We start from the raw sequence: 57,671 nt of genomic DNA, 5'->3' as shown, positions 1-57,671 counted from the left end.
TCCCGTAAGGCGGAGCAGAACAGGGTATGGGTGGGCCTGGCCAAAGAAACTGCTCACCAGTTGGGTACACCGCTCTCGTCACTGATGGCCTGGTACGAGTACATGAAGGCCAGCCCGAAGTTCGAAAATGAGCCGATCACAGCCGAGCTTTGGAAGGATATTCGTCGCCTGGAGATTATAACGGAGCGTTTCTCGAATATCGGTTCGGTGCCGCTGTTGCGTGACGAGAACGTCCTGCAGGTGACTGAGAATGCCATCAATTACCTGCAGAACCGTATCTCAAGCAAGGTGGACTTCAGCGTTACCTCTAATTTTGCACCTGATATCACGGCTAAGGTCAATGTGCCGCTCTTTGATTGGGTGATTGAAAATATCTGCAAAAATGCTGTGGATGCGATGGAAGGCCGCGGCAGCATCAGGCTACAGCTCTCGCTCCTGGGCAAGAGCCAGGTTGCACTCGACATAAGTGATACAGGCAAGGGTATACCTAAAAGCAAGATGGACTCCGTTTTCCTGCCTGGCTTTACCACCAAGAAGAGGGGTTGGGGACTAGGACTGGCACTGGCCAAGCGCATCATTGATAACTACCACGCAGGCAGACTCTATGTCAAGTCTTCTGAAATCGGCAAAGGCACCACCTTCCGGATTGTGCTGAACAGGTGATTGGAGTTTGGGAGTTGATGAGTCTAAGAGTTGGGATTTTAAAAAAATGAAATGTAGCTACGTTTCGCTAAAACGTCATTGGTAGGTATAGCCGTAGGGGCGGGTCGCAATCTGTCTACTTCATTTGCGGGTATAGCCCATTAGAGAATAACATCATCAATCAAGGAAATGCTTTTTCGTGAAGCAATGATAACGGTAGTCAGGTATAGCAATAGGTATAAGTCTGAATGGGACGCTTTCATCAAAGCTTCCAAAAATGGCACGTTCCTGTTTATGCGCGATTACATGGAGTATCATGCCAATCGCTTTGAAGATCATTCGCTCCTATTCTATTATAAAGATAAACTGGTGGCGGTGCTGCCGGCTAATGCCACAAACAATGAGCTGCATTCTCATGCCGGCTTAAGTTATGGGGGTGTGGTAAGTGGCCATAAGATGAAGACCTCACTGATATTACAGGTATTCGATGCCCTGATTAGGTATAGCCGGGAGCAGCGGTTCGAGTCACTTTATTATAAAGTCACCCCACACATTTACCACCAAGTGCCGGCCGAGGAAGATCTATATGCCCTGTTTAGGTATGGCGCTGTTCTATACCGCCGGGATGTAAACTCTGTGATTGACTTAGGGCAGCCTGTCAGGTATAGCAAAGACCGGCGTTGGCGCCTGTCGCAGTGCAAAAGCCATGAATGGGAGGTGAAGCGCTCAGGAGATTATGCGGATTTTATGCAGTTGGTAACTAGGCAGCTTGAAAGCAGGCATAAGTTGCAACCCGTGCATAGTGTATATGAAGTAAATAAGCTGGCACAACTATTCCCTGATAATATTAGCCTTTATACAATTTCACAGGAGGGAAAGCTGCTGACAGGCGCCTTGGTGTACGAAACCGCTACCGTAGCACATTGCCAGTATATCGGCGCTAGTGACAGGGCTCAGGAAGAAGGTGCAGCTTACGTACTTATTGACCACTTGATAGATAAGGTATACCCGCACAAAAAGTATTTCAGTTTTGGCATCTCTACAGAGCAGCAGGGGCTATACCTGAACGAGGGTTTGGCGAGTTACAAAGAAAGTTACGGCGCACGCACTGTGGTGCATGACTTTTACCGACTGGATTTCTAGTTTCGGGTAAGCAGGGCACTGCCTTCAATTTACTCCAAATCCAGTTGTCGACCTTCAGCCTTGGCCTGCTCATCCAGCTTAGTGCCAACACCTATACCTATGCCCATTCCAATTGGCATGCCCAGTCCAAGGAAAGCGAAGTTTTTCAGCATCAAGGCAAACACGACACCAAAAGGAAGTCCTAGCGCTGTCATACCCAGAGCCATCCATAGCTTTTGATGATGCTTTTGAGGCACCAGTTTCAATTGCTTTTCCACAAGCTTGAGAATGGAACTACGTGTTTCCTTCAGTCTTGCCGTATACTGTGCCGCTGGAATATCTTGGCTGTTGAGCGGCTCTAGCTGTTGTGTAATGGCGGTAGCTATACCTTCAGGGATCTCTTTGCTGTTTAGCGCATCTATCAACCTTTGCATGTCATCAAGCTCCCTTGTCAGTTTCTCAGACTGCACTACATCCGCTTGTGGTTGCAATTTTGGGATCATAGGCTCTCTATTTTTTTAGACTCAAACTGGTACCTCCGCTGCTATGGGTTCATACTCGTTCTTCTTGCCAAACAGCTTGATAATACCCCACAGAATAACGGCTCCTATAATGTATACCAGGAACCAGTGTACGCCCCAGCTGGAGAGTGAGGTGCACACCAAGTTAGCCACTAATGCGACCGTAACAGCATAAGGCAGCTGGGTTTTTACGTGATCAATGTGGTTGCAGCCAGAGGCAAGTGAGCTGAGAATTGTCGTATCAGAAATAGGGGAGCAGTGGTCACCAAACACGGCACCAGCCAACACCACTGAAATCACATTGTACATGATCGGCATAGTTTCCTCTACACTCATGCCATGCTGCTGACTCACATACCAGGCGGCGGGCAGCATCAGCGGGTACAGGATGGCCATGGTGCCCCAGCTCGAGCCGGTTGAAAATGCAATGATGGCCGCCAGGAAGAAGGTGATCTCCGGTAACCAGCGCGGCGACACGTTACCCGAGAAGAGCGAAGTCAGGTACTCAGCGGTGTAAAGCTCTTTCGTAACCTGTGCCAGCGACCAGGCTAGCACGAGTATAAGCATGGCCGGCAGCATCGTCTTAAAGCCTGTCACCAGCGATTCCATAGTCTCATACAAACTCATGATGCGCTGGCTCACCGTAAGCGCTATCGCCACGACCACTCCCGAAAGTGAAGCCCAGATCAGTGCAGTATATGAGTTGGAGTCGCCTATGGTCATGGAGAGTTTGCGAAAGAAACCGATGCTCGTGTCAGCCCAGGTATCGGGGTTGTAGCCGGTATAGAGGAGGCCGATCACGGTACCGAAAATTACCACCAGCACAGGTATAAGCGCATTGAAGGCGCGGCTACGATCAGGGTCGATGGCTTCGAACTCGGCCATTTCCTGCTGCTGGCGGGCTTCGCTGCGGCTGTCGGGGCGATGATTGCTCACAGCACCGGTGGTACGGGCCCGCTCCTCAGCCTTGTGCATCAGGCCATAGTCCCGGTTCATCCATATCAGCATAAACATAAACACCAGTGTCAGCACCGGGTAGTAGGCATACTCCAGCGAGTGGAAGAACAGTGAATAAGCGCCCTCTTCTATACCTAGGGTCGTGGCGGCATCCTTAATATAGCCTAATTCAGCGCCAACCCAGGTTGTTACGAAAGCGATGGCAGCCACAGGGGCGGCGGTGCTGTCGACAATGTAGGCCAGTTTCTCGCGGGAGATGCGGTGCTTGTCAGTGACCGGACGCATGGTATTGCCGACAATCAGGGTGTTGGCGTAGTCATCGAAAAAGATGGCAATGCCCAATACCCAGGTCACCAGCTGTGAGCTCCGGGCTGAGCGTGCGTAGCGGGAGAGCTTGTTCACGACTCCTGCCATACCTCCGTTTTTGGAGATAATAGCCACCATGCCGCCGATCAGCATCGAGAACAGGATCACGGCGATGTGGTCCGTATCAGTCATGGCACTGACCAGGTAGGTATCGGCTACAGCGAGCAAGCCCGTGAAAAAAGCCTTGACGGACATGCCGTAGATCACAAAGCCACCCACCCAGATGCCAGCAAAAAGAGCTAGTAATACCTCTCTGAAGATAAGGGCCAGGATGATGGCAATGAGCGGTGGCAGAATAGAGAGCCACATCGGAAAGCGGCGTACCCCATGCTCGGCCTCGGCATCGATGCGGTAAAGGCGAGCGATGGTATGGGTGCCTACGTTGGCGCTCACCTGTATAAGGTTGGCCTTTTGGGGCAGTGAGAAGCGTGCCTCACCTTCCGTAAAGCTGACTTCCTGCAGGTTGCCATTGATGCGTACAGGCAGCGGGCCGCTATACTTGACCAGGTTGCCCGCCTCATTGGTGGTGCGCAGGGTAAAGGCCGTGTCGTTGACGGCCTGCAGTCTGAATTCTTCTATGGCTAACTCTGTGCTGTCTTCCTGCGCCATCGTCTGAAAGGAGAGAAGCATCAGCAGCGCAAGACTCAAAAGGGTCTGTAATAACCTCATGTGGTTGTAGGGTCGGTTCTTGTAAACCCTTAAGTAAGCAAATTATTGAGAGATTAGAAAATTCTGATATTGGCTAACCTCGTTGGGTCATACTAAAACAGCCCCTGCTTTAGTATGACAGAGGCTGTTAGAAAGAGGTATATTCTTATTCGGTCTCCAGATAGCTACTTCGCTCTGTTTACTATGAACACACCCATCAGAATAATGACCATGCCCACGTAATGCCACAGGTGGATTACTTCTCCGTCCAAAACACCCCACATCAGCGCCACAATTGGAATAAGGTAGGTAGAAGAGCTGGCAAAAAGCGTGGTGCTCATGTGGATTAACTTATTGAAGAGCACCAACCCTACTGCCGTACTGAAAACGGCCAGAATAGCAATGTACATAAAAGCCTCCCATGCGCCTGGTGTACTCTGTAACTTCGGCACTACATCTGTCGTGAACATGTAGGCAATGGCAAGTGGTCCAACTGTGAGCAGCGCCATACTTGACATCACCAAAGGCTTCATACCCTGCAGGCGGTGCTTAATGATGTTCACGCTGCCGCCATAGCAAATCGTAGCGATGACGATGTAGATACCATAGAAAGTATTATCCATATTGGTGTCGCCGCCCGAGAATATCAGAATCGCAGTGCCTGCTATACCTATAATAATGCCGAGCATACGCATCCAGGTGATGGCCTGCTGGAAAAAAATAGCACCAACCAGCAGGGTAAAGAGCGCCGTCAGCGAATTAAGCACACCAGCCAATCCACTGGCCAGTTGCGTCTCGGCATAGGCAAATAGAAAGGCCGGAAACAGGTTGCCCAGCAGTCCGCTTCCCAGCAGGTACTTCCAGCGGTACGGCTCTACCTGCCGGAGGTGCTTGATAGCAAACGGAGAGAGCGTCAGGAAGGCAATAGTGATCCGGATAGCGCCCAGTTCATTTGAGCTGAACACGATCAGTCCCTTTTTAATCAGGATAAAGGATGTGCCCCAAATCAGGGCCAGAATAATAAGCAGGAACCAGGCCAGCGCCGGTGTACCTGTTTTCTCCTGTGCGGGAGCGAGAGTTGTTTTGATAAGAGTAAAAGTTTAAAAGTTAGAGAGTTTAGGAGTTTGAGAGTTTTTTGTCAACCACAGCCTGTAACTCAGCCACAAATATAAAAGGAGTTGAAGTCTCAACACGTATGTCGAATCCTCAACTCCTAAATTTTATAGCAAGAGAGCTGGCTGTTAAATTCTCAAAGTTTTGAACTCTCTAACTCCCTACGCTTCTTCATACGCCATCGTCTGGGCGATCTCGTCCAGCGTGTCATAGATTTCCTGGATGTCTTCAGACTGTACCAGTTTCATGCGCAGCGGCTTGAAGTGCGGCAGGCCGCGGAAGTAGTTGGTGTAGTGGCGGCGCATCTCGAAGATGCCCAGCTTGTCACCTTTCCACTCCAGCGAGTGCGTGAAGTGCTGGCGGCAAACTTCTACACGTTCTTCCAAAGTTGGAGGTGGTAATGTTTCGCCGGTGGCCATGTAGTGTTTGATCTCGTTGAAGATCCACGGGTGACCGATGGAAGCGCGACCGATCATAATGCCGTCTACGCCATACCGGTTCTTATACTCCAGCGCCTTCTGCGGAGAGTCGATGTCGCCGTTGCCGAAGATCGGGATGTGCATGCGCGGGTTGTTCTTCACTTCTGCAATCAGGCTCCAGTCGGCTTCGCCTTTGTACATCTGCACGCGGGTACGGCCGTGTATACTCAGGGCTTTTATGCCGATATCCTGCAGTCTTTCGGCTGTCTCTACAATGTATTTTGTGTTCTCGTCCCAGCCTAGTCGTGTCTTTACGGTAACAGGCAGGTGCGTGGCTTTCACAATCTCCTCGGTCATCTTCACCATTTTGGGCACGTCGCGCAGCAGTGCGGCGCCCGCACCCTTACAGGCTACGTTCTTTACAGGGCAGCCGTAGTTGATGTCAATCAGGTCAGGACCTGCCTGCGACGACACAATGGCGGCTTCGCGCATCGAGTCGATGTCGGAGCCGAATATCTGAATACCAATCGGACGCTCGTAGTCAAAAATGTCGAGTTTTTGCACACTTTTGGCGGCATCACGTATCAAACCCTCAGAAGAGATGAACTCGGTATACATCAGGTCTGCACCGTTGGCCTTGCACACTTTTCGGAAAGGCGGATCGCTCACGTCTTCCATCGGCGCCAGCAGCAGCGGAAACTCGCCCAGTTCTATGTTCGCTATCTTTACCAAAGCAAAAGTTAAATTTTCACGTAAATTTACGTCAATTAAACCTAATCTTCTCTATGAAAGGTTTCATCTCCGAAGACCGACACCCACTTTTAGTTCTGCTATTGTTGCTGGCGTTCATGCTGGGCGGCTATTTTGTGGCCAGTTTTCTATACCTGGTGCTGGTAAATGCGGTGCTCGGAATAGAGGTGATGGACCTGACCAATTTGCTGGCTAATCCGACGGAACACCCGGAAGCAGCCGACGCGCTTTTGCTCTTTCAGGGCCTGGTGCAGTTCTGCTCTTTTGTACTGGGGCCACTCCTGATGTTGCGCCTGGCGGGTGTAAACATCGACCACTATCTGAACTGGAAAAAGCTTCCTTTGCCGACGCTGCTGCTTTTGGCGGGCTTTCTGGTTGTTTTTATCATGCCGGCCAACTCGCTGATCATCAATTGGAATGCTGAACTCTCCCTGCCTGATTTTATGAAAGGCTTCGAGGAATGGGCGCGTGCCAAAGAAGATGAGCTGGCTGAACTGACAAAACTGATTGCCAACTTCGGAACCTTCCCGCGTCTGCTGATGGGCTTGCTCGTAATCGCGGTTATACCTGCCGTCGGCGAAGAGCTGGTGTTCAGAGGCGTTCTGCAACGGCAGGTGCACCGCTGGTCCGGCAACGCACATGTGGCGGTGTGGGTAGCAGCGATTATCTTCTCGGCGATACACGTGCAGTTCTTTGGCTTTGTGCCGCGTGTGCTGCTCGGTGCTTTGTTCGGTTACCTATACCTATGGTCGGGCAACATCTGGGTGCCAATTGTGGCGCACTTCTTCAACAACGGCTTCACCGTGTTTTTGCTATACCTGCAGCAGACGGGCGCTATCGATTTTAATGTCGAGTCGACGGAGCCGATGCCGATCATGACCATTTTGATATCGGCGGTGCTGAGTGCAGCCTTAATCTATTACCTTTACAAGCAGTTTATGCTGACGCCCACTCGCCCCGAAAGTATAGCCGAGGCTGCGGATGAGCGCCGGAATCAATAATTCAAGACGAACCACCCGGCTGATGCTGCCGGTAACCTGTAACGCATGAGCACCAAGCTATCTGCCCTTAGTAATTTACAGCAGCGCCTGATTGTAGGAGTATTAGGGGCGGCCCTCTTTATCGGAGGTATAATTTTCAGCGAGTGGACCTTTTTCATCCTGTTTCTGGGGCTCACCGTGCTGGGCACATTGGAGTTTTATAAGCTGTCAGAGGTAGCTGGCATCAAGCCCAACAAGGTATATGGTACGCTGCTGGCGGCCGGAGTTTTCATTGCGGTATTTCTGATTGACAAAGAGTACATGCCAGCCGAGCTGCTATACCTGATACTGCCCGCCCTGTTCCTGATATTTGTGCTGGAACTGTACCGCAAGGAGCCGCAGCCGTTTACAAACATATCCTTTACCATACTGGGCGTGCTCTACATCGCCGTGCCGTTCTCGCTGTTGCAGCTACTCGGCTATATGCAGGGCGACTACCGCTGGCAGCCCATCCTGGGGCTGCTGCTGTTGATCTGGTCATCTGACACGGGTGCTTACATTGCAGGCAAAAACTTTGGCAAGAACAAACTCTTTGAGCGCATTTCCCCGGGCAAAACCTGGGAAGGCTGGGTTGGCGGCACTATACTGACCGTGCTGGTTGGCTGGCTGCTGTCCATGTTCTTTCTCGATTTGGAACTATACCAGTGGATAGGCGTAGCTATTATAGTATCGGTTTTTGGCGTGTTGGGCGATTTAGTGGAGTCCCTGCTCAAGCGCAGCCTGGGTGTAAAAGATTCGGGTAAGCTGTTGCCTGGCCACGGAGGCATTCTGGACCGCTTCGATAGCCTGATCCTGGCCGTTCCATTCATCGTCGCATTCCTCAAAACTTTCTAAATTATTGTTGATTAAGGTGTAGGTAAGTGTAAATAATATTTACATAACTTTACCGCCATAATTGTTAATCACTGATTAATTCAAAAGCTTAAAATGATGTTATACAAAGAGCCTGCACCGATCAAGGATAGAGAAAATCCATTTGAATCGATGATGTCGCGTTTCAACATCGCGGCAGAGATACTTGGGCTGGATGAGGAGATTTACAATGTCCTTAAGACTCCAACGCGTCAGGTAATCGTGAATGTGCCTGTCACGATGGACGACGGCAAAGTGCGTGTGTTTGAAGGTTACCGCGTAATTCACTCTACTATCCTGGGGCCATCTAAAGGTGGTATCCGCTTCGCGCCGGACGTGTTCCTGGACGAGGTGAAAGCACTGGCTGCCTGGATGACCTGGAAGTGCGCTGTTGTAGATATACCATACGGTGGTGCTAAAGGAGGTGTCATCTGCGACCCTTACTCCATGTCGGCTGGTGAGATGGAGCGTCTGACCAGAGCGTATACGCAGGCTCTGATTGATACCTTTGGCCCTGATCAGGACATACCTGCCCCAGACATGGGCACTGGTCCGCGTGAGATGGCCTGGCTGATGGACGAATACTCTAAAACAAAAGGCTCTACCGTGCATGCTGTAGTTACAGGCAAGCCGTTGGTACTGGGTGGCTCACTGGGCCGCGTAGAGGCAACTGGTCGTGGTGTAATGGTATCGGCTATGGCTGCCATGGATAAACTGGGCATGGACCCGGCCAAATCTACGGCGGTGGTGCAGGGCTTTGGCAACGTAGGTGCCTGGGCTGCCAAACTGATGGCTGAGCGCGGCGTGAAGATACTGGGTGTGAGCGACGTAAGCGGTGCCTACTGGAACGACAACGGCATCGACATCGAAGAAGCGATCGAATATAAGAACAACAACAATGGTCGTCTGGAAGGCTACAAAAACGCCGAGAAGATCAGCAACGACGAGCTGCTGATCGCCAAGGTAGACGTGCTGGTGCCAGCCGCTGTAGAGGATGTGATCACGATCAAGAACGTGGACCAGATCCAGGCGCGCCTGATTGTGGAAGGTGCTAACGGCCCCACTTCTTACAAAGCGGACAACATCATCAACGAAAAGGGCATCATGGTGGTGCCGGATATCCTGGCGAACTCCGGTGGTGTTACGGTATCTTACTTCGAGTGGGTGCAGAACCGCATGGGCTTTAAGTGGACGCTGGACCGCGTGAACACACGTGCCGAGCGCATCATGAATGAGTCTTTCGAGCGTGTGTATGCTGCCTCTCAAAAGTACAACGTGCCAATGCGTATTGCTGCCTACATCGTGGCAATCGACAAAGTAGCGATGACTTATAAGTATCGCGGCGGTTTCTAAGAGAAGATTTTTATTAAAATAAACGAAAGTTTATATATTTTTGAAGCAGATAATAGCCCATCTACGAAACTGGATGGGCTATTATAAGTTATATAAGACCTGTAGCATTTAGTTTTCACGGATGAAAATTCATAAGGAAGGAAGAAGGATTCTATTTTTTACATTGCTGATTTTGTTGGTACTCAACCTGTTGCTATACAATTTCAACGCCGACAACAATACCTTCAACAAGATTTTCTCCGGTGTTTCAGCTGTTCTGTTTCTGCTTATCCTGCAGTTCTTCCGCAGTCCTTACCGCAACCTGTTATTGCACGAAGATCTGATCGTAGCGCCTGCCGACGGCAAGGTGGTGGTGATCGAGGAGGTAGAGGAAACAGAATACTTCAAAGATAAGCGCAAGCAGATCTCTATCTTCATGTCACCTATCAACGTGCACATCACACGTAACCCGGTGTCAGGTATCGTGAGCTACTTCAAGTACCACCCGGGCAACTACTTTGTGGCCTGGCACCCGAAGTCGAGCACGCAAAATGAGCGTACGACTGTGGTAGTTGAGTCCACTGCCGGTCCTGAAGTGCTGTTCCGCCAGATTGCCGGTGCCATGGCGCGCCGCATTGTGTGGTATGTGAATGAGGGTGACGAAGTTAGCCAGGGTGAGGAGTTCGGTTTCATCAAATTTGGTTCGCGCGTGGATATTTTCCTGCCGCTGGACACAGAGGTGAAAGTGGAACTCGGTCAGAAGACCAAAGGCGGTCAAACTGTGATTGCTCAGCTCAAGACCGAAACCCCGACCTTCTTCGGATAAGATTCTAAAGTATAGGTATACCCTGCAAGAGGTATAAAAATGCCGACTCAGGATAATCCTAGGGTCGGCATTTTTGCTTGTTAGGCACGCTGTAAAGAGCTTCAGGTCAGTTGTTTTCGTTCCTTCGTAGCAAACAAGGTAGCTGTGTAAGCAGCATCAGGAGAATGTATGTTGATCGTCGCACATTAACATTCTCTTTCGTATAGCGTTAGCAGATTGAGCATAACTGTGCCGCCTGAGGCAACTATGAAACATATCTGCTACCTGTTACTGACACTGAGCCTGGCTTTGCTTTCGTCCTGTGAAGAGCTGTTTGAGTACCACCCGAACCAGATCATACTGAACGACGACGAGCGCAACCTCACCGCCCGCAACCTGGCGCGGCTTCAAAACCAGCAGCCCGGTGATACGCTGCACCTGCTCGTGATGGGCGACACCCAGCGCTTTTATGACGCCGCCAGCGCCTTTGTTGACGCCGCCAATACCTTCCCCCACGTCGACTTCGTCATTCATCAGGGCGATATCTCCGATTTCGGCATGTCACAGGAGTTCCGGTGGGTGCACGACATCATGAAGCGGCTGAAGTGGCCATACCTGACCGTGATCGGCAACCACGACATGCTGGGCAACGGCCGCAAGGTATACCAGCAGATGTACGGTGACTTTAACTATACCTTCGACTATGGTCATACCCGCTTTGTATTCATTGATACCAACAGCCTCGAGTACAATTATAATGGCAAAGTGCCCGATATCGATTGGCTGAGTAAACAACTGCTTCACCAGGAAGGCAATAGTTGGGAGCAGGCCATCGCAGTGTCGCACATACCGCCTTACGACGATGATTTTGATACGGCTCTGGAAAGAGCTTTCCATAGAACACTGAAGGGAAGCGAGCGGGTGCAATTGAGTCTACACGGCCATATCCATGGTTTCAGGGCCGATTTCCGCTACGATGAGGAGGTGCTATACCTGGCTACTTCCACTGTAAAAAAGCGTGAATTTACATACCTGAAGGTATGGGCAGGAGGGTATAGTTTTAATAGAATTGCCTACTGATATGGAGCGGGTTTTTATGAAATATTTTGCTGGCCTGCTGCTCCTGCTGAGCCCTTACAAGGCGTATAGCCAGGAGCATTCATTTTCACCCTATCATGCCAAGGTGCAGTATGCGGGTAGCATCGGGTTTGTTTCGGTCGGTGTCGGACGGAGCTTCTTTCGTGAAAAGCTGGAGACAGACCTGTTTCTGGGCTATCTGCCGGAGCGAATCGGAGGAGATCGCATCTGGACAGCCGCCCTGAAGACCACTTTTGTGCCTTTTAAGCCTGTGCCCCTGAAGTCGCTGGACTGGCAGCCGTTGCGCACCGGGTTTCAATTGAGCCATACCTTCGGGGAAGAGTATTTTATTTTTGAGCACCACGACAAGTATAGCAGAGGCTACTATGGTTTCCCGACGGCGGTGCACTTATACCTATACCTTGGCGGGCAGGCAGACTTCACTCGTGTAGAGAAACTGCAACGGTTTGGGCTGTACTACGAAGTGGGCAGCAGCGCCGAGTACCTGATTTCTTACATCCAAAATCCGCGTTATCTGGGGCCGGGCAAGATTTTTAACCTGGCATTGGGTGTGCGGGTGAGGCTATAGAGAATAAGTTTTTTAGTGGAGGACCCTAAAAATGAATGGCCTTACTCCAAAACAGAGATAAGGCCATTCATTTAATGCCAGGCTTTGTAAGCCTTAAGCCAAAAGAGAGCTTAGTACCAGCTTTCCACGAGCTTCATCAGCTTCTCCAGGTACTTCTGGTCAACCTCGTCGAAGTCGTTTAACTTGTCGCTGTCCACGTCCAGCACCAGTTTCACCTCGCCATCTTTTATCACCGGTATTACGATCTCAGACTTGGAGTCGCTGCTGCAGGCGATGTGGCCTGGGAAGGCTTCTACGTCAGGCACCAGGATCGTTTCCTGGCGGGTATAGCAGGCGCCGCATACGCCTTTGTGGTAAGGTATACGGGTGCAGGCTACCGGCCCCTGAAACGGACCCAGCACGAGTTGCCCCTCTTTGTTGAAGTACACACCTACCCAAAAGAAGCCCATACCCTGGCGCAGGGCGGCCATCATGTTGGAGAGGTTAGCGATCAGGTCGGTTTCGCCGGTTACCAGTGCCTCGATCTGCGGAACGAGGGCTTTATATTTTTCTTCTTTTGTTAGGTTCTGGTCTACTATAAGTGATTCAGCCATAATTAGTAAGGTATAGGTATAAATGCGCAACTGGGGAGGTCTATACCTGTGAGCGGTATAGCGCCTCTGCGCAAGGGTTTATAAGTTAAGTTCTGAGATACTGTTTCGGTAATGCAAAAGCCTGTCGGAGCCAGCAGTTTGTACTTCTAGTAACTGCCCGTGTACCATACCCGGAGCCGGTGTGCCTTCGCGCAACACACAGCTCTGGCTCTTGAAACAGATCGCTTCGTCCCACAGATTTTCCTTCAACAGACTTTTGAGCAGGTAAGTGCCGCCTTCCACGAGCAGTGACAATACCTGGCGCTGGTGCAGGTCCTGCATCAGTTGTGGCAGCAGCGGTTCGTGTTCGCGAAGCTGCACATACTGCAGGTTCATGTGCTGCTGCTCCTGTTGTTTGTAGGTATACACCACAGTTGGCAGGCTCTTGTCGAACAAGTGCAGGTGGTCGGGCAGTTGCAGTTTGCGGTCGATGACCACACGCAGCGGACTGTGGCCGGGCCAAAAGCGGGTGTCGAGGCGCGGGTTGTCACAGGCCGCCGTGTGACTGCCCACCATGATAGCCTGCTCCTCGGAGCGCCACTTGTGCACCAACCTGCGCGACAATGGACCGCTGATCTGCACCTGCTGGTTGTTAGGGCCGCTGATAAACCCGTCTGCCGATTCCGCCCATTTCAGCAGGATGTAAGGCCGCTTTTGGGTATGGAAAGTAAAGAAGCGCTTGTTCAGCTCCAGTCCTTCGTTTTCCAGCACACCTACTTTCACCTGCGCCCCCGCATCAAACAGCTTTTTGATGCCACGCCCTGCCACTTTAGGGTTCGGGTCAGTATTGCAGATCACCACATCACGCACACCGCTGTTGATCAGCAGATCGGCGCAGGGCGGTGTTTTGCCAAAGTGCGAGCAAGGTTCCAGCGTCACGTATACCCTGCTTTTCGGCAGCAGGCTTTTGTCCTGCACGCTGGCAATAGCGTTAACCTCAGCATGCGGACCACCAAACATGCGGTGCCAGCCCTCACCGATAATGCGCCCCTCGTGCACCACCACGCAGCCCACCATGGGGTTCGGATAGGTATAGCCGCTGCCCAGTCTGGCCAGTTCCAGCGCACGCCGCATGTAGAGTTCGTCAGTCAAGTTCAGGAACTTAGGAGTTAAAGAGTTTAAGATCAGGGAAAAACCAAATCAGTAATAGAAAGCAAGTTGATTTTACACTTGTGACTTATACGCGATAAAACTTTACTTTTGCAAAGTTACCTAAAATCAAACAAAACCTATACCTGTGGCCACCATACAGCAAACAGCGCGACACATACGTGAAAGCATACAACATGCCTATCCCGAACCTGAGGCCGGTGCCATCGCACAGCTGGTGCTGGAGCATGTGCTGCAGAAAAGCCGCATGCAGCTAAGTTTGGCGCAGCAGGAAGAATTGAATCTGGAGCAGGAAGAGCAGGTGCAAGAGGCAATTGAGCGGCTACAGAAGCAAGAGCCGGTGCAGTACGTACTCGGGACAGCTCACTTCTACGGCCTCGACCTGCAGGTAGATGAACGCGTGCTGATACCCCGCCCCGAAACAGAGGAGCTGGTAGATTTGGTTGTGCGTGAGCACCAGGGCCGCAGTAGTCTTCAAGTACTTGACATCTGCACGGGTAGCGGCTGTATTCCTCTGGCGCTGGCTGCCAATTTGCAAGTCCGCCAGGTATACGGGCTGGAACTATCGGAAGGCGCATTGAAGGTGGCCCGGGCTAATGCCCGCCAATTGAAATTGCCGGTGGCCTGGTTACAGCAGGACGTATTCGAGCCGCTCCTTGGTATAGCATCCCATTCTTTAGATATCATTACCAGCAACCCGCCTTATGTGAAGGAACAGGAGAAAGCTCTGATGCGCACCAATGTGCTGGAGTTCGAGCCTCATCTGGCCCTGTTCGTGCCGGATGAAGACCCACTGAAGTATTACAGGCGCATTACCGGAATAGGGGCAGAGCTGCTCAAAGTAGGCGGTCGGCTGTACTTTGAAATAAATGAACAGTATGGCGAAGAAGTACGGGATTTGCTGCTGCAGGCAGGTTTTACGCAGGCGCAGGTAGTACAGGACCTTTTTGGCAAAGACAGAATCGTGAAGGGGGAGCTATAGGGTTTCCGTGTATTTTAGCAGCAACTCTCTTTGCCCAGACACGATGGTCAGACTGCCTGTATCAAGAAATACATTTTAATATTATATTTTTGTGTAAGCTAATTCTATAGCAGAGCTTTCTTGCGGAGTGAGGTATAACTTAGCCAGAGGGGCGATAAGCGGCATCATGAACCGAGCGAAGACATACGCAGCTAACAGAAAGGGCCCCATCAACTATTTAGTGATCGGGATGCTCCTGCTACCAGTTGCCGTTTATCTGCTGGACAGAGAGGCTTTTGCAGATAAACCTTATATGTTGCTCCCGTTGCTTGCGCCAGTTGCGCTTATTGCCTGGATCTACTTTGGTACTGTCTACTGGCTCGAGGATGGTAAGCTCAGGTATAAGTCTGGGCTATGGAAAGGTTTGGTGGAAGTAGACAGGATCACGCGGATAAAGGAAGGCAAAACCATGTGGGTAGGAATGAAGCCGGCGCTCGCCAGGAATGGGTTGGTAATTTGCTATAACCGCTTTGATGAAATATACATAGCACCAGAAAACAATCAGGAAGTAATCGCCGATCTGTTGGCGATCAACCAGAACATACAAGTTGTTAAACAGTAGCAAGTCATAAAAGTGGCTGCAAAACGTAAGCTTCTTAACCAGCTTGAAAACAAATCATATGAAGAAAATATTAGTGACAGGTGGGGCGGGGTACATCGGTTCGCATACCGTGGTGGAGCTGGTAGAAGCAGGCTACGAGCCCATTATCATCGACAACTTCTCTAACACCGAAGAACGCTCCCTGCAAGGTATAGCTGATATACTGGGTCGCGAAATCACTTGCCACCGCATCGACTGTACGGATGGGGCAGCGCTGCGCAGTGTCTTTGAAAAGGAAACAGGTATAGCCGGCGTGATTCACTTTGCCGCTTATAAAGCTGTGGGCGAGTCGGTGGCTGAGCCGCTCAAATACTATCACAATAACGTGGGGTCGCTGGTGGCGTTGCTGCAGGTGATGGAGGAGTTTAAAGTAAATAAACTGGTGTTCTCCTCATCCTGTACGGTATACGGTATACCTGAAAAGCTGCCTGTAACCGAGCAGACGCCGGTGCAGAAAGCCAATTCGCCTTACGGTAATACCAAGAAGATCTGTGAAGAGATCTTGGCCGACCTGGCTACCAGTGGCAGCGACATGCATACGATCGCACTGCGCTACTTCAACCCAATCGGAGCGCACCCGTCTGCCAAGATCGGCGAACTGCCACTCGGGGTTCCGAATAACCTGGTGCCATTCATTACCCAGACCGCCGCTGGTATACGCAAAGAGCTTACGATTTTCGGCGATGACTACGACACACCAGACGGCACCTGCATCCGCGACTATGTGCATGTGGTGGATCTGGCCAAGGCGCATGTGGTCGCCATTGACAGACTGCTGTCTGGTAAGGCAGAGCCCATGGAGTTCTTCAACGTGGGCACTGGCACTGGTAACACAGTGCTGGAGGCTGTGCAGGCTTTTGAGCAGGCCACAGGCGAAAAATTAAATTATAAAATTGGTCCACGCCGTCCGGGTGATGTGCCGAAAATATACGCTGACGTAACGAAGGCTACAGAAGAACTGGGCTTTAAAACAACCAGCACCTTAGAGGAAGCCATGAAAAGCGCCTGGGATTGGCAAATGCATTTACAGAAAACAGCAGAGCAACCTAACATATGAACTTATTAATCACCGGCGGAGCGGGCTTCATCGGCTCGCACGTGGTGCGGCTTTTCGTGGAGGCTTACCCGCAGTACCGCATCTTCAACCTCGACGCCTTGACCTACGCGGGCAACCTGCAGAACCTGGTGGACGTGGAGGGCAAGCCCAACTACACCTTTTTGAGGGGCGACATCACGGACGCTTCTTATTTGGATGGCATCTTTGCCGAATATAAGTTCGACGGGGTGATCCACCTGGCGGCCGAGTCGCACGTGGACCGCTCGATCGCAGGGCCGATGGCCTTCGTGCAGACCAACGTGATGGGCACGGTCAACCTTTTGGAGGCCTGCCGCCGCAGTTGGGCCGGTGACTACACCGGCAAATTGTTCTACCACGTCTCCACCGACGAGGTGTACGGGTCGCTGGGCGAGGATGGTTTGTTCACCGAATCCACCCCCTACGACCCGCGCTCGCCCTACTCGGCCTCCAAGGCCGCCTCGGACCACTTCGTGCGGGCCTGGCACCACACCTACGGTTTGCCGGTGAAGCTCTCGAACTGCTCCAACAACTACGGCCCCAACCACTTCCCCGAGAAGCTGATCCCGCTGGCGATCCACAACATCAAGACAGGGAAGCCCGTGCCCGTGTACGGCAGGGGCGAGAACGTGCGCGACTGGCTCTACGTCAAGGACCACGCCCGCGCCATCGACTGTATCTTCCACCGCGGCAAGGTGGGGGAGACCTACAACGTGGGCGGTGTGAACGAGTGGCGCAACATCGACTTGATCGAGCTGCTGTGCGATGTGATGGACGAGAGGCTGGGCCGGGAGCCGGGCGAGAGCCGCAAGCTGATCACCTTCGTCAAGGACCGCGCCGGCCACGACGCCCGCTACGCCATCGACTCCTCCAAGCTGATGCAGGAGCTGGGCTGGAAGCCGTCGGTGACCTTCGAACAGGGCCTCAGAAAGACCGTGGACTGGTACCTAGAAAACGAGGCCTGGCTGGAGGAGGTCACCTCGGGCCACTACCGGCAGTATTACAAGGAGCAGTACGAGGAGCGGTGAATGGCTGATTGCTAATTGTTAAGATAAACAGCAGTTAGCCATAGCGACGGCTTTAAAAATGAAGGCATCAACTAATTGTAAGGAACACTCGAATTGTGGTATTGCAGGAAAAACAATCAACAATTGACAATTAACGATTCAACCACATGAAAGGCATCATCCTGGCCGGGGGCTCCGGCACCCGCCTCCACCCGTTGACGCTGGCCGTGAGCAAGCAGCTCATGCCCGTCTACGACAAGCCCATGATCTACTACCCGCTCTCCACGCTGATGCTGGCCGGGATTAGGGAGGTGCTGATCATCTCCACGCCCCACGACCTGCCCCTCTTCGAGCGGCTGCTCGGCGACGGCTCGCAGATCGGCTGCCGCTTCTCCTACAAGGTGCAGGAGGTGCCCAACGGGCTGGCGCAGGCCTTCGTGATCGGGGAGGAGTTCATCGGGCGTGACAAGGTGGCATTGATCCTGGGCGACAACATCTTCTACGGGGCGGGCATGGGCTCTGTGCTGCGCCAGAACGCAGACCCGGAGGGGGGCGTGGTGTACGCCTACCACGTCACAGACCCGGAGCGCTACGGGGTGGTCGAGTTCGACGAAGCTGGAAAGGCTGTCTCCATCGAGGAGAAGCCCAAGCAGCCGAAGTCCAGCTACGCCGTGCCGGGCCTGTACTTCTACGACAACCAGGTGGTGGAGATAGCAAAGAATCTGAAACCCAGCGCAAGGGGCGAGTACGAGATCACGGACGTGAACCGCGAGTACCTTAGACGCGGCAGGCTGAAGGTGGGGGTGCTCAACCGCGGCACGGCCTGGCTCGACACGGGCACGATCGCCTCGCTGATGCAGGCGGCCACCTTCGTGCAGGTGATCGAGGAGCGGCAGGGGCTCAAAATCGGCTGCATCGAGGAGGTGGCCTGGCGCATGGGCTTCATCTCAGACGAGCAGCTCAGGGAGGTAGCAGAGCCGCTGCGCAAAAGCGGCTACGGAGAGTATCTGCTCCGCATCATGAAGGAAAAAACTTACCGGTAGGTATAGACCAACTGAATAACTGAGGAAGCTGTCTGTGCAAAAGCGCGGGCAGCTTTTTTATTTGCTGCCTGATCTTTAGGTATAGGCCAAGGGTGTAGCTTGCATCAAAAAATGAAGCCCAGAGCGAAGCCTACCAGAATAAGGATAGGGGCAGGTATACGGGTGAAAAGCAGCAGGCAAAAGGTGGCCACCACGATGCCAAAATTAAGCGGTGTGTTGTCGATGGGGCGGTAAAGCATAATGGCCGCCGCCACTACCATGCCCGAACTCACGGCGCTTATACCTTCCAGTGATGCCCGCACGACTCGGTATTTTTTCAGATCGTCCCAGAAGCGTATTACAAAGAAGATCAGGAAAGTGCCGGGCAGGAAGATGCCAACCGTAGCTACCAATGATCCCAGTAACTGTCCCCACACCCCGTGCTCCCGCATCGCCAGGTTGCCAATGAAAGAGCAGAATGAAAAGACTGGTCCGGGAAGGGCTTGTACAATGGCGAAACCGGACAGAAACTCTTCAGCTGATAAGTATTGCTTAAAGTCAACAAACTCGGTAAACATCAGCGGGATCAGCACTTGTCCACCACCAAACACCAGGCTACCGTTTCGGTAGAAGTTCTCAAATAGCCTGATGGGGAGTGAGGAGGTAGCTCCACCCAACACAGCTGCCGTGATCAGCACGCCGACATAAAGTATAAAGTTAGCCCACTGAATGTGTAGTTTCTTGTCTTTTTCCTGGGGGTGCTGCCTGAAACGGAGTGCCGTAATGGCTCCTCCAGCCAACAGCAACAGCGGGTATACCCAGGGAGAGTGGAAGAAGTAGGCCAGTATACCTGATACCACCATAATACCGATAGCCAGCTTGGTATTGACTACTTTGGTACTGATCGCATAGGCCGCATACGAAACGAAGCCAACTGCCATAGGTTGTATAAAGCGCAGAAACTGAAGCGAGATGTTGTTTTCCTGGAGGTAAGAAATACCTATTGCGGCTGCAGCCATAATACTGGAGGCTGGCAGCAGCCATACCAGCAGTGTCAGATAGGCCAGATTGGGGCCGCCAATACGATAACCTATAGCTGTTAGAGTTTGGGTAGAGGTAGGGCCAGGCAGGATCTGGCATAGGGCATTGAGCTCAATAAGCTCTTGTTCGGTCAGGTAGCGTCGCTTGTTCACCAGCAACCGAAACATCATAGCGACATGCGCCTGCGGTCCGCCAAAAGCGGTCAGGGCGAGCAATAGTACGTCTTTCAGAAAGATGTAATAGCGCAGACTCATGCCGTAGATTCAAAAAAAGAGAGACAGTGCGGGCACCATCTCTCTTCTTACTGGTTTAGATTCAGTTAAGCTTTTTTGAGTCCCAACTCCACCAGGCGCTCGTTCAGGTACTCACCTGCTGTAGCATCAGGATAGGCTTTTGGGTTCTGCTCATCTATGCAGCTCTCCAGGCAGGTCAGGTCCATTTCTGAACGCGGGTGCATGAAGAAAGGTATAGAGTAGCGGGAAGTGTGCATCAGTTCACGCGGCGGGTTTACTACACGGTGAATAGTCGACTTCAGCTTGTTGTTGGTGAGACGAGCCAGCATGTCACCCACATTCACCACCACTTGCTCCGGCAGGGCCGTGATTGGGATCCACTTGCCGTCGCGGCGCAATACCTGCAGACCGTCGGCGCTGGCACCCATCAGCAACGTGATCAGGTTAATGTCCCCGTGCTCAGCAGCGCGAACTGCGTCAGCCGGTACCTGGTCAGGGTTTTCGATCGGGAAGTAGTGGATCGGGCGCAGAATGCTGTTGCCGTATTTCACTTTCTCATCGAAGTAAGTTTCTTCCAGGCCCAGGTGCAGGGCAATAGCGCGCAGTATCTGCTTGCCAGCTGCTTCCAGCTTAGTGTAAGCCTCCAAAGTGGTTTCTTTCAGCTCAGGCACTTCTGCTGGCCAGATATTCTCCGGGTATTCTTCTTTGATCGGGTCGCTGTCCGGAATACCGCTCAGCTCCTGACCTACATGGTAAAATTCCTTCAGGTCGCCGGTATTGAAGCCTTTGGCTTTCTCTTTACCCTTACCCACATAGCCACGCTGGCCGGCAAGTTCAGGGTTTTCGTACTTCTGCTTCACCTCATCCGGCAAAGCAAAAAATTTCTTAACGGCTGCATAGAGTCGTTCCGTCAGGTCATCGCTCAGGCCGTGGTTTTTCAGGGCAATAAAGCCAATGTTCTGATAAGCGTTTCCCAATTCCTGCACAAACTGCTTTCTGCGTCCTTCATCTCCCGATGTAAAATCGGCTAAGTCCAATGAAGGAACTTCATCAAACAAAATCTCGCTCATATAGTCTTTTTTGTATACTTTTACGTTAATATTACGTAGTGCGCAATATACAAATAAAATCAGTATATTGGCTACTTGCTAATTCAAACCCTTTTTCGATGAAAAAAACCTACTTACTCTTTGCTTCGGCCCTTATGCTGGCATTTGCTTCCTGCGATACGACACGCCAGATGCAGGATGATGAAACACGTACCCCGGTAATGGCAACTACCACAGGACCAACGCCAACGGGAGCCGTGATGAGCAAGGGCGGCCTGCGTGTATTCGCTTTCGACGATTCGCAGAAATATCCGGAGTCACAGCTTCGACTGAATACTCCTCCAGCAAACGGCGTGGTACAGCCAGGACCGGTAGAGTTTTCATATGAACTATCCAACTTCCAGTTGACCCGTATGACGCCGCACTCCAATTCGGAGTTTATGGCGAACTCGCAGGAAGGACAGCACATTCATAACATTGTAGACAACGAGCCTTATACTGCTCATTACGAGACTTCATTTACAAAAGAGATGGAAGAAGGTGAGCACGTGGTGCTTTCGTTCATTTCGCGCTCTTACCACGAAAGCTTAAAGCACAGAGGTGCTTATGACCTGCGCATGGTTACAGTGGGCAGACCGCAGCAGCGCATGGAATTCGACATGAAGGGTCAGCACATGTTCTACAGCCGTCCTAAGGGCGAGTATGTGGGCAGCGACACCCGCCGTATCATGCTGGATTTCTACCTCGTGAACACTGACCTGTCGACTACTGGTAATAAAGTACGCGCCACGATCAATGGCAATGAGTTTGTCTTGGACAAGTGGATGCCGCACATCATTGAAGGCCTGCCAATGGGCGAAACAACTATCAAGCTGGAGCTGATCAATAATGCCGGCGCTGTTATACCTGGTCCTTATAACTCAGTAACGCGTACCATTACGCTGAAAGAGAGTTAAGATTTATAGCACCTTATAAGTTAACAAAAGCCCGTGGCATATATGTCACGGGCTTTTGTTTTATAGTAGCAGGTATAGAGGTGTAGCAACCTTAGCTCGTGTGAATTGGCGTCCCTCAGCAGGCTGCTGGAACCTCCCGTCAGGGTTACGGCGCAGCCTGAGTACTGGCTGCCGGTGTTAAGAGGTCTGGGATTCAAGGAGGTATAAACAAAAGCGGCTATACCTGCTGTTAGGTATAGCCGCTTTTATTTTGAATGGTGCGTTTACTCCTTCGGCTTGTTCTGTCCGCCTTGCCCTGGGCTGGCAATGGAGTTGCGCATATCGGTGTCGCTTTGGATGTTTTGCATTTTGTAGTAGTCCATGATACCGAGGTTGCCGCTGCGGAAAGCTGCTGCGATAGCCTGTGGGATCTCTACTTCGGCAGCAATTACGGAGGCACGGGCCTCCTGTGCCTTGGCTTTCATTTCCTGCTCTACGGCAACAGCCATGGCACGGCGCTCTTCGGCTTTGGCCTCAGCCACTTTCAGGTCGGCTCCCGCCTGGTCAATTTGCAGTTTCGCACCGATGTTCTCACCCACGTCAATGTCGGCGATATCTATGGAAAGAATCTCGTATGCAGTGCCGGCATCAAGTCCTTTCTGCAGTACCAGTTTTGAGATGATGTCCGGGTTTTCCAGTACGCTCTTATGCGACACCGAAGAACCAATAGAGGTTACAATACCTTCACCCACACGGGCCAGAATGGTTTCTTCACCGGCGCCACCCACCAACTGCATGATATTGGCACGAACTGTTACACGGGCTTTAGCAATCAACTGAATACCGTCCTGCGCTACAGCAGCCACGTTCGGTGTATTGATTACTTTCGGATTTACGGAAGTCGTTACGGCCTCAAACACGTCGCGGCCCGCCAGGTCAATGGCAGTAGCCTGCTTGAAGGAGAGCGGGATATTGGCTTTGTCAGCCGAGATAAGTGCTTTGATCACATTCGGTACGTTACCCCCAGCCAGGTAGTGAGTTTCCAGCTCCGTGGTGGTCACGTCTATACCTGCCTTGGTGGCGTTGATCATCGAGTTGACAATGAGGCTTGGCGGCACCTTACGGATACGCATAAACACGAGCTCCAGCAGGCCTACCTTAACCCCGGAAAACAGGGCCGTGATCCAGAGGCTGATCGGCACGAAGTAAAGAAAGATGAACAGCAGGATGATGCCGCCCGCAATCAGGAATAAGACTGAAAAATTTTCCATTGATTTGTTTTAGGTAATTGCTTCTACTGTGATTTTATTCGCTACTATTTTGATGATACGCACGGGGGTGTTGGGTGGCAGGAAAGCACCTGTTGTTTGCACTTCGTGGCGGCGCTCCTTGAAAATGGCTGTGCCCTGCGGACGCAGTGCCGAAACGGTCTTGCCTTCTTCACCGACTTCGAGCAGGTGAGGGCTTTCCTCGTTTACACGGCTCTTGATGCTGTCTTTGAGCGCAAACCGCGACCAGGCATCCGACCTGAAACTATAGAAAAGCGCCAGCCCGCCAGCCAGAACTGACCCTGCCAGCACAAGGTGCCCGGTTTCTGTGCCCAGGGCGGCATAGCTGATCCAAATGCCCACGGCTACCAGTATAAAGCCCAGAATGCCGACGATGGTGACACCCGGTACAAAGATGAGCTCCACCACAATCAGGACAAGGCCGATGCCGATCAGCAGCACTACTGTAAGCCAGTCTAAGAGCATAGTTTCGGAGTAGGTTTAGGTAAATATAGCAAATTAATTGTTGATTGTCGATTGTTAATTGCTCTGAAAAAAATACATAAAAGCAAACCGCCACTTCCCGGGCAGGAAAGTGGCGGTATAAGGATTCTTACTTGAGAAGTATAAAGCTGATTTAACAATCAGCAATAAACAATAAACAATTAATAAGCCTTTGCAAAGTATACACGCTGCTTCGATGGCTTGCCTGTGATCATGTCCACGCCGTCTTCTTCAGGCGTATCGAGGGCGATGCAGCGAATGGTTGCTTTCGTCTCTTCCTTGATGCGCTCTTCTGTTTCCGGTGTACCGTCCCAATGCGCCAGCACGAAGCCGCCTTTGGTTTCTAATACCTGCTTAAACTCCTCGTAGCTGTCTACCTTCGTCGTGTTCTCCTCACGGAAAGTCAGAGCTCTGTTGTAGATGTTCTCCTGGATCTCGTCAAGCAGGGCAGGGATGTACGTTGCCAGGCTGTCGAATTGCTGCGTACTCTTCTCCTTTGTGTCGCGGCGGGCCACTTCGGCGGTGCCGTTCTCCAGGTCGCGTGCACCGATGGCCAGACGTACTGGCACACCTTTCAATTCCCACTCGGCAAACTTAAAGCCAGGGCGTTCGGTGTCGCGGTTATCGAACTTCACACTGATGCCTTTTGCTTCGAGCTCTTTCTTGAGCTGCAGCACTTTCTCACTGATCTGTGCCAGTTGCTCCTCGCCTTTGTAGATTGGCACGATCACCACCTGTATAGGAGCCAGCTTTGGAGGCAGCACTAGGCCTTCGTCGTCGGAATGTGCCATCACCAGTGCACCCATCAGGCGCGTACTTACGCCCCATGAAGTACCCCATACGTGCTCCAGTCCACCTTCTTTGGTGGCAAACTTCACATCAAAAGCCTTGGCAAAGTTCTGGCCCAGGAAGTGAGAAGTACCCGCCTGCAGTGCCTTACCATCCTGCATTAAACCTTCAATGCAGTAGGTGTCGAGGGCACCGGCGAAGCGCTCGTTAGGTGTTTTCACACCACGAATCACCGGCAGGGCAATGTATTGCTCAGCAAAAGTGGCGTATACTTCCAGCATCTGCTTTGTCTCAGCAATGGCCTCTTCAGCAGTGGCATGGGCCGTGTGGCCTTCCTGCCACAGGAACTCAGCCGTGCGCAGGAACAGGCGCGTGCGCATTTCCCAGCGCACCACGTTAGCCCACTGGTTCACCAGGATAGGCAGGTCGCGGTAGCTTTGGATCCAACCTTTGTAAGTGTTCCAGATCACAGCCTCAGACGTTGGGCGCACAATCAGCTCTTCTTCAAGACGGGCATTCGGGTCTACGCGCAGCTTACCTGGCTTATCAGGGTCAGCTTGCAAGCGGTAATGCGTTACTACAGCGCACTCCTTGGCAAAGCCTTCGGCGTTCTGCTCTTCAGCTTCAAACAAGCTTTTGGGTACAAACAGCGGGAAATAGGCATTTTCATGGCCTGTGGCCTTAAACATATCGTCCAGCTGACGCTGCATTTTCTCCCAGATGGCGTAACCGTAAGGTTTGATCACCATGCAGCCACGCACAGCGGAATTCTCCGCCAAACCGGCCTTTTTCACCAGCTCGTTATACCACTGCGAATAGTCTTCGCTTCTTTTTGGCAGCCCTTTGCTCATTATTTGAAAAAAATTATTTAATATCAGTAATTGTTAATCTTTTTGGAATGAATATTGCTTTCCACATAGGGAAGATTTAATATCATTCTGGCTCAAAATTACGTTAATATATTATACTATTGATAAGGTTTTGCGCTATTGTGTTTATATCTTTGATATAGAAGCATTTTTAGACACAGAAGGCCATGAAAAAATTAAACATATACACCGCACTAGCCCCTGTGATTGCACTTTTCGCGGTTGGTTGCAGTAGCCCGGTAGCTATGCAGTCGACAGAGTATGATGATATGTACTACAGCTCATCAGATCGTACCGAGTATGTGCAGCCCCAGGCTCAGGCTTCCCAACAGCAGCAGTACGCACCAGCTGAAGAAAATCAGCAGGCCGCTACTGGTGATGTAACTCAAAACTATACCGCCGACGAGTACTATGACGGTCGTACCTATCGTCCGCAGGCAACCTGGAACACTCCTAACTATGCCTATGTGGATCCATACTGGACAACTGCTTACGTACATCGTCGCGTTAGTCCATTCTACGACCCGTTCTTTTATGATCCATTCTACGATCCGTTCATGTATGACCCGTTCTTTCGCAGAGGCGGTATGCGTGTGAATATTGGATTGAGCATGGGCTGGGGATCCGGCTGGAACCGCTGGGGCCATCCCTGGGGACGTCCTTATGGTATGTATGATCCATTCTGGGGTGGCGGATACTGGCCACATAATAACTATTATGCCGGCTTCTATCACGGATATAACCGAGGCTTCTATGGCAGTAACCGCTATATCTATGACCGCCCGGGTGTTGTGCAGCAGCGTCAGGTGCAGTACGGGCCACGTGGTGAGCGTAGCGTAGTGCCAGCCACAGGTAATCCAGAGCGAGTAGCCGGACGTCCGAACAGATCCGAATCTGTAAGGGACGAGCAGCGTGCTACGCAAGGTGTAGACTATGCCCGCCCTGGCAGAACAGAGCGTGCCACAGGCAATACAAACGTAAGAGGCCAGGAAATTAACGCAGGAGAGAATACTGGCCGTGCTTTGCCAGCCAGGCCGGCCACTACCAACCGTGGTTACGATCCGCAGAGCGGCCAGGTAAGACCATCGCGTCAGCAGCCGGAAGGCCAGCAGCCAGTGCAGCGACTTAATCAGTCGAGAGAAGGCAATGTGTCGCCGGCTACGCAGCCACGACCAGTGGAGCACCAGCAGCGTATACAGCAGCCTACGCAACGCCAGGAAAGAATACAGCAACCTGTGCAGCGCCAGCAGATTCGGCAACAGCCGGTACAACGTTCGCAGCCGAACTACCAGCGCAGCCAGCCAGTGCAACGTTCGCAGCCAAGCTACCAGCGTAGTCAGCCGGTGCAGCGCTCGCAGCCAAGCTACTCACCACCAACCAGAAGTTCCGGTACATCTAGTCCTCCGGCACGAACTAACTCCAGCGGCGGTGGCCGTGGAAATAGAGGAGGAAACTAACCACAAACCACTAATCCATGAAAATAACTAAGATTGTTTCCGCCAGCCTGGCACTAATGCTGGGCTGGGGCGGAACCGCTTTTGCCCAAGACGAGGTAGACGCCCTGCGCTACACCCGTTACGGACTCACAGGCTCCGCACGTATTCAAGGTATAGGAGGGGCACAAACGGCACTCGGGGCAGACGTGTCTACCATGGCGTCTAACCCAGCAGGCTTGGGCATGTTCAGACGTTCAGAGTTTAGCATCACGCCCGGTCTTGGCTTCTCCACTTCAACGGGGCGTGTTGGGGGAACTTCCACTAACGATGAGCGCAACAGCGTAGCAGTGCCTCACATCGGTTTTGTGTTTGCTGACCGCCAGAGCAATGAGAACAGTGACTGGCGCGGCGCCACCTTTGGCATAAGCTTCAGCAGGCTCAATAATTTCAACAACAGGACCTCTTACCGCAACACAGCCGGCGAACAAGATCCAACTATCGTCGAATACTTCACAGAACTGGCAAACCTGCGTGGCCGCACGCAAACTGATCTGGACAACGAGTTTGATAATGGCTTTACGTCAATGGAGGGTCTGGCTTATGGTACTTTCCTGTTTGACTTCGACGAAGACGGCTTTGCGATACCTGCTGAGCGGATAGGTAATATCAACCAGTCGGAGGAGATTATCAGAAGAGGCTCTCAAAACCAAATCGATATAGCCGGTGGTACCAGCTACCGCGATAAAATATACCTGGGAGCATCACTTGGTGTGGTCACTTCAGACTTCAGACAAGAGCGGTTCTTTAGAGAATCAGAAGAGAATACTAACACCGATTTTACCAGCCTGGAGCTGCGTGATGAGTACAGGACACGCGGCACAGGTGTTAACCTGAAACTTGGTGTCATTGTTCGGCCGTCTGATGTCATCCGACTGGGGGCATCTATTCAAACGCCGACCCTGTATAACTTCAACGAAACTTATCAGCGCTCTATGTATTCCCAGTTTTTACCGGGTGAAAACTATAGCGCTGTGGAGTTGCCAGGTGAGTTTTCATACAAGCTGACAACGCCTTTCCGTGCATCAGGTGGTGTGGCCTTCTTCCTTCAGAAGTATGGGTTTATAGCTGCAGACATTGAGTACGTGGACTATGCAAATGCCCGTTTTTCTGAAAGTGATGATTTTGGAGGTAACAGCACGTATTTCAATAGCGTGAATGACCGTATTTCGGGCACATATCAGTCGGCCCTCAACTTCAGGTTGGGAGCGGAGGCACGTTACGAGGTGTTCCGCTTCAGAGCAGGTTACGCCATCACGGGGGATCCGTACCGCAACGCCGATTTTGACGGCAAAATAAACACCTTCACGCTGGGCACAGGTATACGCCTGAACAGATATTATGCTGATGTTGCTTTTACGAGCTCGACGGCCAATAGCCTGTACAGCCCATACAACTTCAACGATCCTTCTGTATTCGTACCAGTAGTAGACATTGAAGATAAGCTGAACACCGTGATGCTGACCTTCGGGTATAATTTCTAAAGATTTTTTTCCTGTTTTCAGAAAGGCGGCAGATTCCGAAAGGGGTGCCGCTTTTTTGTGTCTATACCTGTGTGCGGTATGGTTTTGGCTGCAAGGTATGGCATTACCATATTATTCTGATAAATTAGCAAACTAAACGTTAACAACACCTAAACACATGCATATCAACCTTAAAACTAATTTTCTGGCTGTCGTGCTTTTGTGCTTTGCCTTTATAGCGCAGGCGCAGCAGAAAAAAGAAGTCACGCTGGAGGACATCTACCGCAAGGGCACCTTCTCGGCCAAGTCGGTGTACGGCGTGAACTGGATGAACGACGGTCGCTACTACAGCTCACAGGTAGCGGACGAGAAAAACGGCGTGAACGACATCGTGCGCTACGACGTGACCACAGGCCAGCCGGTGAACACCATCATCGAAGGAGAGGACCTGAAGCCGGAGGGCAGCGACAAGCCGATTAAGTTTGATGGCTATACCTTCAGCTCAGACGAGAAAAAGGTGCTGTTCGCCACTGAAAGAGAGCAGATCTACCGTCGCTCCTCTAAAGCTGACTTTTATGTGTATGACATCGCCTCCAAGAAACTGACCAGGCTGAGCAACGGCGGCAAGCAGCTGTACGCTACTTTCTCGCCTGATGCGAAGCGCGTGGCTTTTGCCCGCGAAAGCAATATGTTCTTTGTGGACCTGAGCAACATGCAGGAGACGCAGATCACCAATACCGGCAAGTTCAACTCGATCATCAACGGCTATGCAGACTGGGTATACGAGGAGGAGTTCTCGTTTGCGCAGGGCTTCCACTGGTCACCGGACGGCTCTAAGATCGCTTTCTATACCTTCGACGAGACCAACGTACCGGAGTTCAACATGCAGATGTGGGGCGAGCTATACCCGCAGGACTACAAGTTCAAGTACCCGAAGGCAGGTGAGGCGAACTCAATCGTGACCGTTTCGGTGTACAACGTGGGCAATGGCCAGACTGTGAAGATGGACACTGGCAACGAGACAGACATCTACATCCCGCGCATCAAGTGGACCAACGACAGCAACCTGCTCTCGATCCAGAAGATGAACCGCCTGCAGAACACGCTGGAGTTGCTGCATGCCAACGCTACGACCGGCAAGGCCAACGTGGTGCTGAAGGAGACAGACAAAGCCTACATCGATATCACCGACGACCTGACTTACCTGAAAGACGGCAAGCACTTCATCCACTCTTCTGAGAAAGACGGCTTCAACCACTTATACCTGCACAACATGAATGGCAAACTGGTGCGCCAGATTACGAAAGGCAACTGGGAGGTGAGCAACTACATCGGTTATGACGAGAAGAACGACCGCCTGTACTACATGTCTACAGAGGTATCGCCGCTGGAGCGCCACCTGTACAGCATCAACAGCAAAGGCAACAAAAAGAACCGCCTTACGGAGAAAGCCGGTACGCACCGCGTAAACATGAGCAACGACTTCAAGTACTTTCTGGACTACCAGTCTGCTGCTAACGAGGTGCCAACAGTTGCTTTGCACACGGCCAATAATGGCAAACTGATCAAAGTACTGGAAGACAACCAGGCCCTGCGTAACACATTGGCTCAATACAACATCGCCAAGCAGGAATTCTTCACGATGAAGACCCCGGATGGTACGCAGCTGAACGGCTGGATGATCAAGCCAACCGACTTCGACCCGAACAAGAAGTACCCGGTGCTGATGTTCGTGTATGGTGGTCCTGGATCACAGACGGTGAACAACAGCTGGGGCGGTGCCAACTACCTGTGGTATCAGGTGCTGGCCAGCAAAGGAGCCATTGTAGTGAGTGTGGACAACCGTGGCACTGGTGCCCGTGGCGCTGATTTCAAGAAAGTAACCTACGCCAACCTCGGCAAGTATGAGATTGAAGACCAGATTGAGGCAGCTAAGTGGCTGGGCAACCAGCCGTACGTGGACAAAGACCGCATCGGTATCTGGGGTCACAGCTACGGTGGTTATATGACACTGCTTGGCCTGACGAAAGGCAATGGTGTGTTCCGTGCCGGTATATCCGTAGCTCCGGTTACCAACTGGCGCTTCTACGACACCATCTACACGGAGCGCTACCTCAAGACACCACAGGAGAATGCATCTGGCTACGACGATAACTCGCCGCTGTTCTTTGCTGATAAGCTGCAGGGCGACCTGCTGTTGATTCACGGTACCGGCGACGACAATGTGCACTTCCAGAATGCCGTGGCTATGCAGGATGCCCTGATCAGCGCCAACAAGCAGTTTGAGAGCTTCTACTACCCGAACCGTAACCACGGTGTGGGTGGCGGTATCACCAGCTTGCACCGCTTCACCATGATGACCGACTTCCTGGAGCGCAACCTGATCAACCCGACTGCAGAGAAGAACCAGTAATTTGATTTTGACAAAGGACTTTTAGACAAGGGATAATAGACCTGATAGCTATAGCAGGTTGCTATACCTGGAGTGAAGTCTGAAAACTGGAGTCTATACCTGAGCAACAAGGCTCGTCAGCAATGGCGGGCCTTGTTGCTTTTGTGGCTTAGCTCTTCTTCCGTTGCAGGCTATTGAGGTGCAGGTATAGTCGTTGTTTTTCTGCATCAGGTATAGCAAACTGGTTTATTTGGGTGTGCAGTTGTGCCCATTCCTTCTCGGTAAGCGAGGTATGGCCATGCAACTTCTCCAGCACCGTTTTGATAAAAGAAGCCAACTGGTCGGCTTGGCCTGTGAAGTGGTTGAGCAGGTGGAGCAAGTCCCTTGCAAAGGCGTTGCAGCTGTGGTCAGGGTAACGTACCCTATGGTCTATTTCGCTCCAGCCTTCCTCGAAAAGCGTGCGCAGCTGTATCTCTACAAAGTAGCGCTGCCTTTTAGGTTGGGTGCTCACTACAAAGTGCACCGCCCGGTAGCCGTAGTCATGCCGACGGATGTTTACGCCAGCTTCCTCAAACTCTTGAATGGTATTTGCCGCTGTACCAGGAGAGGTGTAGGCGAAAGGAGGGCGCTTCAGTTCCCAGGTGGCTTGAATGTGTCTTCCCAGAGCATGCCAAGCGGACTTGTGCAGGTATAGCACCCGCACCCCGGCCAAGTCGTTTATCCAGTCGACATAATTGTGCTCGTCAATGTGGCGGTCGGGGTACTCTTTTTTTTTGCGGGCAATCTTGCGCAGCAGGTGCAGCGGATCTTTCACCCGAAACCGAACGGCATGCACTTCGGGCAGATGCTGCAGGCTTTGGGCCATTTGCGCCGCAATCTCCAGCAGCTCCGGCTTGCGCCGCAGAAAGTCATGGTAGATAGCCACCAGCGTCTGCGGCGCTATACCTTGCGCACGCCATTCTTTTTCGCACAGGCCAAGCGAGTCGAGTATAGTGGATGCGGGTTGCCCAGAACTGGTGTTTTTCTTCAAACCTCTAAACCAATGTTTATAAACACTTACGTGTTAAATCGTTAAAGGCTTACAGGCGCTCGGAGGCATCTGAAGGGAAGTTATTCTTTTATACCAAGCTGAGCATTGATCAGTGGAGTTTTGGGAGCCAGAAAAAAACCAGTGAGGCTTGCAAACATAATCGGGATGAAGTGCTGGAAACCAGTAAGTGTTGCAAGTAAAACAATCGTACTGATAGGAGTGCGGGTAACACAGGCATTGATAGCCGCCATACAGCTAATTAAGATAAGCGGTAAGTTCTGTCCGGGGAAAGCCATGTTGACAATCATACCTACAGTGGCTCCCACGAAAAAGAGCGGAATAATAAATCCGCCTCGCCACCCTGAGGTGACTGTAAAGCTGATAGCCAGGATCTTTGCTACCAGTAGCAGGAGCAGGAATCCTAATGTGAATTCCTCAGCGAGAAGTACATTAAGTTCGTCGTGGCTAAAGTAGCGCGAAAGCGGAACATAGTATGCGATGATACCAATCAATAATCCCCCCATGGCCATCTTTACATAGATCGGCACTCTGAACTTTTTAAAAAGGGCTCTGCATTGACGTACGGTGAAGATAAAAAGCCAACCCGCTGCAGTACCTGCTAGTGCATAGAGCATGGCGTAGAAGAAGTCATTTAGTTCAGGAGTGGAGTACACGGGGAAATTCCAGGTAGGACCTATGCCAATGTGCGTGATCAGGATAAAAACGACATAACTGGAGCAACTAGCGACAAAAGCAGGTATAAGCGCCTGGTAATACTCCACCACATGTTTATGATGAAGGATTTCTAAAGCGAATAAAGTGCCTCCGAGTGGCGCACCAAAGAGTGCCGTAAAAGCAGAGGCCATACCTGCTATGGTCAGAGACCGGAGGTCTTCCCCTCTTATTTTGAGCTGCTTTGCAATCCAGGTGCCGGTAGAACCAACCACTTGTACCAACGGCGCCTCCGGGCCTGCACTACCACCGCTCGCAATACACAACCACGATGATAGGATCATAGAAGGGTTGTTTTTGGGCTCCAGGTGCCCTCCCTTGAATCGGATGTTATTGACAATAAGATCCATCTCGCCAGGGTCGCCGAGATAGTGGATGATGAGCCCGGCGAGTAAGCCAGCCCCGGCCATAAGCGGAATAACGTACAAGCCCTGTATAGGTGCCAGAAAGTGAAGCAGCCCCTCCAGAATCACCCAGTACACTCCGGCAATGATACCGCCAATAATGCCAATAGCTACCCACAACAAGAATATCTTGCTGAATACAAATGGGTTAAACTGTAAAGGATAGTTAATCTGGTTACGTAACGTAACGGCCAGTCTTCTTCTTTTAAAGTCCATCCTGCAAAGGTACGGAGAAATGCAGGGAGAGGTAAAAGAGTAGCTTACTTTGGAGTTAAAACCCTATAACTTCACACAAACATTCTGCGGCTCGGTGAAGAACCTTAGCGCCTCAAAACCGCCTTCACGTCCTACCCCCGAATTTTTCATGCCACCGAAAGGGGTGCGTAGGTCGCGGAGGAGCCAGGTGTTGACCCAGATGATGCCGGCATGCACCTGGTGCGCGACACGGTGGGCGCGCTGCAGGTTCTGCGTCCATATGGTAGCGGAGAGGCCGTAGTCGGTGCAATTAGCGTATTGGATCACTTCTTCTTCGGTGTCAAAAGGGGTGAGCGTGACAACCGGACCGAATATCTCTTCGGTGTTGGTGCGGCAGTTGTAGGGCAGTCCCTCGATGATGGTCGGGACGATGAACCAGCCGTTCTGGCAACGTCCCTCTACCTGCACCTGGTGTCCGCCCGTGAGGATGGTGCCGCCCTCTTGCTTGGCCAGCTCGATGTAAGAAAGAACCTTTTGCATATGCTGTTCCGACACCACTGCGCCCATTTTCGAGCCTTCCTCCATCGGATCGCCTACTTTCATAGTCTTTACTTTCTCCACAAAGGCATCGCGAAACTTCTCGTACAGCGGGCGCTCGATGAAAATACGGGAGCCGCAGAGGCAAATTTGTCCCTGGTTGGCGAAAGAGGAATGTATGGAAGTATGCAGGGCATTATTGAAATCGCAGTCAGCAAAGATGATGTTTGGGTTTTTGCCGCCCAACTCCAGCGACAGCTTCTTAAACATCGGGGCCGCCGTGGCTGCAATGGTACGCCCCGTGGCGGTGCCACCCGTGAACGAGATAACCGGCACTTTCGGGTGCGCCGTCATGGCAGCACCTACTTTGTGGCCGTAACCATGCACGATGTTGAGCACACCGGCTGGCAATCCTGCTTCAATGCAGATTTCTGAAAGTAAATAAGCCGTCATGGGCGTGACTTCCGACGGCTTCGCTACCACACAATTACCAGCGGCAAGGGCAGGGGCAATCTTCCAGGTGAACAGGTAGAGCGGCAGGTTCCAGGGCGAAATGCAGCCTACCACGCCATGCGGATGGCGCACGGTATAGTTGATGGCGTTAGTGCCCTCCATGTAGTGCGCCTCCGAGGCGAAATGCTGAATAGCCGTGCCATAGAAGCGCATGTTGCTACTGGCCCTGGGTATATCCACTGACTTCGCCAGCTTCAGCGGCTTGCCATTGTCCACAGATTCCGCTTCAGCCAGCTTGTCCATATTCTGGTCAATCAGGTCGGCGATACACATCATGATCTGCCCCCGCTTCTCGGCAGGCGTATTCGACCAGGCCGGGAAAGCCTTGAGAGCCGCCTGCACCGCCTGTTCCACGTCCTGTTCGTCGGAGTCAGGTATAAGCGAGTATACTTCGCCCAAAGCTGGGTTGTAGTTATCGATGTACTGCCCCGCTACAGGCATTACCAACTGGCCGTCTATGTAGTTATGTATGTGCTGCATGTTACCTCCCCCCGGCCCCCTCATAAAAACAGGAGGGGGAGTTTTTGGGGTTTATTTTTTATAAAAGGAGAATCCTCTTTGTTTTGCTGCTTTTTCAACTCCCTCCCCTGTTTTGTGGGTAGGGGCCCTCCTTAAAAGGGGAGGGTAGGGGTGGGGTTTTGGCTGGAGGGTTACAAACTCCCCGTCCTGCCCCCATCAACCGGCACGTTGATACCGTTGATATAAGCAGCCGCTGGCGTAGCCAGGAACGCTGCGGCTGCGGCTACTTCTTCGGGCTCGGCGAAGCGGTGGGCCGGGATTTCGGACATCATTTCTTCTTCTACCTTGTCCACGGCGCTGTTGGTTTTTTTCGCTTTATTCTCGATGATGGACTCCAGACGGCCTGTGCGGGTAGCGCCGGGGAGCACATTATTCACTGTTATTCCGAATTGCCCTAGCTCGTTAGCCATTGTCTTTGCCCAGCTGGCCACAGCACCGCGTATTGTATTGGATACGCCCAAGTTTTGCAAGGGCTGTTTCACGGAAGTGCTGATGATGTTGATAATGCGGCCGTAGCCTGCATTTTTCATCAGCGGAATTACCGCCTGCGCCAGGTTGTGGTTGTTGATCAGGTGCATGTTGAAGGCATTAAGAAACTCTTCTGGCTTAGCATCTACAATAGGTCCGCCTGCTGGTCCGCCAGTGTTGTTAACGAGGATGTGCACTTGCTCGTGCTGCTGCAGGTATAACTGTAGTTGCTGCACCAGTTCCTCCGGCTTGCTGAAGTCAGCTACCAGGTAGTCGTGTTGCTGGCCTTTGCTGTTGTCCAGTTCCTGGGCTGTTTCCTGTAGTTTGGCTTCGTTACGGGCTACCAGCGTCACACTGGCACCCAGTTGCGCCAGTTCTATGGCGATGGCTTTGCCTATACCTTGCGTGCTGCCGCACACGAGGGCTCTTTTGTCAGTCAGGTCTAAGTTCATAACTTAAAAGTACGCAAAAGGCTTTAAACTTGCACGGCAGGTGGAGCTATACCTTAAACTACCATTTCTGTTTACTTTTTCGTACATTCAAACTATCAACCTAACCCGATAAAACTATGGCCATACAGCGACCTTTCAATTTCAAACAGTGGATAGAGGAACACCGCCATTTGCTTAAGCCACCCGTGGGCAACCAACAGGTATACAGAGGCAACGACGATTTTATTGTGATGGTGGTCGGCGGTCCCAATGCCCGAAAGGACTATCACTACGACGAAGGAGAGGAGTTTTTTTATCAGGTGGAAGGCGACATTGTACTAAAAATCATAGAAGACGGCAAGCCGGTAGATATCCCGATCAAGGAAGGGGAGATCTTCCTGTTGCCACCTAAAGTGCCGCACTCGCCACAGCGTCCTGCCAATACGGTTGGTCTGGTAATCGAGCGTTACCGTCGCGAGGGGGAGAAGGATGGTTTCATGTGGTTCTGCGAGAACTGCGGTAACAAGCTGCACGAAGACTTCACGGAGGTGACGGATATCGTGAAGCAGCTGCCTGTGATTATGGGGAATTTCTGGGATAACGAGGATCTCCGTACCTGCGATAAATGCGGAGAGGTGCTGCAACCTCCGGTAAAGCCTGCGTAATTGTCTTTTCGAAATTCACGTTGTCATTTCGACCGACGGGAGAAATCCGGATGCAGCTTTTGCGTGTAGCATTTGGCTAACGACTGTTAAAATAGCCAGCATAAAATCTGTAAAATGTGTATCTTGTTGGATTGCTCCATTTGGCCGTACAACGTATAGCCGCATTTTCGCCCTTTTATCAGCATGCAAAATCAAAAGCCTATAGCACCCATACCTGCCACAGACAGTCTTTTTAAGATTGACATTCACACGCACATCCTGCCCGCTACGTGGCCCGATTTGCGTGAGCGCTACGGGTATGGCGGCTTCATACGGCTGGAGCACCACAAGCCCTGTTGTGCCCGCATGATGATGGACGACAAATTCTTCCGCGAAATTCAAGACAATTGCTGGGATCCCAAAGTGCGCATGCATGAGTGCAGTCAGCACCAGGTGGGCGTGCAGGTGCTCAGCACAGTACCGGTTATGTTCAACTACTGGGCTAAGCCGGAGCATACTTATGACCTGTCGCGCATGCTCAACGACCACATTGCCGGTATTGTGGCTGACTATCCGGACCGTTTCATTGGCCTCGGCACCATTCCGATGCAGGATCCGGAGCTGGCCGTTAAAGAGCTGGAGCGGTGCATGAAAGAACTGGGTATGGCAGGTATACAGATCGGATCGCACATCAACGACTGGAACCTGGACGCACCTGAACTGTTCCCTATTTTTCAGGCGGCAGAGGAGTTGGGCGCGGCAGTATTTGTGCATCCCTGGGATATGTACGGCAAGGAGAAGATGAGCAAATACTGGCTGCCCTGGCTCGTGGGTATGCCCGCTGAAACCAGTCTGGCTATTTGCTCCATGATTTTTGGTGGTGTGCTCGAACGACTGCCGAAACTGCGTGTAGCCTTTGCCCATGGTGGTGGTTCTTTCCCTGCCACTATCGGGCGTATTTGTCACGGCTTTGATGTTCGCCCTGACCTTTGCGCGGTGGATAACAACGTGAATCCGCGCGAGTACCTGGGCAAGTTCTACTTCGACTCACTGGTGCACGACCCGCAGGCGCTGGACTACCTCGTGAACCTGGTAGGCGCCAACAGCATTGCGCTGGGCACGGACTATCCTTTCCCGCTCGGCGAGCTCGAGCCCGGCAAACTCATTGAATCAATGCCCTACGACCGCGCCACCAAAGATCGCATGCTGCACGGAACCGCCCTGGAGTGGCTGAATCTGGAGAAGAGTCGGTTTGTGAAGGAGATGCCGGGTATTTCGAAGGCGAAGGTATAAAACGCAGTCCCTTTACCAAGTTCTATTCAAGTTTGGGCTCTTCCTAAAATAGCTACAATCAGCTGTTCAATTCTGTTGTTTATCTAACGCGGTTTTCTTGTAACAAAAGATGTACGAGGTATAGCGTAAGTATCAGGGGATGAATTATATTTGCGCCTGAAAAGCCTAATCCATCCCTTTTATATGAAACTCAAGCTTATATTTTTTCTTCTGCTATTTCCGGCAGCCCTCTATGCCCAGATTCAAAGTCAGCAAGGTTTAATCGTCCTGAAGAATGGTGATAATATGACTGGAGCGATCACCTATTATTATGACGAGCCAAATGCAATACACTTTTCCGACAATCAGGGAGCAAAACAGGTATTTACTGCAGATCAGGTATCAGAGATAAAGCTCGATAATGGAGAGAGGTTCACCGTGAAAAGCTACAAAACGGGTGCTGATAGTGCTTCTTTAGTTTTTAAGGTGTTGATCGAATCTCCTAAAATCTCATTATACAAAAGAGAAGAAAACGCAACCGAATACTACTATGTATTCAAGGGTAATACGCTGCACAGGCTTGAGAATAACAATGTATATGAAAATCAGGGACACAAGAAGTATCTGCGAAAAGACCATAAGTACATTGGCACGCTTAGTTCGCTGATGTATGACCGTATGGATCTTGTTCAGCAGTTGGAGAAGACAAGTTTGCGAGAAAGTGCCCTGGCTAAGGTGATTCGTGAATACAACCAGGGGGAGGCCAGCTACGAATGGCAGGGCGATAAAAAAGCTGGGAAAGAACCAAACTGGGTTTTTTTTACACAGTACAGCCAATACGGCCTCAGCAAAAACGGTCCTGTGGAAGCACGTGGTTACGGGAATATGGCTGGTTTCCAGTATTACTTCTCCAAGCATAGCCGTCATTCTTTCAAAACGTCACTGGATTACTCTTATTTTAGATTTGGGGAAGAGAAGGTAAACGTATACGGACTGGGGCTACGATACGAAATGGCGGTTAAGAAAGCTGAAAATTTCAGCGCCTACATGCTCGTTCACCTGATGGATATTGCCTACGTGTCCTTTAGCCATCCTGAAGAAGGCTTTAATGAGAATGGGCTCAAGACTGCCCTCCGTTTTAGTCCTGGTATTGGATTTGAATCTAAACTACTGCCAAGAATGGCGGCTTACGCCGAAATCAACCACCTGTTGATTCTAGAAGAATTGCCGAGGTCATTCAGCCTCGGATTGAAGTATGATTTTGGTAAGACCAATTGGAAGTAAGATATAGGTGGCTGAACCGGGGCTTCATAAAATTTGCCCAGTTATTTTCTATCTTCGCGGGAGATGAGCTGAGGGGCTGATGCCGCCAGCCAGCTAACACTCTTACCCGCACCAGAAAAATGAACTACCAGAATAGTCTTGCCTTTGCGCAGGAACAAGATAACCTAGACCCGCTTAAGCATTTTAAAAACCGCTTTTACTTCCCACAGGTAAATGGCCGCGACGCCATCTACTTCTGTGGCAACTCGCTTGGTTTGCAGCCGAAGTCGGCGCAGATGTACATCGACAACGAGATGTATAAGTGGGCGAACTATGCTGTAGAAGGCCACTTTAAAGGAGAAGAGCCTTGGTTCAACTACCACAAGTTGCTCTCCGACGGGGCTGCCCGTGTGGTGGGTGCCAAGCCGCAGGAAGTGGTGATCATGAACCAGCTCACCGTGAACCTGCACCTCATGCTGGTGTCGTTTTACAGACCGGAGGGAAAGCGCATTAAAATCATTATGGAGGGCGGGGCCTTCCCATCCGACCAATATGCGCTCGAAACGCAGGTGAAGTTTCATGGCTATACCCCCGAGGAGGCCATCGTGGAGCTGTTCCCGAGAGAGGGCGAGCATACCTTGCGCACCGAAGACATCCTGCAAAGCATCCGCGAGCACGGCGAGGAACTGGCGCTCGTGCTAATGGGTGGCATCAACTACTACACCGGGCAGGTATACGACATGCAGGCCATCACCAAAGTAGGCCACGAAGTGGGCGCCATGGTGGGTTTCGACCTGGCGCATGCTGCCGGCAACGTGCCGCTGCAACTGCACGACTGGGACGTGGACTTTGCTGTGTGGTGTACCTACAAATACCTCAACTCCGGACCGGGTGGCACTGCAGGAGCGTTTGTGCACGAGCGCCATGCCAACAACCCGGACCTGCCGCGCTTTGCCGGCTGGTGGGGCCATGATGCGGACTCACGCTTCCAGATGAAGAAAGGCTTTATCCCGATGGCAGGCGCCGAAGGCTGGCAGCTGAGCAACGCCCAGATTCTGCCGATGGCCGTTCACCGCGCTTCGCTGGAGCTGTTCGACGAGGCAGGCATGACTAATCTACGTGCCAAGAGCGAAAAGCTGACGGGCTATCTGGAGTACCTGATCAACGATGTGCACGTAGGTAAGGAAGTGCTCGAGATGATCACTCCACGTGACCCGCAGGCCCGGGGTTGCCAGATATCTATACTAGTAAAACAAAATGCCCGCGAGCTTTTCGACAAGTTGATGGAAGCCGGTATCATTGTGGACTACCGCGAACCGAGCGTGATTCGGGTAGCGCCTACGCCGCTTTACAACAGCTTCGAGGAGGTATACCGCTTCTCCGAGATACTGCATGCCTGCCTGGAAGGACACAGCTAACCCAAGCGGCATTTAGTAGGTATAGGTATAAACAGTAGGGCGGAGGGGAGACAAAATGGTCACTTCTCCGCTCTATATATAAGGCGCTTCCTAAAAGACAACTATGGGATTCACCATCGAAGACATATTGCTTGGCGTTTCTATTCTGCTGTTCCTGAGCATTATCATCAGCAAGAGCCTGGGCCGGTTTGGTATACCTGCGCTTATCCTCTTTTTGGCGGTGGGTATGCTGGCTGGCTCCGAAGGTATAGGCAATATTCATTTCGATGACGCCCGGTCTGCCCAATCGCTGGGTTCTGTGGCATTGACCATCATCCTGTTTTCAGGTGGTCTGGATACCCGCTGGGAAAGTATAAAACCGGTGCTCTGGCGGGGTGTTACACTCTCAACGGCTGGCGTTTTTATCACGGCCATGCTTACGGGGCTTTTTGCGACCCTGTTGCTCGATTTCACTATTCTGGAGGGGCTTTTGCTGGGCTCTATCGTGTCGTCTACCGATGCGGCGGCGGTGTTCTCTATACTGCGCTCCAAAAATATCGGTCTCAAAAACAACCTGCGGCCTACCCTCGAGCTCGAGTCAGGGAGTAACGACCCGATGGCTTACTTCCTGACCGTCAGCTTTACTTTTCTGATAACAAACGAAGGGGCTTCTATCTGGCAACTGGTGCCGATGTTCTTTATGCAGATGTCGCTAGGTGCTGTGATGGGTATCCTGATGGGCCGTGTGATGGTCTGGGTGATCAACCGCATAAAGCTGGAACAGGAAGGGCTATACCCTGCACTTACACTGGCGATGGTGATTTTCACCTACGCCTTCACCAACCTGATCAACGGCAACGGCTTCCTGGCGGTGTATGTGGCGGCGGTGATCCTGGGTAACCGCAACTTCATCCACAAGCGCAGTCTCACCAAGTTTTATGATGGCGTGGCATGGCTCATGCAGATCCTGATGTTCCTCACACTGGGCTTGCTTGTGTTCCCCTCGCACATGTTGCCTGTTATCGGAGTGGGGCTTCTTATCTCGCTCTTCCTCATCTTTGTGGCTCGCCCCATTAGTGTGTTTCTAAGCATGGCTTTCTTTAAGAACACCGTGCAGGACAAACTATACGTGTCGTGGGTGGGGTTGCGTGGCGCCGTGCCGATTGTGTTTGCCACATACCCTTTGCTGGCAGGTATAGACAAGTCGGAGATGATTTTCAACATCGTGTTCTTTATCGTGCTCACCTCCGTCATGCTACAGGGCACCACGCTCACACCCGTAGCCAAATGGCTTAACCTGAGTGAGCAGGAGAAAAAGCTCAAGAAGCACCAGTTCGATATTGAGATGGAGTATGACCTCAAAAACGAGCTTACCGAAATTGAGGTGCCTGAGCAGGGGCCAGCCGTAGGCAAGTCGCTCGTAGACCTGCGCTTCCCCAAAGGTGCCCTGATTGTTCTCATCAACCGCGAAGGCAAATTCGTGACGCCCAACGGCGCTACCGTGCTGCAACCCAAGGATGTGCTCTACGTGATGACCGACAACGACGAGGAACTAGCCCACGTGAACGAGGTGCTAGGCTACGAAGTAACCTGAGCCTTTTTCACATCTACTGCCTGCACTTTGCCTCAAATGACTTAAATTTGTCTGATATGGCAATTACCAGAACCATCAGACGCTACCTTCAATATCCGCTTATGTGGGTGATGTTGCTCTGGGCGCTTACATTGCCCGGGCACGAGCTGGCCGTCTACAGTTTTCTGGTGAAGGGCTCTGCGGCAGAGGTAGCTTCGAGCCTGAAGTCCGTGGTAGCTGAGCACGACGACTTTTCGGTGAGGCAACAGGCTGTGCAGGTTTTTGTGGACGCCAACACTGTTTCAGCCATTGTGCTGAGCCCGCAGCAGTTATTCAGGTGCGTTTTTCCGCTTTGTGCGTTTGCACCACCAGTCCTTGATCTATCTAAAGTTGTATCGGTCAAGTCGTGTACTGAGCTGATAGCCCGGCTTGTTCCTGATATCATACAACCCAACGCTCCTTAATCGAGTCATCTCTCTTTAGGTAGCCGTACCACACCAACAGGTATAGCTATACCTGCCTTTTAGTAGAATACCGTTAGTTAGAATTCTGCGTCAGTACGCTCGTTTCTGAATTATGCCGTACGTACTGCTAGTATAGCGCATGGCGGGACAAGTAAGATGCATTTTTCTTATACCTGGACGAATAAACAAAGTTAATATATGACACACCTTCCCCATTTAGTAATGGACCTGGGGCTGATACTCGGGGCTGCGGGTATCACAACACTAATTTTCAAAAAGCTCAAGCAACCACTCGTGCTGGGCTATATCATAGCAGGCTTGCTGGTAGGGCCGCACTTCAACCTGTTCCCGACCATCATCGAGATAGAGAACATCAACGTTTGGGCTGAGATCGGCGTGATCTTCCTGCTGTTCAGCCTCGGGCTGGAGTTCAGCTTCAAGAAGCTGGTAAAAGTAGGCGGCGCATCCTCCATCATGGCGGGCGTGGAAGTGATCGTGATGCTCTTGCTGGGCTACCTCACAGGCAAAATGCTGGGCTGGAATACCATGGACAGCGTGTTCCTTGGCGGTATACTTTCCATCTCCTCTACTACCATCATCATCCGGGCCTTCGACGAACTGGGTGTGAAATCACATCGATTTGCAGGGCTGGTGTTTGGCGTGTTGATCGTGGAGGATCTGGTGGCGATCCTGCTCCTGGTGCTGCTCTCCACTCTGGCCGTGAGCCAGCAGTTTGCAGGCACCGAAATGTTGCAGGCGGTGCTCAAACTGGCTTTCTTCCTGGTGGTCTGGTTTCTGGCGGGTATCTTTCTTATACCTACTTTCCTGCGCAAGGCCAGCAAACTGATGAACGACGAGACCTTGCTGATCGTCTCTATCGCACTTTGTTTCATCATGGTGATACTGGCGGCGCAGGTAGGTTTCTCGCCAGCGCTTGGAGCGTTCATCATGGGTTCTATACTGGCAGAAACGACCAAGGCTGAGAAGATCGAGCACCTGGTCACCTCCGTAAAAGACCTCTTCGGGGCCATTTTCTTCGTCTCGGTAGGTATACTGATCAACCCGGCTATGATTGTGGAGTATGCCGGGCCGATTGCACTGATCACGGTGGTAACGATTGTTGGCAAAATGGTGAGCATAACGGGCGGTGGCCTGATGGCAGGGCAGGGGCTCAGGACCTCAATCCAGTCAGGTATGAGCGTATCGCAGATCGGAGAGTTTTCGTTCATCATTGCCACGCTCGGCCTTACCCTAAACGTGACCAGTGACTTCCTATACCCGGTGGCGGTGGCGGTGTCGGCTATCACTACCTTCACCACACCTTACATGATTAAAATGGCTGACCCGCTGCACCGCTCCATTGAAGGTATGCTGCCGGAGCGATGGAAAACCTCGCTCAATGAGTATAGTTCAGGTGCAGAAACAATCAGCACCGTCAGCGACTGGAAAATATTGCTGCGGTCCTATGTCATCAACCTGGTGGTATACTCGGTCATCCTGATTGCGATTGTCCTGGCGGCCGGCAATTTTCTGTACCCGTTCATCACTGAGAACTTCATCAACGGCGTGTGGGGTGGTGTCGCGACGGTGGCGATTGCACTGGTGTTCATGGCGCCCTTTCTGTGGGCGATGGCTGTATACCATCCGCAAAAAGAAGCCCAGGGCCGTATCTGGGCTAACCGCAATTACCGTAGCCTGATCATCGTATTGGAGTTTACGCGGGTAGGTATAGCCATTCTATTCATCGGCTTCTTGCTCAACCAGGTGCTGTCGGTGCAGGTGGCCATTGTTGGCAGCTTATTCATCATCGGCTTGTTGGTCGTTTTCTCACGACGTATCCAGAACTTCTATACCCGAATCGAAGACCGGTTTATGTCCAACCTGAATGCGCGCGAGATCGAGGCGGCCAGTAAAATGACACATACGCTGGTGCCCTGGGATGCTCACCTGACCAGTTTCGAAGTATCGCCTAACGCGGTGGTCGTAGGTAAAAGCATGATTGAGCTGCAGATTCGCGAGAAGTATGGTGTGAACGTCGCCGTGATTGAGCGGGAAGGCCGCAACATTATGGCACCGACCCGTAACGAACGCATCTTCCCCGGCGATAAAATTTATGTATTCGGTACAGATGAGCAAATCGAAGCCTTTAGCGAATTCGTTAACGAAGAGTTTATACCTGGTTCGAACGGCGAGACCACCCGTGAAGCAATAAGTCTGCAGAAACTGGTAGTGTCGCCTGCCTCCAAGCTGCTTGGAAAGACTGTGCGTGAATCAGGGGTGCGCGAGAAAACGAAAGGGCTGATTGTAGGTATAGAAAAGAACGGCGAGCGTATGCTCAACCCTGACTCGGAGCTGGTAATAGGAGAAGGTGATATTCTATGGATTGTAGGCAGTCCTTGGCGTATAAAACAACTGGAGGCCGCCCGTCAGGAAGCTTGAGAAAGAGCATCCTTTTTACGACTTTAGCTTGACAAATAAGCACTATGCGCAAAATTGAATACTGGATAGAGGAGAACCTCAACCTGTCGGCTGCCATACAGGAGAACATCGTGAAGTCGCTTGTGGCTTTACTGGTGCTCTGGATCGTGAGTCGGGTGCTGCTGCGGCTGGCCTCACGGCAACAGACCGACTCCCGTAAGCTGTACCAATGGAGAAAGACAACCAACTACGTCGTGACGGGGCTGGGCATTATCTTTCTGGCCAATATCTGGTTCGACGGCTTTAGGTCCATCACCACGTTCCTGGGTATCTTCTCGGTCGGTCTGGTAGTGGTGCTCCGCGACCCGATACTGAACATGATGGGCTGGGTGTTCCTCATTTGGAAGCGCCCTTTCAAAGTAGGCGACCGCATTAAAATAGGCGTCTATACCGGCGACGTCATCGACATTGGCTTCTTCCAGTTCACCATCAACGAACTGGGGGAATGGGTGGATTCTGAGCAGGCGACAGGCCGCGTGGTGCACATTCCCAACAGCCAGGTATTCACGCAGGGGCAAATCAACTACAACTACGGCTTCCCGTTTCTGTGGCACGAGGTACAGGTGCGGGTTACTTTTGAGAGCAATTGGCAGAAAGCGAAAACCATTTTACAAGAGATCGGGAGTCGGCATACAGAAAAATTTACTGGGGAGGTGGAGCAGCGCGTGCGCATAGAGGCGCAGCAGCACCTGATCTTCTATCGGAGCTTCGAGCCGCGGGTGTTTACCAAAGTCAGAGAGAACGGAATACAGCTTACTTTACGCTACCTCTGTAACCTGAATGGCCGTAGGGAGAGCGAAAACAAGATATGGGAAGATGTGCTGACCGAGTTTATGGCCACACCAGATATTCGCTTCGCTTACCCAACCACCCGCTTCTACAGCGCTGCCGAAGGGCAGGAGAGTGAAACAGAACTGCAGCGGATTGTGTCGTCGCGGAAGAGCTTAGAGTAGCAAAGAAAGGAGCCTGTCTTTTATAGAGCAGGCTCCTTTTTCTTATACCAACGATTTGAAATTATACTGCTTTACGAACCACTCAGCTTTGGCTTTTTACACTCCCTTCGCCTCTTTTTCTTGTGCTTCTTCCCGAAACTCCTTCATCCTTGTAAAATAATCCCGTGCGGCAGCCATTACCTTTGGTGAGAGCAACAGGGCCGATACCATGGTAGGGATCGCCATCATGGCGTACATGCCGTCGATGAGGGCGATTACGGCTGTGATGGTGGCAGTGGCGCCAAACACGATGGTGGCTACATAGAAGTAGTTGTAGTAGTGCTTATACTTCGCACCGAAGAGGTAGCTGAAGCATTTGGTGCCATAGTAAGAGTAGGAGAAGAGCGAAGTAAACGCAAAGATCATCACACACACCACCAGTACATAGCTGCCAAAGCCCGGCATGGCATTGTTGAAGGCAGTGGCCGTCATAGTCACGCCGCTGGCATCGGAAGTTTGCCACGTGCCCGTCAGGATAATGGCCAGGCCGGTGAGCGTGCACACGACAATAGTATCAATGAAAGGGCCGAGCATAGCTACCAGTCCTTCGCGGATGGGTTCGTCGGTTTTGGCGGCTCCATGCATCATAGAGGCCGTGCCTATACCTGCCTCGTTAGAGAAGGCCGCCCTGCGTGCACCTGCAATAATAATCGCACCCATAGCACCGCCCAGCACAGTTTGAGCCGAGAAGGCGTCTCTGAAGATCAAGGCAAAGGCACCAGGTATAGCGGTGTAGTTCACGAACATGATGTAAAACACAGCCAGCATATAAAGCACCACCATGCCCGGCACCATCTTGCCTGCCACATGGCCAATGCGCTGTATGCCTCCAAAAATCACCATGGAGGTAATGAATACCAATACCAGTCCGATGGTGAGGTTAGTATAGAACAAGTCAGTGGTCGTGAATCCATTAGGCTCGAGCACCACCTCCCGGATAACCTGCGTGAGCTGGTTGGCCTGGAATATAGGCAGCGTGCCGAACAAACCCGCAACAGCGAAGAAGGCCGCCAGCGGTTTCCATTTCTTGCCGAGGCCTGTCTCAATCACATACATCGGTCCACCCTCCAGGTGGCCTACGCTGTCGTGGCCGCGGTACATCACCGACAGCGAACAGGTAAAGAACTTGGTGGCCATACCTACAAAGGCACTCACCCACATCCAAAACAGCACGCCCGGTCCGCCAATGGCGATAGCCACGGCCACACCGCTGATGTTACCCATACCTACCGTAGCTGCCAGCGCAGCCGACAGCGCCTCAAAGTGGTTGATGTCACCCGGATCGTTGGGGTCGTCGTATTTGCCGCGCAGCACGTTGATGGCATGGCGCAGGTAGCGGAAGGGCAGGAAGCCCGAGTAAAACATAAAGTAAAAACCGCCGCCCATCAGGAGTATCAACAAAGGCATACCCCATGCGGCGTCACTAAACCAGACTAAAAATTCTTCTAATGCTTTCAATAGTAATAAGTTTCTTAAGTAGAAAGCTACAAAGATACGCTTAGAATGGCAACCAATGGCACTATACAATTGCCGTATTTTTTCGTAGCTTACAGGTATAGGTGCCAGTACTGGTACAGGTATACCGCTAAACCCCTACCGATGAAAACCAGGTTTATCGTACTGATTGACTTTTCCTCCTACTCCAAATTTGAGCTGCAGCTGGCCAAGCACTGGGCTGACAGCATGGCCGCTGACGTGTTGCTTCTGCACGAGCCCGTTATTATGGCACCAGCCCTCACCGATGCCAGCACCCGCAACGAGATAATCGGTTATGAGACCGATAAAGCCCTGAACAAACTCAAGGCATTTGCTATGCAGCACCTGCCTGATACCCGCCGCATCAGCTATCGTGTAGCCGACGACAGCCTGATAATATCGCTTCAGCGCCTGTTAAGTGAGTATTATTACAATGTAGTCTTTGTAGGGCTGAAAGGCACTGGCTTCCTGAAGAGGATTTTTATGGGCAGCACAGCCATTCAGGTAATTGACGAGACAGACCATGTGGTAGTAGCCGTGCCCCGTCATTCTTTTAACATGTCGCCCAACACCCTTTATGTAAGTGTGTACTACAAGTACAAACTCAACACGGCGGAGCTTGACAAGGTGCTTCAGTTGTTTGGTGATAAGATAAAGCACATCCGTTTTTTGTCTGTAGTGGCGAAGAAGGATAGCATGAAACAAACGATGGGCTACCTGGAAGAGCTGCGGAAGATGTACCATGGCGAGCGAGATGTTCACATAGAAGCTTTCGAGGGAGAAGATGCTTTCTACACCCTGAAACAATACATGAATGCCCACGCCGATGGTATGCTGGTCGTGCAGAAAGGGTCCCGCTCTTTCACAAATCAGGTTTTCCGTCGGTTTCTGATCAATGAGCTGGTCTACGATGCGTCAATACCGCTGATTGTTTTGCCACAAGAGGGTGGTCAGGTATAGCGGGTTGTTTAAAACCAAATGCCCCTGTGCCCTGTATTATGTCGGGAGCACTTTCCTTTTCGCTCTTGCCACCCCGAAACGACTACTATGAACCTAGGTGACCTGATCAATAACCAATTTTACGAATTTGCCCTTATTATCTTTCTCGCGACCGTGGCCGGAGCTATCGGCAGAGTGCTACGGCAGCCGCTCATCGTGTCGTTTATCGCGGTGGGTATACTGGTAGGGCCGTCGGTGCTCAACGTCCTCAATTCTGAACACGAGATAGACCTGCTCGCCGAGATGGGCATCGCGATTCTGCTCTTCGTCGTGGGCCTCAAACTGGATATCAACCTCATCAAATCGACGGGTAAAGTGGCCTTGATGACGGGACTGGGGCAGGTAATATTTACCTCGGTCTTTGGCTTTGGCATCTCCATGGCTTTGGGCTTCGATTGGCTGGAGTCGGTCTATGTGGCGGTGGCACTCACGTTTTCAAGTACCATTATCATCGTTAAGCTTCTTTCTGACAAGAAGGAGATCGACATGCTGCACGGGCAGATTGCGCTCGGCTTCCTGATTGTGCAGGACATCGTAGTGGTGATCGTGATGATTGTGCTCTCGGCACTGGGCACTGAGTCGGAGCGCTCGGTAGGCATGGACCTGCTCTTTGTGTTTGGTAAGGGCATTGCCATGTTTGCGGTAATAGCCGTGCTCATGAAATATGTGATACCGAAGCTAACCAAAAAGCTCGCCGACTCCCAGGAATTGCTGGTGCTCTTTTCCATTGGTTGGGCCATCCTGCTGGCTGCACTGGGCGATTTTCTGGGCTTCAGCAAAGAAGTAGGTGCTTTCCTGGCAGGTATATCGCTGGCATCCACGCAGTATCGTGAAGTTATCAGCGGCCGCCTTACCAGCGTGCGCGACTTCCTGTTGCTGTTCTTTTTCCTCAATCTGGGTGCGCAGCTCAACCTGGGGCTAATGGGCGAACAGATCCTGCCGTCGGTTATTTTCTCGGTATTCGTACTGGTTGGTAACCCGATCATCGTGCTCATCATCATGGGCATCATGGGCTACCACAAGCGCACCTCCTTTAAGGCAGGCCTTACCGTAGCCCAGATCAGTGAGTTCTCGCTCATCCTCATCAATATGGGTATGGACGTGGGACACATCGACGAAGAAACGCTGGGACTGGTTACCCTGGTCGGGCTTATTACCATTACGCTTTCCACTTACATGATTATGTTCTCAGACCAGCTCTTCGATTGGCTCTCACCGATGCTGGGTATCTTTGAAAAGAAGAAGCCGACGCAGGCCAAAGAACTGGAGGATGATACTGAGAAGGTGGATGTGCTCATTTTCGGATTGGGGCGTTACGGCAAACGTATAGCCAGAGCCCTGGAAGAACGCGACCTCAAATACATTGGAGCTGATATAGACCCTGCCTTAGTAAACAATTGGACAGAGCACAATTTGAAAGCCGTGTACTGTGACGCAGAAGATCCCGATCTGGCTGAGGTATTGCCTGTGAAGAGGGTGTCGAACGTCATCAGCACCATATCGGACGTAAAGGTGAACATTGCCCTGATGAAGCTACTCAGGCACGAGAATTTTGATGGCCGCATTGCCGTAACCGCCAACAATGATGACACCGTGCAGATACTGAAAGAGGCGGGAGCGGAGTATATCCTGGAGCCTTACAAAGACTCAGCTAAAAAAGTGGCCGAAATGTTTAGCCACAAAGTCGAGAAAGACGAAAATGAGGAAGCACTGCAAGAAGACAGTAGCGAACAGGAGAGGGTAAGAAAAGAAGATGACAAGGCATAAAGACGGCTTCACACAGCTCGACACGCCCGATGCTGAGGTATACTATGCCCCGCACTTTTTCACCAAAGAAGAAAGCGACCTATACCTGCAGCGCCTGACAACGGAGATCGCCTGGCAACAGGAGGAAATCAAAATGTTCGGCAAACAACTGCCGCTGCCACGGCTTACAGCCTGGTATGGCGACAGAGGCTATACCTATTCTGGGCTCTATAATGCGCCTCAGCCCTGGCTGCCGGTGTTGCTGGAGCTGAAGGAGCGGATAGAGGCAGCCTCCGGCGACAGGTATAATAGTGTGCTGCTCAATTACTACCGTCACGGGCAGGATAGCATGGGCTGGCACTCCGACGATGAAAAATCGCTTGCGCCAGGTATAGCCTCTGTCAGTTTTGGAGGGGAGCGAGGCTTTGCCTTCCGGCACCGCAGCCGCAAAGACTTGCCTACCGTAAAGCTCACGCTGCAGCATGGCAGTCTGCTGCTCATGCAGGGAACTACGCAACAGCACTGGCAGCACCAACTGCCCAAAACAAGTCGCCCTATCGCACCCCGCATTAACCTGACTTTCCGTACAATCATTGGCTAAGGTATAATGCCACCGGAGTATTGCCTTTCCCAATAGGAAAACGTTTCTTTACAGAACAAGAAGCCCTGAACCTCACACTATGACTGAGAGAAAGAACATCACCATCATGGGAGCCGGACTGGTTGGTTCGCTGCTGTCGCTATACCTGGCCAAACGCGGTCACAAAGTGGACATCTACGAGCGCCGACCCGACATGCGCAAGATCCTGCTCGATGGTGGCCGTTCGATCAACCTCGCCCTGAGCGACCGCGGCTTTAAAGCGCTTAGAGGTATAGGTATAGAAGAGGCTGTCCGCAAAGTGGCTATACCCATGCATGGCCGCATGATGCACGATGAACAGGGCAACCTGACGTTTCAGCCTTACGGCAAAGAGGGACAGTCGATTTACTCCGTTTCCCGTGCAGGCTTGAACGCCGCTTTGATGGACTTGTCGGAGCCCAACCCCGACATTACCTACTACTTCAACCGCCAGCTGCTCGACCTGGACCTACGCCAAAGCAAAGCCACGCTGCGCAACCACGAAACGGGCGAGCTGGAGGAACTGCAAACCGAACTGCTGTTCGGGGCCGACGGGGCTTTTTCGATGGTGCGCAATGCCATGCAGAAAACCGAGCGCTACAACTACTCACAAAGCTACCTGGAATACGGCTACAAGGAGCTGACCATACCGCCAGCCGAAGACGGCGGCTGGGCACTGGAGAAGAACGCCCTCCACATCTGGCCGCGCGGCAACTACATGATGATCGCCCTGCCCAACATCGACGGTAGTTTCACCTGTACCTTATTTTTCCCTTACGAGGGCGAGCTCTCCTTTGGGAGCATCAAAACCGACGACGACCTGCTCAACTTCTTCCTGCAGACTTTCCCCGATGCTATACCTTTGATGCCTGACCTGGCAGAGGATTATTTCTCTAACCCCATCGGTTCGCTGGTGACGGTGAAGTGCTTCCCTTGGTCATTTGAGGATAAAGCTTTGCTGATAGGCGATGCCTGCCATGCGGTGGTGCCATTCTACGGGCAGGGCATGAATGCCGGCTTTGAGGATATCACCGTGCTGGACCAGATGCTTGGAAACTTCGACGGTGACTGGGAAAAGCTCTTCAAGGCCTTTGAGCGCAAACGCAAACCCGACGCCGACGCCATAGCTGACCTGGCCGTGATGAACTTTATCGAGATGCGGGACAAGGTGGCCGACCCACGCTTCCTGCTCCGCAAGAAGATTGAAGGCAAAATCAACCAGCAATATCCTGATAAGTGGATTCCGCTTTACTCCATGGTGACCTTCACAGACTTACCTTACTCCTATGCTTTGGAGACAGGCCGTGAGCAGGACAAGATCATGAAAAAGGTGATGAAGCATATCAAGTCTGTAGAAGACTACGACAAGCCGGAGGTGCAGAAACTGCTGGAAAAGCAGCTTGTTAAGAAAGAGAAACTGAAAAGCTATCAGGCGCAGGAGGCGTAAAGCCTGCTGATCTAGCCAAGCTTTGTAAGTCAATACGTATAGGCTTAGGTGGCCACGTACCAGTACCTCTGCAAATGCTGTAAGTGCATTTCCATTCTTATCCGTTAGTTGTTTGCTTTCCAAATGAGAACCATTGGTGAAGCCATAAGCCACGGCAGATTCCGTGAAGTATTCTGTCGCATCAGTGTTTGTGTCTTTCTTATATGAAAAGCTCTTGTAAATGCTTTTGCCCTCGCGGAGTTTCACCAAACCCCTTGGTCGTGTCACCGGCAGCCTGCACTACAAAGCCAGGTCGGAATATTTGGGCGGAAGAATGGAAAGGGATAAGCAAGGCTACCAGCGCCAGGCTAGCGAGTAAAAATTGTTTCATAAATTTAGGAAGAGGTAGTGAAGATGAATAAGGCCGGGTTTTCTTATGATCCCAGCCTTGATCAGGTATAACTCAGGTTAGGATATACAGCTTAGAAATAGAAGCCGAGGAGCACCGATACGGTTCTTGTGTCAGAGTCCAGCACGTTGTTAATTTTGTTCACGGCATTGTGTGAGTGCAGGTCCAGGCCCATCTCGTAACGAGCCTCAAGCGACAGACGGTGCTTGTTTACATGCAGGTAGGAGCCGGCACCGAACATCAGGCCTTGTTGCACCTTGCTGATAAACTCTGCATTGTCACGGTTCCTTTCGGTAGGCGTGCTGCTCTCTGTTCTTCTAAAGTACTGGGTATGCTTGTAGTCTCGTTGACTGAAGATGTTGAAGAATCCACCGGCGTTTACATATGGCTGAAGCGTCTCGCCCGCGAAATCGTAGCGCAAGGCGGTGGTCAGCTTAATGGCAGCGAGTTCAATCGCTATCTCATTGTCGTAGTATGAGTCAAACCACACATAGCTGGGATCTGCCTGGTAGCTGTTGCTAAAATAGCGACCCTCTACAAGGATAGAGGCATTCTCGTTGATGCGGGGTGAGTTGAGCAGCAGCGCGACACCGAAAGTAGGGTGAGTATTGGTATTGAATTCAGCTTTTTCCAGGTGCAGGTAGCTCTCATCGGTGGCTGAGAAGTTTAGTGAGGTATGGCTGATGGCTCCTACAAAACCCGGTCTGATGGCGAACCACTTCTTCGACTCCTTAAAAGTAGTTTGTTCATCAGTACCGCCAATGCAGCTGTTATACTCTTTCACCAGGTCTACCAGGCTTTTTTCAGCCAGCTTGACACGCTCCACCTTGCTGAACATCGCGAAGCAATCCTGCATCAGGATGTTCAGGGTGCGCACGTGATGGTTGATGTCCCTTTGGGCTGTTACACCGTAGTTGTTGACGTACGTTTCTTTTGTGATATAAAGCTTGTGCAGTTTGCTCGGATTGTCATTCTTCTCGACAAAGAATGTGCCTTTGTAAACATAAAGGCTGAGAGTGCCCCGAACGAGTTCTTGCATGAACACATACTCAGCAGCCAGCGTATCAGCATGGTCGAGTGTGCGGGTGCGGTAGTTTCTGTCGCCCGGAAAGCCGTAGCCTGACAGGTCATTCGCAGTGTAAGAAGTAGTGGCTGATTGTCCGCCTCTCTTGAAACCGATGGTTTTGCCAGATGCGTCGGTGCGGTAGCTCACCTGCCCCTGCAGGGTATCGCCCTGTGGCATCACCACATAGCCTGGTTTGTAGTCACTTTGCGCCGTAGCAGGCACTGCAAGAAGGACACTCATACAGAGTGTGATAAGTTTGTATAGGTTTTTCATAAAAGCAGATTGGTGACTAAATATAGGAGTATATATTTATATAATTTGATCTGCTAAAAAGAAAATTTGTTCAAAACCTCGGCAAGGACGACCTCTGTTATGCGATGCAATTGTCAGCTGTTTGTGGCAGGGTTTTTGGGTCCTTAAGCAACTGAAGACAGGCCTCTGAAAACTATTTTTCTGAAATAAGGTATAGTTTAAGTGGTAATCGAGAGAACCTGCCTTTCTTTATTAATCATTTCAAAATTTTTAACCCCCGAGTCTTATGAATATTTTACATAAACTGAAGGCCACTGTTGTGGCAGGACTTGTTGTAGGCTTCGTGTCAATTGGTGGCAGCGCTATGGCCCAGCAGGCTACTCCTCAGAAAGCACCGCAGCAGACGCAGGCGATTTCTGATCAGGATATCAAGCTTTTTGTAGATGCCAGTACCCGTTTGATGGAGCTGCAGCAGGAAAGCGAAAAAGCCATGCTGGTAATTCTGGAAGAAGAGAAACTAAGCGTTGAGAAATTCAACACCCTGGCGCAGGCACATCAGCAGCAGAAGCTGACTGAAGCCGAAGGCACAGCAGAAGAAAAGGCCGCTTTCAACAAAGCGATCGGACGTATGATGGAAATGCAACCTGACATTGAAAAGAACATGCAGGCAGCTATCCAAAAAGATGGTATGACGGTAGAACGCTACGAGCAGATCATGCTGGCTTACCAGCAGGACCCGGCCGTGCAGGCCAAGATCCAGAAAATGATGGGTTTGTAAAAACTCTCAGGTATAAAGAACAAAAAAGCTTCGCCGAATCCCGGCGAAGCTTTTTTGTTGGGCTTAGTTCTGCGTGAACTCCAGTATCTTAAAGGTCTTGCTGCGCTTATCGAAGTAGCCGTAGTGCAGCTTGTTATTGCCGTAGCGGTACAGTGTCTTGTACTCCGGCGTCTGCTTCAGCTCTTCTTCATAGGCCTCTATCTTGTCCTGCACGGTGGCGGCGGCACTGTCGTCTTTTGCTACATAAGCTTTCTCGAGCGACTCACTATCGAGCACAGCTCTGAAATAGGTGCTCGTTCCTGGCCCCACCGGCTCACCGGATCGGTTATAAAACGGATCGTAGTAGTAGCGGTTGTACGGGAACATACTGTAGCTATACGGTAAGGTATAAGCCGGTACCCAGCGACCAGGCATCAGGTATAAGCCGCGTGAGGTTTGGATAAAGCGATCCGGCGTACGCACCAGTCGGCCAGGGTCTCCGTTTATGTTCCGGCGGCTTGGTGGCTGGTACGAACCGATTGTAAGCTGCAGCGTGCTGTCGTTGAAGGCATCCACCGTAATGGCGGGCTTGCCATTCGACAGGTTGCGCATCACCTTAGACGTCTTCTCGATCACGCTATTGCCTGACGAGAACAAAGCGCCTGCTCCCCGCTGGTGCACTGGCGTTGCTTTGATGTCGATATCCTGGTCGGCCGTATACCTGTACTCCTTGATTGGCTGCAGGGTGTTGAAGTTATAGGCTGTCAACGTAAACTCGTCTTTCTCTAGCTGTACCCGGAACAGGGTGTTGGCATGCAGGAAAGAGTTGAAGTTGGGTCCGTTTTTAGCAGCCAACGACGGCAGTGTACGGTATTTAGTTTGGCCGCTTGGCCAGTCGAGCGTCAGGATCTCGGTGGTCAGTTCTTTCTTCTTGCCACGCAGGGAGAAGCCGTCGAACACCAGGTATAGCTTATCGCCACGGGTATAGATCTTGCTGCGGTGCTGACCAGCAAACACAGTGCGTTCAAGGTCAGGGTGCACAAAAATCAGTTCCTGCTGACGCTCACCTCGGGTGCGGGTGCGCGGCAGGTCCGCCATCTGGAAGGTCTTCTTCTCGTAATAACTTTCATCCAGCTCACGGTGCAGGATCAGATTATCTTTTTTGTCAGTATAGATCATGTAAAAGTGAGCCGCATCGGCAAAGGCCCCGACAAACGTCTCGTTCCTGTCACGGCGCAGCGGTACATCAGGCAAGCTTCGGAAAGCACCGCTATACCTGTTCACGGCAAAAGGGCGCACGAATTCTTTGCTGCCACTTGCATACCGGCTGTAAAACACAAACTCAGTATCGGTCACGCGGGTACCCAGCACCTGCGGCTGCTGGCTTTGGCGGTAAGGTATCTCTTGTGTCGCCACGGTCTGACCCTTGGCATTTACCAGGCTAAAGTGCAGCTTGCCACCCTGAAAGAAGTAGAGGCAGACATTGCCGTCACCATCGGCCACCGACACCAGATCTTCAGCCCGGCGCAAGGGCAGTTCCAGGCTGGCGAACTCCTGCTGCGCACGCACTTCAGGGGCGGCAAAACCGAGCAGGAGCAAGGCTAATATTATATATCGCATATGCTTGAATTATAAGGGATTGTTCTTGATTTAATCTAGCAAATTTCTAGCCAAGAAAGCAGCAGCAGCGACATAATTTATAGGAATACACCTGTTGTTTGCAGTGACTATTGGTTGCTGTGGCTCATGTCGTTTTGCGGCAGCGTGAGCGTCACGATCCGGAACTTTTTCGTTGCCCTATCCAGCACCACATAATGCAGCTGGTCTTGCTGATAAGGATACACAATGACACCTCCCAGTGCTGTTTCCTGTTCTTCCAGCACGGCACTATACCTGTCGGCTTCATCCCACAGCCGAGGAGTTGGACGAGTGGCAGCCAGTCCCAGCGTGCTTTTCTCAAGGCTGGTTTTGAAGTGCGTGGTGACCATATTCGGGTTGTACATTGTATTGATACGGTAAGCATTAAGTGCTATGACAGCCGGGAAGGCCGCAGGACCAAACGCTGTTATAAGTGGTATGCCAACAGGTGCCACGGCTCCGGTGCTTTCCCCGGTTTGGTAGGCACCCAGCGACAGTTGCAGGGTGTTGCGGTCTGTTTCCTCTACCAGTACGAAGGCATTGCCAGCAGTCATCTTGCGAAGCACCTTGTTCGTGGTCTCTACCGTCGCGGTGTCATCCGGGTACTTGTTTTTGCCACCGTTTCTGATCACGGGCGTTGCTTTCAATGTTACGGGCTCTTGCAATTCGTAGCTGTACTCTCTTTGCAGCTGCAGGGTAGGCAGGTCGTAGGCAGAGAGTTTAATGAAGTTGTTTGTCATCTGATACCGGAACAAGGTGTTCTGATACAGGAGGGTATTCATGTCGACAGGCCTGATGAAAGGGATAAAGGGTAGCTGGGAATGGCGAGCAGTCTGTGCAGACAGGTCCACTTCCAGTATGTCTGTGGTAAGCTTGTGCTTGTCCCTGGGGGAAGAGGCTCCGAAACCGTTCAGAATCAGCAGGACCTTGTCGCCCCGGAGGTAGATTTTCTTGTGATTGCTGGCTGTGGCCACAGGAGTGGGCAGCTGCTCGTTTACAAACATAGGCACCCCTCCAAAGAACAGACGCTTCTCCATTTTGGAAAGCGTAAGCGGAATTTTTTTCACCACATGCTCCTGCGCATTGTTGAAAATACATACCTGCAGGTTGTTGGTTTTCTTGCTAAAATAGAGGGCGTAGAACTTGCCATCGGAGGTAAAGGCCTGCAGAAAGGTGCTCGCAGGATCAAGTGCTGGCCTGACCTCCGATAGCACCTCTATGGCACCCGTGGCTTTGTTGATGGAGGAAGGCTGCAGTAGCTCCACATCTTTTAGCATCTCCCTTCTGTAAAAAATGAACTGGTCTGGCAGCGGCAGCACACCGGCTATCTCGGGTGCGGCTTTGAAGGTAATAGGATGCTCTACGGTGGCAATGTGCTGGCCGGTGGCGTTTACGGTGGAGAAAAAGGCTGATCCGCTGCGGTAGGAATAGAGGCAGAGGTCTCCATCAGGGGCAATGGCAGGTACGATTTCGTCAACTATTCTGACAGGTGCATCAAATGTGCTAAAATCGGTTTGTGCAGTGGCCATCAGCGGGCATAGCAGTGCGGCTAGCAGGAGGGTGTAAAGTTGTTTCATGTTCAGATTGGGTTCTTAGCTTTAAGATAGGCATAATTTGGTTTTCAGGTATAGCCG

General features: G+C 51.6%; 49 protein-coding genes (1 of these 49 running past the window's edge). 30 read left to right on the top strand and 19 right to left on the bottom strand.

Features of this window, described 5'->3' with window-relative positions:
- Window positions 1–663, top strand: partial view of an ATP-binding protein gene (locus AC5FXQ_RS07385; protein WP_493601844.1) — the 3' portion only. The gene continues 513 nt to the left of window position 1, outside the view; 663 of the gene's 1,176 nt are visible here — the last part of the coding sequence; the start codon falls outside the window, past its left edge; its stop codon occupies window positions 661–663.
- 186 nt (window positions 664–849) lie between these two features.
- Entirely contained in the window at window positions 850–1,785 is a 936-nt protein-coding gene (locus AC5FXQ_RS07380) for a GNAT family N-acetyltransferase (RefSeq protein WP_493601843.1), read from the top strand.
- A 29-nt stretch (window positions 1,786–1,814) separates the two neighbouring features.
- Here the strand turns inward: AC5FXQ_RS07380 and AC5FXQ_RS07375 are convergent, their stop codons facing one another.
- The 4 genes from AC5FXQ_RS07375 to dusB form a co-directional block, all read right to left on the bottom strand.
- Window positions 1,815–2,267: a hypothetical protein gene (locus AC5FXQ_RS07375; protein WP_493601842.1), complete on the bottom strand. Its 453-nt coding sequence runs from the start codon at window positions 2,265–2,267 to the stop codon at window positions 1,815–1,817.
- A gap of 21 nt (window positions 2,268–2,288) precedes the next feature.
- Entirely contained in the window at window positions 2,289–4,277 is a 1,989-nt protein-coding gene (locus AC5FXQ_RS07370) for a Na+/H+ antiporter NhaC family protein (RefSeq protein WP_493601841.1), read from the bottom strand.
- 164 nt (window positions 4,278–4,441) lie between these two features.
- The gene (locus AC5FXQ_RS07365; RefSeq protein ID WP_493602176.1) at window positions 4,442–5,278 is read right to left on the bottom strand and encodes a DMT family transporter; all 837 of its coding nucleotides are present in this window, start codon (window positions 5,276–5,278) and stop codon (window positions 4,442–4,444) included.
- Window positions 5,279–5,530: 252 nt separating this feature from the next.
- Entirely contained in the window at window positions 5,531–6,520 is a 990-nt protein-coding gene (dusB, locus tag AC5FXQ_RS07360) for a tRNA dihydrouridine synthase DusB (protein ID WP_493601840.1), read from the bottom strand.
- 53 nt (window positions 6,521–6,573) lie between these two features.
- Between dusB and AC5FXQ_RS07355 the strand changes: the two genes are divergently transcribed.
- From AC5FXQ_RS07355 to AC5FXQ_RS07330, 6 genes are all read left to right on the top strand, one after another.
- The gene (locus AC5FXQ_RS07355; RefSeq protein WP_493601839.1) at window positions 6,574–7,539 is read left to right on the top strand and encodes a CPBP family intramembrane glutamic endopeptidase; all 966 of its coding nucleotides are present in this window, start codon (window positions 6,574–6,576) and stop codon (window positions 7,537–7,539) included.
- A 45-nt stretch (window positions 7,540–7,584) separates the two neighbouring features.
- Window positions 7,585–8,412 (top strand): phosphatidate cytidylyltransferase, encoded by an 828-nt coding sequence (locus AC5FXQ_RS07350; protein ID WP_493601838.1) that lies wholly within the window; start codon window positions 7,585–7,587, stop codon window positions 8,410–8,412.
- A gap of 96 nt (window positions 8,413–8,508) precedes the next feature.
- Window positions 8,509–9,783, top strand: coding sequence for a Glu/Leu/Phe/Val family dehydrogenase (locus AC5FXQ_RS07345; RefSeq protein ID WP_493602175.1), 1,275 nt, complete (start codon window positions 8,509–8,511; stop codon window positions 9,781–9,783).
- A gap of 121 nt (window positions 9,784–9,904) precedes the next feature.
- A complete protein-coding gene (locus AC5FXQ_RS07340; protein ID WP_196119301.1) occupies window positions 9,905–10,588 on the top strand; it encodes a phosphatidylserine decarboxylase family protein in 684 nt (227 codons plus the stop codon).
- Window positions 10,589–10,834: 246 nt separating this feature from the next.
- Window positions 10,835–11,647, top strand: a complete 813-nt coding sequence (locus AC5FXQ_RS07335) for a metallophosphoesterase family protein (RefSeq protein WP_493601837.1) — start codon at window positions 10,835–10,837, stop codon at window positions 11,645–11,647.
- Between the two features lie 16 nt (window positions 11,648–11,663).
- A complete protein-coding gene (locus tag AC5FXQ_RS07330) occupies window positions 11,664–12,233 on the top strand; it encodes a hypothetical protein (RefSeq protein ID WP_493601836.1) in 570 nt (189 codons plus the stop codon).
- 110 nt (window positions 12,234–12,343) lie between these two features.
- On the opposite strand, the gene AC5FXQ_RS07325 is transcribed toward AC5FXQ_RS07330, so the two are convergent.
- Both AC5FXQ_RS07325 and ribD read right to left on the bottom strand, forming a co-directional pair.
- Entirely contained in the window at window positions 12,344–12,826 is a 483-nt protein-coding gene (locus tag AC5FXQ_RS07325) for a GAF domain-containing protein (protein ID WP_493601835.1), read from the bottom strand.
- Window positions 12,827–12,904: 78 nt separating this feature from the next.
- The gene (gene ribD, locus AC5FXQ_RS07320; protein WP_493601834.1) at window positions 12,905–13,957 is read right to left on the bottom strand and encodes a bifunctional diaminohydroxyphosphoribosylaminopyrimidine deaminase/5-amino-6-(5-phosphoribosylamino)uracil reductase RibD; all 1,053 of its coding nucleotides are present in this window, start codon (window positions 13,955–13,957) and stop codon (window positions 12,905–12,907) included.
- Window positions 13,958–14,102: 145 nt separating this feature from the next.
- Here ribD and prmC point away from each other — a divergent pair, with 145 nt between their 5' ends.
- The 5 genes from prmC (at window position 14,103) to rfbA (ending at window position 18,722) form a co-directional block, all read left to right on the top strand.
- Window positions 14,103–14,957, top strand: a complete 855-nt coding sequence (gene prmC / locus AC5FXQ_RS07315) for a peptide chain release factor N(5)-glutamine methyltransferase (RefSeq protein ID WP_493601833.1) — start codon at window positions 14,103–14,105, stop codon at window positions 14,955–14,957.
- A 166-nt stretch (window positions 14,958–15,123) separates the two neighbouring features.
- The gene (locus AC5FXQ_RS07310; RefSeq protein WP_493601832.1) at window positions 15,124–15,558 is read left to right on the top strand and encodes a PH domain-containing protein; all 435 of its coding nucleotides are present in this window, start codon (window positions 15,124–15,126) and stop codon (window positions 15,556–15,558) included.
- A 58-nt stretch (window positions 15,559–15,616) separates the two neighbouring features.
- The gene (gene galE, locus AC5FXQ_RS07305; protein WP_493601831.1) at window positions 15,617–16,654 is read left to right on the top strand and encodes a UDP-glucose 4-epimerase GalE; all 1,038 of its coding nucleotides are present in this window, start codon (window positions 15,617–15,619) and stop codon (window positions 16,652–16,654) included.
- Window positions 16,651–17,700 carry a dTDP-glucose 4,6-dehydratase gene (gene rfbB / locus AC5FXQ_RS07300; protein WP_493601830.1) on the top strand — a complete coding sequence of 350 codons (1,050 nt, stop codon included), beginning with the start codon at window positions 16,651–16,653 and terminating at the stop codon, window positions 17,698–17,700. Before galE ends, rfbB begins: the two co-directional genes overlap by 4 nt.
- Window positions 17,701–17,846: 146 nt before the next feature.
- Window positions 17,847–18,722 carry a glucose-1-phosphate thymidylyltransferase RfbA gene (rfbA, locus tag AC5FXQ_RS07295; protein WP_493601829.1) on the top strand — a complete coding sequence of 292 codons (876 nt, stop codon included), beginning with the start codon at window positions 17,847–17,849 and terminating at the stop codon, window positions 18,720–18,722.
- A 104-nt stretch (window positions 18,723–18,826) separates the two neighbouring features.
- On the opposite strand, the gene chrA is transcribed toward rfbA, so the two are convergent.
- Together chrA and AC5FXQ_RS07285 are read right to left on the bottom strand one after the other, a co-directional pair.
- Entirely contained in the window at window positions 18,827–19,996 is a 1,170-nt protein-coding gene (gene chrA / locus AC5FXQ_RS07290) for a chromate efflux transporter (RefSeq protein WP_493601828.1), read from the bottom strand.
- A gap of 65 nt (window positions 19,997–20,061) precedes the next feature.
- Window positions 20,062–21,045 carry an isopenicillin N synthase family dioxygenase gene (locus AC5FXQ_RS07285; RefSeq protein WP_493601827.1) on the bottom strand — a complete coding sequence of 328 codons (984 nt, stop codon included), beginning with the start codon at window positions 21,043–21,045 and terminating at the stop codon, window positions 20,062–20,064.
- 98 nt (window positions 21,046–21,143) lie between these two features.
- On the opposite strand from AC5FXQ_RS07285, the gene AC5FXQ_RS07280 reads away from it, so the two are divergent.
- On the top strand, window positions 21,144–21,980 hold the full coding sequence (locus AC5FXQ_RS07280) for a hypothetical protein (protein ID WP_196119277.1): 837 nt from the start codon (window positions 21,144–21,146) through the stop codon (window positions 21,978–21,980).
- Between the two features lie 263 nt (window positions 21,981–22,243).
- Here AC5FXQ_RS07280 and floA read toward each other — a convergent pair whose 3' ends face one another.
- The 3 genes from floA to proS form a co-directional block, all read right to left on the bottom strand.
- Window positions 22,244–23,230, bottom strand: a complete 987-nt coding sequence (gene floA, locus AC5FXQ_RS07275; protein ID WP_493601826.1) for a flotillin-like protein FloA — start codon at window positions 23,228–23,230, stop codon at window positions 22,244–22,246.
- 9 nt (window positions 23,231–23,239) lie between these two features.
- The gene (locus AC5FXQ_RS07270) at window positions 23,240–23,713 is read right to left on the bottom strand and encodes an NfeD family protein (protein WP_007654192.1); all 474 of its coding nucleotides are present in this window, start codon (window positions 23,711–23,713) and stop codon (window positions 23,240–23,242) included.
- A gap of 179 nt (window positions 23,714–23,892) precedes the next feature.
- Window positions 23,893–25,371 (bottom strand): proline--tRNA ligase, encoded by a 1,479-nt coding sequence (gene proS, locus AC5FXQ_RS07265; protein WP_493601825.1) that lies wholly within the window; start codon window positions 25,369–25,371, stop codon window positions 23,893–23,895.
- Between the two features lie 185 nt (window positions 25,372–25,556).
- On the opposite strand from proS, the gene AC5FXQ_RS07260 reads away from it, so the two are divergent.
- From AC5FXQ_RS07260 to AC5FXQ_RS07250, 3 genes are all read left to right on the top strand, one after another.
- Window positions 25,557–26,846, top strand: coding sequence for a hypothetical protein (locus tag AC5FXQ_RS07260; protein WP_493601824.1), 1,290 nt, complete (start codon window positions 25,557–25,559; stop codon window positions 26,844–26,846).
- 17 nt (window positions 26,847–26,863) lie between these two features.
- A complete protein-coding gene (locus AC5FXQ_RS07255) occupies window positions 26,864–28,366 on the top strand; it encodes an OmpP1/FadL family transporter (protein WP_493601823.1) in 1,503 nt (500 codons plus the stop codon).
- A gap of 157 nt (window positions 28,367–28,523) precedes the next feature.
- Window positions 28,524–30,758 carry a S9 family peptidase gene (locus AC5FXQ_RS07250; protein WP_493601822.1) on the top strand — a complete coding sequence of 745 codons (2,235 nt, stop codon included), beginning with the start codon at window positions 28,524–28,526 and terminating at the stop codon, window positions 30,756–30,758.
- Window positions 30,759–30,906: 148 nt separating this feature from the next.
- Here AC5FXQ_RS07250 and AC5FXQ_RS07245 read toward each other — a convergent pair whose 3' ends face one another.
- The 4 genes from AC5FXQ_RS07245 to AC5FXQ_RS07230 all read right to left on the bottom strand — a co-directional run bounded on the left by AC5FXQ_RS07245 (window position 30,907) and on the right by AC5FXQ_RS07230 (window position 35,587).
- Window positions 30,907–31,767 (bottom strand): RelA/SpoT domain-containing protein, encoded by an 861-nt coding sequence (locus AC5FXQ_RS07245; RefSeq protein WP_493601821.1) that lies wholly within the window; start codon window positions 31,765–31,767, stop codon window positions 30,907–30,909.
- A gap of 80 nt (window positions 31,768–31,847) precedes the next feature.
- On the bottom strand, window positions 31,848–33,119 hold the full coding sequence (locus AC5FXQ_RS07240) for a chloride channel protein (protein ID WP_493601820.1): 1,272 nt from the start codon (window positions 33,117–33,119) through the stop codon (window positions 31,848–31,850).
- A 63-nt stretch (window positions 33,120–33,182) separates the two neighbouring features.
- A complete protein-coding gene (locus AC5FXQ_RS07235; protein WP_493601819.1) occupies window positions 33,183–34,628 on the bottom strand; it encodes an aldehyde dehydrogenase in 1,446 nt (481 codons plus the stop codon).
- 170 nt (window positions 34,629–34,798) lie between these two features.
- Window positions 34,799–35,587: an SDR family oxidoreductase gene (locus AC5FXQ_RS07230; RefSeq protein WP_493601818.1), complete on the bottom strand. Its 789-nt coding sequence runs from the start codon at window positions 35,585–35,587 to the stop codon at window positions 34,799–34,801.
- A gap of 116 nt (window positions 35,588–35,703) precedes the next feature.
- On the opposite strand from AC5FXQ_RS07230, the gene AC5FXQ_RS07225 reads away from it, so the two are divergent.
- From AC5FXQ_RS07225 to AC5FXQ_RS07190, 8 genes are all read left to right on the top strand, one after another.
- Window positions 35,704–36,231 (top strand): 3-hydroxyanthranilate 3,4-dioxygenase, encoded by a 528-nt coding sequence (locus AC5FXQ_RS07225; protein ID WP_493601817.1) that lies wholly within the window; start codon window positions 35,704–35,706, stop codon window positions 36,229–36,231.
- A 183-nt stretch (window positions 36,232–36,414) separates the two neighbouring features.
- Window positions 36,415–37,503, top strand: coding sequence for an amidohydrolase family protein (locus AC5FXQ_RS07220; RefSeq protein ID WP_493601816.1), 1,089 nt, complete (start codon window positions 36,415–36,417; stop codon window positions 37,501–37,503).
- A gap of 183 nt (window positions 37,504–37,686) precedes the next feature.
- Window positions 37,687–38,766 carry a hypothetical protein gene (locus AC5FXQ_RS07215; protein ID WP_493601815.1) on the top strand — a complete coding sequence of 360 codons (1,080 nt, stop codon included), beginning with the start codon at window positions 37,687–37,689 and terminating at the stop codon, window positions 38,764–38,766.
- 119 nt (window positions 38,767–38,885) lie between these two features.
- Window positions 38,886–40,163, top strand: coding sequence for a kynureninase (gene kynU / locus AC5FXQ_RS07210; RefSeq protein WP_493601814.1), 1,278 nt, complete (start codon window positions 38,886–38,888; stop codon window positions 40,161–40,163).
- 103 nt (window positions 40,164–40,266) lie between these two features.
- Entirely contained in the window at window positions 40,267–41,736 is a 1,470-nt protein-coding gene (locus AC5FXQ_RS07205) for a potassium/proton antiporter (RefSeq protein ID WP_493601813.1), read from the top strand.
- A 56-nt stretch (window positions 41,737–41,792) separates the two neighbouring features.
- Window positions 41,793–42,179 carry a hypothetical protein gene (locus tag AC5FXQ_RS07200; RefSeq protein ID WP_493601812.1) on the top strand — a complete coding sequence of 129 codons (387 nt, stop codon included), beginning with the start codon at window positions 41,793–41,795 and terminating at the stop codon, window positions 42,177–42,179.
- A gap of 198 nt (window positions 42,180–42,377) precedes the next feature.
- Window positions 42,378–44,618 (top strand): cation:proton antiporter domain-containing protein, encoded by a 2,241-nt coding sequence (locus AC5FXQ_RS07195; RefSeq protein ID WP_493601811.1) that lies wholly within the window; start codon window positions 42,378–42,380, stop codon window positions 44,616–44,618.
- A 44-nt stretch (window positions 44,619–44,662) separates the two neighbouring features.
- Window positions 44,663–45,610: a mechanosensitive ion channel family protein gene (locus tag AC5FXQ_RS07190; protein ID WP_493601810.1), complete on the top strand. Its 948-nt coding sequence runs from the start codon at window positions 44,663–44,665 to the stop codon at window positions 45,608–45,610.
- A gap of 96 nt (window positions 45,611–45,706) precedes the next feature.
- On the opposite strand, the gene AC5FXQ_RS07185 is transcribed toward AC5FXQ_RS07190, so the two are convergent.
- Window positions 45,707–47,107, bottom strand: a complete 1,401-nt coding sequence (locus AC5FXQ_RS07185; RefSeq protein ID WP_493601809.1) for an alanine/glycine:cation symporter family protein — start codon at window positions 47,105–47,107, stop codon at window positions 45,707–45,709.
- Between the two features lie 141 nt (window positions 47,108–47,248).
- Here AC5FXQ_RS07185 and AC5FXQ_RS07180 point away from each other — a divergent pair, with 141 nt between their 5' ends.
- The 4 genes from AC5FXQ_RS07180 (at window position 47,249) to AC5FXQ_RS07165 (ending at window position 51,936) form a co-directional block, all read left to right on the top strand.
- Complete coding sequence (locus AC5FXQ_RS07180) at window positions 47,249–48,085, top strand: universal stress protein (protein ID WP_493601808.1); 837 nt, start codon at window positions 47,249–47,251, stop codon at window positions 48,083–48,085.
- 87 nt (window positions 48,086–48,172) lie between these two features.
- The gene (locus AC5FXQ_RS07175; protein ID WP_493601807.1) at window positions 48,173–49,891 is read left to right on the top strand and encodes a cation:proton antiporter; all 1,719 of its coding nucleotides are present in this window, start codon (window positions 48,173–48,175) and stop codon (window positions 49,889–49,891) included.
- Complete coding sequence (locus AC5FXQ_RS07170; protein ID WP_493601806.1) at window positions 49,878–50,471, top strand: alpha-ketoglutarate-dependent dioxygenase AlkB family protein; 594 nt, start codon at window positions 49,878–49,880, stop codon at window positions 50,469–50,471. Before AC5FXQ_RS07175 ends, AC5FXQ_RS07170 begins: the two co-directional genes overlap by 14 nt.
- A gap of 79 nt (window positions 50,472–50,550) precedes the next feature.
- On the top strand, window positions 50,551–51,936 hold the full coding sequence (locus tag AC5FXQ_RS07165; protein ID WP_493601805.1) for an FAD-dependent oxidoreductase: 1,386 nt from the start codon (window positions 50,551–50,553) through the stop codon (window positions 51,934–51,936).
- A 461-nt stretch (window positions 51,937–52,397) separates the two neighbouring features.
- Here AC5FXQ_RS07165 and AC5FXQ_RS07160 read toward each other — a convergent pair whose 3' ends face one another.
- A complete protein-coding gene (locus tag AC5FXQ_RS07160) occupies window positions 52,398–53,630 on the bottom strand; it encodes a PorT family protein (RefSeq protein WP_493601804.1) in 1,233 nt (410 codons plus the stop codon).
- Window positions 53,631–53,928: 298 nt separating this feature from the next.
- On the opposite strand from AC5FXQ_RS07160, the gene AC5FXQ_RS07155 reads away from it, so the two are divergent.
- On the top strand, window positions 53,929–54,420 hold the full coding sequence (locus AC5FXQ_RS07155; protein ID WP_493601803.1) for a DUF4168 domain-containing protein: 492 nt from the start codon (window positions 53,929–53,931) through the stop codon (window positions 54,418–54,420).
- Between the two features lie 63 nt (window positions 54,421–54,483).
- Here AC5FXQ_RS07155 and AC5FXQ_RS07150 read toward each other — a convergent pair whose 3' ends face one another.
- Both AC5FXQ_RS07150 and AC5FXQ_RS07145 read right to left on the bottom strand, forming a co-directional pair.
- Window positions 54,484–56,019 carry a hypothetical protein gene (locus AC5FXQ_RS07150; RefSeq protein ID WP_493601802.1) on the bottom strand — a complete coding sequence of 512 codons (1,536 nt, stop codon included), beginning with the start codon at window positions 56,017–56,019 and terminating at the stop codon, window positions 54,484–54,486.
- Between the two features lie 107 nt (window positions 56,020–56,126).
- Window positions 56,127–57,614: a hypothetical protein gene (locus AC5FXQ_RS07145; protein WP_493601801.1), complete on the bottom strand. Its 1,488-nt coding sequence runs from the start codon at window positions 57,612–57,614 to the stop codon at window positions 56,127–56,129.
- Between the last annotated feature and the right edge of the window lie 57 nt (window positions 57,615–57,671).

Source organism: Pontibacter sp. LHS1, assembly GCF_058932855.1.
This window is presented reverse-complemented; position numbering and strand designations above follow the sequence as displayed.

Bases quoted from the DNA above. Each gene is read 5' to 3' on its own strand.
- AC5FXQ_RS07175 (WP_493601807.1), top strand. From the start codon at position 48,173: ATGAACCTAGGTGACCTGATCAATAACCAATTTTACGAATTTGCCCTT.
- AC5FXQ_RS07255 (WP_493601823.1), top strand. From the start codon at position 26,864: ATGAAAATAACTAAGATTGTTTCCGCCAGCCTGGCACTAATGCTGGGC.
- AC5FXQ_RS07215 (WP_493601815.1), top strand. From the start codon at position 37,687: ATGAAACTCAAGCTTATATTTTTTCTTCTGCTATTTCCGGCAGCCCTC.
- AC5FXQ_RS07220 (WP_493601816.1), top strand. From the start codon at position 36,415: ATGCAAAATCAAAAGCCTATAGCACCCATACCTGCCACAGACAGTCTT.
- AC5FXQ_RS07155 (WP_493601803.1), top strand. From the start codon at position 53,929: ATGAATATTTTACATAAACTGAAGGCCACTGTTGTGGCAGGACTTGTT.
- AC5FXQ_RS07335 (WP_493601837.1), top strand. From the start codon at position 10,835: ATGAAACATATCTGCTACCTGTTACTGACACTGAGCCTGGCTTTGCTT.
- AC5FXQ_RS07340 (WP_196119301.1), top strand. From the start codon at position 9,905: ATGAAAATTCATAAGGAAGGAAGAAGGATTCTATTTTTTACATTGCTG.
- AC5FXQ_RS07345 (WP_493602175.1), top strand. From the start codon at position 8,509: ATGTTATACAAAGAGCCTGCACCGATCAAGGATAGAGAAAATCCATTT.
- AC5FXQ_RS07195 (WP_493601811.1), top strand. From the start codon at position 42,378: ATGACACACCTTCCCCATTTAGTAATGGACCTGGGGCTGATACTCGGG.
- AC5FXQ_RS07240 (WP_493601820.1), bottom strand. From the start codon at position 33,119: ATGGACTTTAAAAGAAGAAGACTGGCCGTTACGTTACGTAACCAGATT.
- AC5FXQ_RS07225 (WP_493601817.1), top strand. From the start codon at position 35,704: ATGGCCATACAGCGACCTTTCAATTTCAAACAGTGGATAGAGGAACAC.
- AC5FXQ_RS07150 (WP_493601802.1), bottom strand. From the start codon at position 56,019: ATGCGATATATAATATTAGCCTTGCTCCTGCTCGGTTTTGCCGCCCCT.
- AC5FXQ_RS07325 (WP_493601835.1), bottom strand. From the start codon at position 12,826: ATGGCTGAATCACTTATAGTAGACCAGAACCTAACAAAAGAAGAAAAA.
- AC5FXQ_RS07165 (WP_493601805.1), top strand. From the start codon at position 50,551: ATGACTGAGAGAAAGAACATCACCATCATGGGAGCCGGACTGGTTGGT.
- AC5FXQ_RS07170 (WP_493601806.1), top strand. From the start codon at position 49,878: ATGACAAGGCATAAAGACGGCTTCACACAGCTCGACACGCCCGATGCT.
- kynU (WP_493601814.1), top strand. From the start codon at position 38,886: ATGAACTACCAGAATAGTCTTGCCTTTGCGCAGGAACAAGATAACCTA.
- AC5FXQ_RS07250 (WP_493601822.1), top strand. From the start codon at position 28,524: ATGCATATCAACCTTAAAACTAATTTTCTGGCTGTCGTGCTTTTGTGC.
- AC5FXQ_RS07235 (WP_493601819.1), bottom strand. From the start codon at position 34,628: ATGCAGCACATACATAACTACATAGACGGCCAGTTGGTAATGCCTGTA.
- AC5FXQ_RS07380 (WP_493601843.1), top strand. From the start codon at position 850: ATGATAACGGTAGTCAGGTATAGCAATAGGTATAAGTCTGAATGGGAC.
- AC5FXQ_RS07205 (WP_493601813.1), top strand. From the start codon at position 40,267: ATGGGATTCACCATCGAAGACATATTGCTTGGCGTTTCTATTCTGCTG.
- chrA (WP_493601828.1), bottom strand. From the start codon at position 19,996: ATGAGTCTGCGCTATTACATCTTTCTGAAAGACGTACTATTGCTCGCC.
- galE (WP_493601831.1), top strand. From the start codon at position 15,617: ATGAAGAAAATATTAGTGACAGGTGGGGCGGGGTACATCGGTTCGCAT.
- AC5FXQ_RS07355 (WP_493601839.1), top strand. From the start codon at position 6,574: ATGAAAGGTTTCATCTCCGAAGACCGACACCCACTTTTAGTTCTGCTA.
- AC5FXQ_RS07310 (WP_493601832.1), top strand. From the start codon at position 15,124: ATGAACCGAGCGAAGACATACGCAGCTAACAGAAAGGGCCCCATCAAC.
- AC5FXQ_RS07190 (WP_493601810.1), top strand. From the start codon at position 44,663: ATGCGCAAAATTGAATACTGGATAGAGGAGAACCTCAACCTGTCGGCT.
- floA (WP_493601826.1), bottom strand. From the start codon at position 23,230: ATGGAAAATTTTTCAGTCTTATTCCTGATTGCGGGCGGCATCATCCTG.
- AC5FXQ_RS07280 (WP_196119277.1), top strand. From the start codon at position 21,144: ATGAAAAAAACCTACTTACTCTTTGCTTCGGCCCTTATGCTGGCATTT.
- AC5FXQ_RS07160 (WP_493601804.1), bottom strand. From the start codon at position 53,630: ATGAGTGTCCTTCTTGCAGTGCCTGCTACGGCGCAAAGTGACTACAAA.
- AC5FXQ_RS07230 (WP_493601818.1), bottom strand. From the start codon at position 35,587: ATGAACTTAGACCTGACTGACAAAAGAGCCCTCGTGTGCGGCAGCACG.
- proS (WP_493601825.1), bottom strand. From the start codon at position 25,371: ATGAGCAAAGGGCTGCCAAAAAGAAGCGAAGACTATTCGCAGTGGTAT.
- AC5FXQ_RS07270 (WP_007654192.1), bottom strand. From the start codon at position 23,713: ATGCTCTTAGACTGGCTTACAGTAGTGCTGCTGATCGGCATCGGCCTT.
- AC5FXQ_RS07200 (WP_493601812.1), top strand. From the start codon at position 41,793: ATGGCAATTACCAGAACCATCAGACGCTACCTTCAATATCCGCTTATG.
- AC5FXQ_RS07260 (WP_493601824.1), top strand. From the start codon at position 25,557: ATGAAAAAATTAAACATATACACCGCACTAGCCCCTGTGATTGCACTT.
- AC5FXQ_RS07330 (WP_493601836.1), top strand. From the start codon at position 11,664: ATGAAATATTTTGCTGGCCTGCTGCTCCTGCTGAGCCCTTACAAGGCG.
- AC5FXQ_RS07285 (WP_493601827.1), bottom strand. From the start codon at position 21,045: ATGAGCGAGATTTTGTTTGATGAAGTTCCTTCATTGGACTTAGCCGAT.
- AC5FXQ_RS07370 (WP_493601841.1), bottom strand. From the start codon at position 4,277: ATGAGGTTATTACAGACCCTTTTGAGTCTTGCGCTGCTGATGCTTCTC.
- rfbB (WP_493601830.1), top strand. From the start codon at position 16,651: ATGAACTTATTAATCACCGGCGGAGCGGGCTTCATCGGCTCGCACGTG.
- AC5FXQ_RS07375 (WP_493601842.1), bottom strand. From the start codon at position 2,267: ATGATCCCAAAATTGCAACCACAAGCGGATGTAGTGCAGTCTGAGAAA.
- rfbA (WP_493601829.1), top strand. From the start codon at position 17,847: ATGAAAGGCATCATCCTGGCCGGGGGCTCCGGCACCCGCCTCCACCCG.
- AC5FXQ_RS07180 (WP_493601808.1), top strand. From the start codon at position 47,249: ATGAAAACCAGGTTTATCGTACTGATTGACTTTTCCTCCTACTCCAAA.
- AC5FXQ_RS07350 (WP_493601838.1), top strand. From the start codon at position 7,585: ATGAGCACCAAGCTATCTGCCCTTAGTAATTTACAGCAGCGCCTGATT.
- AC5FXQ_RS07145 (WP_493601801.1), bottom strand. From the start codon at position 57,614: ATGAAACAACTTTACACCCTCCTGCTAGCCGCACTGCTATGCCCGCTG.